General features: G+C 74.0%; 52 protein-coding genes, 2 tRNA genes, 1 other RNA gene and 1 riboswitch (1 of these 56 running past the window's edge). Of the genes, 26 read left to right on the top strand and 29 right to left on the bottom strand.

The window, feature by feature from the left end; genetic code table 11:
- Positions 1 to 457: 457 nt before the first annotated feature.
- Positions 458 to 1,231: a hypothetical protein gene (locus GCU60_RS02455; protein ID WP_163202024.1), complete on the bottom strand. Its 774-nt coding sequence runs from the start codon at positions 1,229 to 1,231 to the stop codon at positions 458 to 460.
- Between the two features lie 407 nt (positions 1,232 to 1,638).
- On the opposite strand from GCU60_RS02455, the gene GCU60_RS02460 reads away from it, so the two are divergent.
- From GCU60_RS02460 to GCU60_RS02470, 3 genes are all read left to right on the top strand, one after another.
- Positions 1,639 to 2,046 (top strand): ArsR/SmtB family transcription factor, encoded by a 408-nt coding sequence (locus tag GCU60_RS02460; protein WP_163202025.1) that lies wholly within the window; start codon positions 1,639 to 1,641, stop codon positions 2,044 to 2,046.
- Between the two features lies 1 nt (position 2,047).
- Complete coding sequence (locus GCU60_RS02465) at positions 2,048 to 2,692, top strand: SRPBCC domain-containing protein (RefSeq protein WP_204261225.1); 645 nt, start codon at positions 2,048 to 2,050, stop codon at positions 2,690 to 2,692.
- 85 nt (positions 2,693 to 2,777) lie between these two features.
- Positions 2,778 to 3,269 carry an SRPBCC family protein gene (locus tag GCU60_RS02470; protein ID WP_163202026.1) on the top strand — a complete coding sequence of 164 codons (492 nt, stop codon included), beginning with the start codon at positions 2,778 to 2,780 and terminating at the stop codon, positions 3,267 to 3,269.
- Between the two features lie 161 nt (positions 3,270 to 3,430).
- Here the strand turns inward: GCU60_RS02470 and rnpB are convergent.
- Positions 3,431 to 3,831, bottom strand: an RNA gene (gene rnpB / locus GCU60_RS02475) — RNase P RNA component class A.
- Positions 3,832 to 3,979: 148 nt separating this feature from the next.
- Between rnpB and GCU60_RS02480 the strand changes: the two genes are divergently transcribed.
- Complete coding sequence (locus GCU60_RS02480; RefSeq protein ID WP_163202027.1) at positions 3,980 to 6,244, top strand: putative bifunctional diguanylate cyclase/phosphodiesterase; 2,265 nt, start codon at positions 3,980 to 3,982, stop codon at positions 6,242 to 6,244.
- Between the two features lie 12 nt (positions 6,245 to 6,256).
- Here the strand turns inward: GCU60_RS02480 and GCU60_RS02485 are convergent, their stop codons facing one another.
- The 3 genes from GCU60_RS02485 to GCU60_RS02495 form a co-directional block, all read right to left on the bottom strand.
- Positions 6,257 to 6,976 carry a PIG-L deacetylase family protein gene (locus tag GCU60_RS02485; protein ID WP_163202028.1) on the bottom strand — a complete coding sequence of 240 codons (720 nt, stop codon included), beginning with the start codon at positions 6,974 to 6,976 and terminating at the stop codon, positions 6,257 to 6,259.
- Positions 6,977 to 7,013: 37 nt separating this feature from the next.
- Positions 7,014 to 7,373: a DoxX family protein gene (locus GCU60_RS02490; protein WP_163202029.1), complete on the bottom strand. Its 360-nt coding sequence runs from the start codon at positions 7,371 to 7,373 to the stop codon at positions 7,014 to 7,016.
- 81 nt (positions 7,374 to 7,454) lie between these two features.
- On the bottom strand, positions 7,455 to 7,955 hold the full coding sequence (locus GCU60_RS02495; protein WP_163202030.1) for a hypothetical protein: 501 nt from the start codon (positions 7,953 to 7,955) through the stop codon (positions 7,455 to 7,457).
- A 128-nt stretch (positions 7,956 to 8,083) separates the two neighbouring features.
- Between GCU60_RS02495 and GCU60_RS02500 the strand changes: the two genes are divergently transcribed.
- The gene (locus GCU60_RS02500; RefSeq protein ID WP_163202031.1) at positions 8,084 to 8,839 is read left to right on the top strand and encodes a TSUP family transporter; all 756 of its coding nucleotides are present in this window, start codon (positions 8,084 to 8,086) and stop codon (positions 8,837 to 8,839) included.
- A gap of 12 nt (positions 8,840 to 8,851) precedes the next feature.
- On the opposite strand, the gene GCU60_RS02505 is transcribed toward GCU60_RS02500, so the two are convergent.
- The 3 genes from GCU60_RS02505 to GCU60_RS02515 all read right to left on the bottom strand — a co-directional run bounded on the left by GCU60_RS02505 (position 8,852) and on the right by GCU60_RS02515 (position 11,644).
- Positions 8,852 to 9,946, bottom strand: a complete 1,095-nt coding sequence (locus GCU60_RS02505; protein ID WP_163202032.1) for a bifunctional RNase H/acid phosphatase — start codon at positions 9,944 to 9,946, stop codon at positions 8,852 to 8,854.
- Positions 9,947 to 9,986: 40 nt separating this feature from the next.
- Positions 9,987 to 10,727 (bottom strand): DUF7581 domain-containing protein, encoded by a 741-nt coding sequence (locus tag GCU60_RS02510; protein ID WP_163202033.1) that lies wholly within the window; start codon positions 10,725 to 10,727, stop codon positions 9,987 to 9,989.
- 71 nt (positions 10,728 to 10,798) lie between these two features.
- Positions 10,799 to 11,644: a Nif3-like dinuclear metal center hexameric protein gene (locus GCU60_RS02515; protein ID WP_163202034.1), complete on the bottom strand. Its 846-nt coding sequence runs from the start codon at positions 11,642 to 11,644 to the stop codon at positions 10,799 to 10,801.
- A gap of 63 nt (positions 11,645 to 11,707) precedes the next feature.
- Between GCU60_RS02515 and GCU60_RS02520 the strand changes: the two genes are divergently transcribed.
- From GCU60_RS02520 to GCU60_RS02535, 4 genes are all read left to right on the top strand, one after another.
- The gene (locus GCU60_RS02520) at positions 11,708 to 13,672 is read left to right on the top strand and encodes an FUSC family protein (RefSeq protein WP_163202035.1); all 1,965 of its coding nucleotides are present in this window, start codon (positions 11,708 to 11,710) and stop codon (positions 13,670 to 13,672) included.
- Between the two features lie 43 nt (positions 13,673 to 13,715).
- The gene (locus GCU60_RS02525; RefSeq protein ID WP_345770341.1) at positions 13,716 to 14,711 is read left to right on the top strand and encodes an alpha/beta fold hydrolase; all 996 of its coding nucleotides are present in this window, start codon (positions 13,716 to 13,718) and stop codon (positions 14,709 to 14,711) included.
- Positions 14,712 to 14,863: 152 nt separating this feature from the next.
- Positions 14,864 to 16,312 (top strand): WS/DGAT/MGAT family O-acyltransferase, encoded by a 1,449-nt coding sequence (locus GCU60_RS02530; RefSeq protein ID WP_204261227.1) that lies wholly within the window; start codon positions 14,864 to 14,866, stop codon positions 16,310 to 16,312.
- A gap of 71 nt (positions 16,313 to 16,383) precedes the next feature.
- A complete protein-coding gene (locus GCU60_RS02535; RefSeq protein ID WP_345770342.1) occupies positions 16,384 to 17,364 on the top strand; it encodes an NAD-dependent epimerase/dehydratase family protein in 981 nt (326 codons plus the stop codon).
- 48 nt (positions 17,365 to 17,412) lie between these two features.
- Here GCU60_RS02535 and GCU60_RS02540 read toward each other — a convergent pair whose 3' ends face one another.
- Positions 17,413 to 18,324: an alpha/beta fold hydrolase gene (locus GCU60_RS02540; protein ID WP_163202037.1), complete on the bottom strand. Its 912-nt coding sequence runs from the start codon at positions 18,322 to 18,324 to the stop codon at positions 17,413 to 17,415.
- A gap of 217 nt (positions 18,325 to 18,541) precedes the next feature.
- On the opposite strand from GCU60_RS02540, the gene GCU60_RS02545 reads away from it, so the two are divergent.
- The gene (locus GCU60_RS02545) at positions 18,542 to 19,354 is read left to right on the top strand and encodes an esterase/lipase family protein (protein WP_163202038.1); all 813 of its coding nucleotides are present in this window, start codon (positions 18,542 to 18,544) and stop codon (positions 19,352 to 19,354) included.
- Positions 19,355 to 19,433: 79 nt separating this feature from the next.
- Here GCU60_RS02545 and GCU60_RS02550 read toward each other — a convergent pair.
- From GCU60_RS02550 to GCU60_RS02560, 3 genes are all read right to left on the bottom strand, one after another.
- Positions 19,434 to 19,505, bottom strand: a tRNA-Val gene (locus GCU60_RS02550).
- A gap of 44 nt (positions 19,506 to 19,549) precedes the next feature.
- The gene (locus tag GCU60_RS02555) at positions 19,550 to 20,011 is read right to left on the bottom strand and encodes a peroxiredoxin (protein ID WP_163202039.1); all 462 of its coding nucleotides are present in this window, start codon (positions 20,009 to 20,011) and stop codon (positions 19,550 to 19,552) included.
- Between the two features lie 43 nt (positions 20,012 to 20,054).
- The gene (locus GCU60_RS02560; protein ID WP_163202040.1) at positions 20,055 to 20,474 is read right to left on the bottom strand and encodes a DUF3052 domain-containing protein; all 420 of its coding nucleotides are present in this window, start codon (positions 20,472 to 20,474) and stop codon (positions 20,055 to 20,057) included.
- A gap of 422 nt (positions 20,475 to 20,896) precedes the next feature.
- On the opposite strand from GCU60_RS02560, the gene aceE reads away from it, so the two are divergent.
- Positions 20,897 to 23,701: a pyruvate dehydrogenase (acetyl-transferring), homodimeric type gene (aceE, locus tag GCU60_RS02565; RefSeq protein WP_163202041.1), complete on the top strand. Its 2,805-nt coding sequence runs from the start codon at positions 20,897 to 20,899 to the stop codon at positions 23,699 to 23,701.
- A gap of 96 nt (positions 23,702 to 23,797) precedes the next feature.
- On the opposite strand, the gene GCU60_RS02570 is transcribed toward aceE, so the two are convergent.
- The 5 genes from GCU60_RS02570 to GCU60_RS02590 all read right to left on the bottom strand — a co-directional run bounded on the left by GCU60_RS02570 (position 23,798) and on the right by GCU60_RS02590 (position 29,843).
- Complete coding sequence (locus GCU60_RS02570) at positions 23,798 to 25,195, bottom strand: GH1 family beta-glucosidase (protein WP_163202042.1); 1,398 nt, start codon at positions 25,193 to 25,195, stop codon at positions 23,798 to 23,800.
- Positions 25,196 to 25,287: 92 nt separating this feature from the next.
- Positions 25,288 to 26,388 carry an ABC transporter ATP-binding protein gene (locus GCU60_RS02575; RefSeq protein ID WP_163202043.1) on the bottom strand — a complete coding sequence of 367 codons (1,101 nt, stop codon included), beginning with the start codon at positions 26,386 to 26,388 and terminating at the stop codon, positions 25,288 to 25,290.
- A 94-nt stretch (positions 26,389 to 26,482) separates the two neighbouring features.
- The gene (locus tag GCU60_RS02580; RefSeq protein ID WP_163202044.1) at positions 26,483 to 27,388 is read right to left on the bottom strand and encodes a carbohydrate ABC transporter permease; all 906 of its coding nucleotides are present in this window, start codon (positions 27,386 to 27,388) and stop codon (positions 26,483 to 26,485) included.
- A gap of 9 nt (positions 27,389 to 27,397) precedes the next feature.
- Positions 27,398 to 28,384: a carbohydrate ABC transporter permease gene (locus tag GCU60_RS02585; RefSeq protein ID WP_163202045.1), complete on the bottom strand. Its 987-nt coding sequence runs from the start codon at positions 28,382 to 28,384 to the stop codon at positions 27,398 to 27,400.
- A 133-nt stretch (positions 28,385 to 28,517) separates the two neighbouring features.
- Entirely contained in the window at positions 28,518 to 29,843 is a 1,326-nt protein-coding gene (locus tag GCU60_RS02590) for an extracellular solute-binding protein (protein ID WP_163202046.1), read from the bottom strand.
- Between the two features lie 210 nt (positions 29,844 to 30,053).
- Here GCU60_RS02590 and GCU60_RS02595 point away from each other — a divergent pair, with 210 nt between their 5' ends.
- Positions 30,054 to 31,082 (top strand): substrate-binding domain-containing protein, encoded by a 1,029-nt coding sequence (locus GCU60_RS02595; RefSeq protein WP_163202047.1) that lies wholly within the window; start codon positions 30,054 to 30,056, stop codon positions 31,080 to 31,082.
- A gap of 4 nt (positions 31,083 to 31,086) precedes the next feature.
- Here GCU60_RS02595 and GCU60_RS02600 read toward each other — a convergent pair whose 3' ends face one another.
- The 3 genes from GCU60_RS02600 to GCU60_RS02610 are packed head-to-tail and all read right to left on the bottom strand — an operon-like array spanning position 31,087 to position 33,567.
- Positions 31,087 to 32,292, bottom strand: a complete 1,206-nt coding sequence (locus tag GCU60_RS02600) for a M20 metallopeptidase family protein (protein WP_163202048.1) — start codon at positions 32,290 to 32,292, stop codon at positions 31,087 to 31,089.
- A gap of 34 nt (positions 32,293 to 32,326) precedes the next feature.
- Complete coding sequence (locus GCU60_RS02605; protein ID WP_163202049.1) at positions 32,327 to 32,872, bottom strand: pirin family protein; 546 nt, start codon at positions 32,870 to 32,872, stop codon at positions 32,327 to 32,329.
- On the bottom strand, positions 32,869 to 33,567 hold the full coding sequence (locus GCU60_RS02610) for a phosphatase PAP2 family protein (RefSeq protein ID WP_163202050.1): 699 nt from the start codon (positions 33,565 to 33,567) through the stop codon (positions 32,869 to 32,871). The genes GCU60_RS02605 and GCU60_RS02610 overlap by 4 nt, the downstream gene beginning before the upstream one ends.
- A gap of 45 nt (positions 33,568 to 33,612) precedes the next feature.
- Here GCU60_RS02610 and GCU60_RS02615 point away from each other — a divergent pair, with 45 nt between their 5' ends.
- From GCU60_RS02615 to GCU60_RS02640, 6 genes are all read left to right on the top strand, one after another.
- A complete protein-coding gene (locus GCU60_RS02615) occupies positions 33,613 to 34,791 on the top strand; it encodes a helix-turn-helix domain-containing protein (protein ID WP_163202051.1) in 1,179 nt (392 codons plus the stop codon).
- Positions 34,792 to 34,941: 150 nt separating this feature from the next.
- A complete protein-coding gene (locus GCU60_RS02620; protein WP_163202052.1) occupies positions 34,942 to 36,144 on the top strand; it encodes an acyltransferase domain-containing protein in 1,203 nt (400 codons plus the stop codon).
- Positions 36,141 to 37,109 carry a beta-ketoacyl-ACP synthase III gene (locus GCU60_RS02625; protein ID WP_163202053.1) on the top strand — a complete coding sequence of 323 codons (969 nt, stop codon included), beginning with the start codon at positions 36,141 to 36,143 and terminating at the stop codon, positions 37,107 to 37,109. Before GCU60_RS02620 ends, GCU60_RS02625 begins: the two co-directional genes overlap by 4 nt.
- Positions 37,110 to 37,227: 118 nt before the next feature.
- Complete coding sequence (locus GCU60_RS02630; protein ID WP_163202054.1) at positions 37,228 to 37,470, top strand: acyl carrier protein; 243 nt, start codon at positions 37,228 to 37,230, stop codon at positions 37,468 to 37,470.
- Between the two features lie 144 nt (positions 37,471 to 37,614).
- Positions 37,615 to 38,856, top strand: a complete 1,242-nt coding sequence (locus GCU60_RS02635) for a beta-ketoacyl-[acyl-carrier-protein] synthase family protein (RefSeq protein ID WP_163202055.1) — start codon at positions 37,615 to 37,617, stop codon at positions 38,854 to 38,856.
- Between the two features lie 43 nt (positions 38,857 to 38,899).
- Positions 38,900 to 40,312: a carboxyl transferase domain-containing protein gene (locus GCU60_RS02640; protein ID WP_163202056.1), complete on the top strand. Its 1,413-nt coding sequence runs from the start codon at positions 38,900 to 38,902 to the stop codon at positions 40,310 to 40,312.
- A 187-nt stretch (positions 40,313 to 40,499) separates the two neighbouring features.
- Here the strand turns inward: GCU60_RS02640 and GCU60_RS02645 are convergent, their stop codons facing one another.
- Positions 40,500 to 41,000, bottom strand: a complete 501-nt coding sequence (locus GCU60_RS02645) for a DUF3145 family protein (protein WP_163202057.1) — start codon at positions 40,998 to 41,000, stop codon at positions 40,500 to 40,502.
- A 443-nt stretch (positions 41,001 to 41,443) separates the two neighbouring features.
- Positions 41,444 to 42,532, bottom strand: coding sequence for a GGDEF domain-containing protein (locus GCU60_RS02650; RefSeq protein WP_163202058.1), 1,089 nt, complete (start codon positions 42,530 to 42,532; stop codon positions 41,444 to 41,446).
- Between the two features lie 224 nt (positions 42,533 to 42,756).
- Here GCU60_RS02650 and GCU60_RS02655 point away from each other — a divergent pair, with 224 nt between their 5' ends.
- Positions 42,757 to 43,632 (top strand): maleylpyruvate isomerase family mycothiol-dependent enzyme, encoded by an 876-nt coding sequence (locus tag GCU60_RS02655; RefSeq protein ID WP_239520284.1) that lies wholly within the window; start codon positions 42,757 to 42,759, stop codon positions 43,630 to 43,632.
- Between the two features lie 6 nt (positions 43,633 to 43,638).
- Here the strand turns inward: GCU60_RS02655 and GCU60_RS02660 are convergent, their stop codons facing one another.
- Both GCU60_RS02660 and GCU60_RS02665 read right to left on the bottom strand, forming a co-directional pair.
- Entirely contained in the window at positions 43,639 to 44,322 is a 684-nt protein-coding gene (locus tag GCU60_RS02660; protein WP_163202060.1) for a VTT domain-containing protein, read from the bottom strand.
- A gap of 34 nt (positions 44,323 to 44,356) precedes the next feature.
- A complete protein-coding gene (locus GCU60_RS02665) occupies positions 44,357 to 45,550 on the bottom strand; it encodes a peptidoglycan DD-metalloendopeptidase family protein (RefSeq protein ID WP_239520286.1) in 1,194 nt (397 codons plus the stop codon).
- A 7-nt stretch (positions 45,551 to 45,557) separates the two neighbouring features.
- Positions 45,558 to 45,715: riboswitch (cyclic di-AMP (ydaO/yuaA leader) on the bottom strand.
- A gap of 159 nt (positions 45,716 to 45,874) precedes the next feature.
- Between GCU60_RS02665 and GCU60_RS02670 the strand changes: the two genes are divergently transcribed.
- Positions 45,875 to 45,948 (top strand) — tRNA-Ile (locus GCU60_RS02670).
- Between the two features lie 47 nt (positions 45,949 to 45,995).
- Entirely contained in the window at positions 45,996 to 47,090 is a 1,095-nt protein-coding gene (locus GCU60_RS02675; RefSeq protein ID WP_163202061.1) for a DUF2332 family protein, read from the top strand.
- Positions 47,091 to 47,108: 18 nt separating this feature from the next.
- On the opposite strand, the gene GCU60_RS02680 is transcribed toward GCU60_RS02675, so the two are convergent.
- Genes GCU60_RS02680 through GCU60_RS02695 form a run of 4 tightly spaced genes read right to left on the bottom strand, consistent with a single transcriptional unit; the run spans position 47,109 to position 50,140 of the window.
- On the bottom strand, positions 47,109 to 47,525 hold the full coding sequence (locus GCU60_RS02680; RefSeq protein ID WP_163202062.1) for a hypothetical protein: 417 nt from the start codon (positions 47,523 to 47,525) through the stop codon (positions 47,109 to 47,111).
- A 44-nt stretch (positions 47,526 to 47,569) separates the two neighbouring features.
- Entirely contained in the window at positions 47,570 to 48,970 is a 1,401-nt protein-coding gene (locus GCU60_RS02685) for an alpha/beta hydrolase (RefSeq protein WP_163202063.1), read from the bottom strand.
- Positions 48,957 to 49,727, bottom strand: coding sequence for an ESX secretion-associated protein EspG (locus tag GCU60_RS02690; RefSeq protein WP_163202064.1), 771 nt, complete (start codon positions 49,725 to 49,727; stop codon positions 48,957 to 48,959). Before GCU60_RS02690 ends, GCU60_RS02685 begins: the two co-directional genes overlap by 14 nt.
- Entirely contained in the window at positions 49,724 to 50,140 is a 417-nt protein-coding gene (locus GCU60_RS02695) for a putative T7SS-secreted protein (protein ID WP_430537407.1), read from the bottom strand. The genes GCU60_RS02690 and GCU60_RS02695 overlap by 4 nt, the downstream gene beginning before the upstream one ends.
- Before the next feature lie 199 nt (positions 50,141 to 50,339).
- Between GCU60_RS02695 and GCU60_RS02700 the strand changes: the two genes are divergently transcribed.
- Entirely contained in the window at positions 50,340 to 50,756 is a 417-nt protein-coding gene (locus GCU60_RS02700; RefSeq protein WP_163202066.1) for a thioesterase, FlK family, read from the top strand.
- A 55-nt stretch (positions 50,757 to 50,811) separates the two neighbouring features.
- Positions 50,812 to 51,810 (top strand): MsnO8 family LLM class oxidoreductase, encoded by a 999-nt coding sequence (locus GCU60_RS02705; protein ID WP_163202067.1) that lies wholly within the window; start codon positions 50,812 to 50,814, stop codon positions 51,808 to 51,810.
- A 6-nt stretch (positions 51,811 to 51,816) separates the two neighbouring features.
- On the opposite strand, the gene GCU60_RS02710 is transcribed toward GCU60_RS02705, so the two are convergent.
- The gene (locus GCU60_RS02710; RefSeq protein ID WP_163202068.1) at positions 51,817 to 53,106 is read right to left on the bottom strand and encodes a hydroxyacid-oxoacid transhydrogenase; all 1,290 of its coding nucleotides are present in this window, start codon (positions 53,104 to 53,106) and stop codon (positions 51,817 to 51,819) included.
- 131 nt (positions 53,107 to 53,237) lie between these two features.
- On the opposite strand from GCU60_RS02710, the gene GCU60_RS02715 reads away from it, so the two are divergent.
- The 3 genes in view from GCU60_RS02715 to GCU60_RS02725 are tightly spaced (at most 30 nt apart) and all read left to right on the top strand, a layout consistent with a single transcriptional unit that may run on beyond the window.
- Positions 53,238 to 54,203, top strand: coding sequence for a cyclase family protein (locus tag GCU60_RS02715; RefSeq protein WP_163202069.1), 966 nt, complete (start codon positions 53,238 to 53,240; stop codon positions 54,201 to 54,203).
- A gap of 9 nt (positions 54,204 to 54,212) precedes the next feature.
- The gene (locus GCU60_RS02720; RefSeq protein WP_163202070.1) at positions 54,213 to 55,865 is read left to right on the top strand and encodes an AMP-binding protein; all 1,653 of its coding nucleotides are present in this window, start codon (positions 54,213 to 54,215) and stop codon (positions 55,863 to 55,865) included.
- Between the two features lie 30 nt (positions 55,866 to 55,895).
- On the top strand, positions 55,896 to 56,020 hold the start of the coding sequence (locus tag GCU60_RS02725; RefSeq protein ID WP_345770343.1) for a serine/threonine-protein kinase. It continues 1,102 nt past the right edge of the window; 125 of the gene's 1,227 nt are visible here — the first part of the coding sequence; its start codon is at positions 55,896 to 55,898; its stop codon lies off the right edge, out of view.

A 56,020-nucleotide genomic window follows, 5' to 3' on the forward strand; every position in this document is an offset into this window, starting at 1 on the left:
GGGTCACCGCTGCCGGGCAGCGCGGCGCCGGCCATCCGGGCCCGTCTCCGGGGTTGTCACCGATCTCGCGGCCACGACGGCCTCTCGGGCCGTCCGACCAGGCGACGACCCGTTCCCGGAGCGGCTCGCGTCGGGCTACCGGATCGAACGCGCCGCCGGCGACGCCGCCGGTCCGGCCGTCTCCGCAGGGCTCCGCTCGCAGACCGGTGGCCTGGCAGGCGGCGGTCCGCAACGGACGGCCATGCTCGCTCGGTCGAACCAGTCGGCGCGCGGCGTCCTGGCGCTGCCGGACCGGCCTCGGGGCTGCGGCGCCGGACCGGCCGTCGGAGTGGGAGCGCGGGTCGGACGGCCGTCCGGCCAGGTCCGCGCACCGGCCGGGGTCACGGGCCGGTGCGCGGACGCGGAAGCGCCGGGCAGGAGCGAACCCCTGCCCGGCGCTTCCGTGCGTACGCCTCGATCAGGCCTGGTCGGCCTGACGACGGCGGTAGGCGACGGCACCGGCGGCAGCGGCACCGACCGCAGCCAGGGCGCCGACGCCGATCGCGGCCTGGTTCTCCGTGCCACTGGTGGCACCGGCACCGGTCTCGGCACCGCCGGCGGGCATGGTGCCCATCTGGGCGGCCTTCAGCGGGCCACAGGCGGCGGGGGCGGTGGCCTCCATGGGCAGCGACGGGTCGAGGTCGCTCTTGATGTCGCCGTCGTAGGCGCCCGAGCCGTCCTTGTCGATGCCGTGCACGACGAGCACAGCGGTGCCGGCGGCGAAGGCCTTCTGCACGTCCTCGGTCACCGAGAAGGTGCGCTCGTAGGTGTACGAGCCGCCCTCGGCGGTCGGGAAGCGGTCGACGGCCAGGCCGCTGTCCGGGCTGGTGTCGCCCTCGGTGGTCAGCGACGTGCCGATGGCGCCGTAGTACTTGGCGGCCTCGGTGACGCTGACGAAGCCGTCCTTGTCCGCGTCGTCGGCCAGGTCGTTGGTCGGGCAGGTGCCCATGGCGCCGATGTGGAAGTGCTGCGCGTGCGGGGAGCCGGCCAGCAGGCCCGAGGCCTTCACCGTGACGGTGGCCTGGTCGCCCTTGAGGGTCACCATGCCGGTGCCGCTGACGCCGGAGGAGTTCACCGCCCCGAGGGAGGCCTGGTAGCTGCCGTCGTGGTCGGCGAGTGCGGTCCCCATGGTGAGCAGCGGGAACGCCGCGGCTGCGATGGCGACGGTCGGAAGGGCGAATGCCTTGCGCATGTGAACTCCTGTGTCTGGGAGGTTGTCCTCCCGGGCGGGAGGGGTCTTCGGGAGCCCGGTCGGTTGCGGCTCCCGTTGGGGCCCGGCGCAGTGCTCGCGCCGGTCGCGCAGCGGGTCGGGGAGGACCCTGCGTAGCGGCGCGGACCCGAACCGTCGGTCCGGGGTGCGCCAGGCCACATCAGGCCTTCGCATCCGATGCCCGTGTCGGTTCATTTCGAACGCGTACAACCTGATCGCGTCCATGACGATTTGATGACACGCCGCCCCGACCTGCGACGCGGGAGCAGGCGACGGACGAGTCGGCCTGCACGCCGGGCACGGTTCACCGGCGCCGGAGCCGACCGGGAGCTGCCCAGCAAGGATGCCCGAGTTCCCTTATATAAGCGGGAGCCGATAGGATCCCGGACTTGTCCGCGTTCGACATCCTCGGCGATCCGGTGCGCCGGCGAATACTGGAGCTGCTGGTCGACGGCGAGCAGAGCTCCGGCGCGATCACGGACGTGATCCGGGCCGAGTTCGGACTCTCCCAGCCGGGTGTCTCACAGCATCTGCGCGTGCTGCGAGACAGCGGGTTCACGTCGGTGCGACCCGAGGGTGCTCGCCGGTTCTACGCCGTCGAGCCCGGGCCGCTGAGCGAGGTCGACGCCTGGTTGGACCGGTTTCGCCGGTTGTGGCAACAGCGCCTCGACGCCCTGGAGACCGAACTGGCCCGGGGCAGGCGTGCAGCTCGGACACCGGCTGGCGGGGAGCCCACTCGACCGACCGACCCCGGCAGCGATGCGGACGAGACCGATCCAGCAGCGAAGGGACCCTGACGTGAAGGACCTACTGGACGAACTGGCCGCCGCGCACCGGGCGATGGGAAAGGGCAGCGTGCCCGCCGGCGAGGCCTACACCATCGAGCTGCGGCGGCGATACGAAGCGCAGATCGACGACGTCTGGGACGCCGTCACCATCCCCGAGCGGCTGCAGCGCTGGTTGAGCCCGGTCACCGGGGATCTGCGGCTCGGCGGGACGTTCGAGCTGGGCAGTGGCGAGCACGGCGAGATCCTCCGGTGCGAGCCGCCGCGCCTGCTGAAGGTGTCCTGGCTCTACGGGCCGGACGCCGATGCCTGGGCCGGCACGAGCGAGGTGGAGGTGCGCCTGTTCCCGGGCCCGACCGGCGGCACCGACGTCGACCTGATCCACGCAGCGGTCCTCGGCGAGCCCCTCTTCCCGACCTACGGCCCCGGTGCCGGCGGCGTCGGCTGGGACCTGTTCCTCCTCGCCCTGGCCCAGCTGTTGGCCGGTGGCGAGACGGCCGAGCACGAGGAGGTCCAGAAGTCGCCCGAGGGGCAGGAGTTCATCCGGCGCAGCGCCGCGGCCTGGGGCAGGGCTCACCTGGCCGCCGGTGGCGAACCGGAGCACGTCGCGGCCGCAGTCGAGGCCACCACCAGGTTCTACGCGCCCGACCCGACCTGAATCACCGCTGCGGTCGGCCTCCGTCGCGGAGCAGGACGAGAAGCACGACAGGCGAGTTGTCCCCCAGCCAGGAGGAATGCGCGTCATGAGGTTCACCAACTCGATCGAGATCGCCCTGGCGCGAGAGGGAGTGGCCCAGCTGCTCGCCGACCCCGCACACCTGCCGAAGTGGCTGCGAGGAATGGTGCTGCACGAGCCCGTGGACGGGATGCACGGACATCTCGGCACCAGGTCGCGTGTCGTGATGCAGTCGGGGAAGCAGACGATGGAGTGCACCGAGACGATCACACGCCGGGATCCGGCCGACCTGCAGACGATCCCCACAGAGGTCGTCGTTCACTTCGACCGAGAGATCGTCGGCCCGGGCATGTGGAGCGTCGTGCGCGATCGGCTGACCGAAGCCGATCCAGGAACGACGCTCTGGGAGAGCGAGAGCGAGTACCGGTTCACCGGTCTGCTGATGCGGCTGGTGGGGCTGCTCATGCCCAGCGCCTTCCGCAAGCAGTCGCAACAGCACATGCGGGATTTCAAGGCGTTCGCCGAGCAGGGGAAGGATGTCCGCGACGTGAGGGGGTGATCTGCCGCGATCCGCAACGAGGGACTCGACCTGCAGCCATCCCTGGCCTGGCTCCGACGACCGGACGAGGGTCGCCGTGGACTCCGTTCTCGGCCGAGTGGTGAACCCTGTGCGGACCGACGCCGCCCTCTGAGCGCAATCCCCGGGTCACAGGCGGGCGACGGACGAGTCGGCCTGTACGCCGGGTTCTGTCCACGGGTGCCTTGCGGCCTCCCGATGGGCGGTCATCCATCTAGGCCTGCCGTTGCCGGCAGGCTCGAGCGGTCTACCCGCAGGCTCGGGCGGGCCGCCCTCGAACGCCTGCGCGGGACGACGGCGAACCGCCGTCCCTTCTTGACCTAGCTCCGGGTGGGGTTTACCGAGCCACACCGGTCACCCGGTGTGCGGTGGTCTCTTACACCGCCGTTTCACCCTTACCAGTGCGAGCACTGGCGGTCTGTTCTCTGTGGCACTGTCCCGCGGGTCGCCCCGGGTCGCTGTTGACGACCACCCTGCCCTGTGGAGCCCGGACGTTCCTCGGCGGCGAGGTCTCCCCCGCCGACGCGACCGCCCAGCCGACTCGTCCGTCGTGCCGGTGAGTCTAGGGGTTCACGGCGACGGCCCGGACACTCGTCGTCCGCCGGGTCCGGCCGGCCGGGACCGCTGCCCCCATGGGGTGAGCACCCCGCCCCCGGGTTCACCGCCGGCCCGCCACGGCCGATCACGACGACATGCAGGCTGCCCTGCGCACCCGGCTGCTGCCCGGCGCGCCCGTGATCACGACAACGATCGTCGTCGTGGCGGCAGCTCTTCTGCTCGCTGCCGGCCAGGGACGGGTCGACGCCGTGTCCGCCACCCCGACCACCGGGCCGTGGCGGCTGCTGCTGATGGGCGCCCTGCACGGCGGCCTGCTCACCGTCCTGTTCTGGCGGGCCCGCCAGGTCGCCCACGAGCGCACGGTGTGGAGCCGGATCGCCGCGGGGGCCGCGATCATCGCCGGCGCCGTGCCGCTGGCCGTCCTGCTGGGCCTGTCGCCGGACACCCGCGACGCGGCCGTCGCGCTCACGCTGTGGGCGCCGGTCGCAGCCTTCCCGCTGGTCTACGGCGGCCTGGTCCGCTGGAACCGGTTCAGCACGAACCTCGCCGACCCCAACGACACCCTCAACGGCGCGTCCGCCGTCCTGGCCGTCGTCGCGCTGGTCACCCTCGTCCTCCAGCTCGACAGCGGCTCCGCGCTGCCGACGTCACCGACGGGGCCGCTGCCGGTGGTCGCCGGCTTCGCGGTCGAGTTCGTCATCCTTGGCACCGTCGCCACCCTCCCCTTCCTGGGGAACATGGGGCGCGATCCCCGCACCTGGCTGGTCCTCGGGTCCTTCGGCGTCTCCTTCGCCGGTGACACGGCCACCCTGGTGTCCGGCGCCCGGCCCGGCACCTGGGCCTGGGTCGTCGAGCCGATCGCGGTGGCCTGCCTCGCCCTCGCCGCCGTCCTGCGGCCGGGTCGCGCCGAGCCCCAGCCGGCCGACCCGACGGCCTCCACCATCGGCGCCTTCGTCGTCATCCTCGCCTCCACCGGCGTCCTCCTCGTGGCCGCCCTGCACGGCGTCGGTGGGCCCACCACCTGGTGCGCGGCGCTGGCCGCGACCGGTTCCGGCGTGCGGCTGCTGGTCAACGTCCGGGAGCTGGCCGTCCTCGCGGTCACCCGCCGGGAGGCGCTGACCGACGAGCTGACCGGTCTGGCCAACCGCCGCGCCATGCTGCGCCGGATGGACGAGCTGGCGGGCGAGGGCACACCGCTGGCCCTGGCGCTCCTCGACCTGGACAAGTTCAAGGACGTCAACGACGCCCTCGGGCACGCCGCCGGTGACCACCTGCTGCGCATGGTGGCCACCCGCCTGGAGACCGTCCTGCGGCCCGGTGACCTGCTGGCCCGCCTGGGCGGCGACGAGTTCGCCGTCCTCGCGCCGCTGGACTCCCCGCTCGGCGACTCCGCCCTCGCACTGGGCCGCCGGCTCCACGACCGGCTGGCCGAGCCGTTCCCCATCGAGGGGATGGTCATCCACTCGGCGGCCAGCGTCGGGCTCACCGTGTCCCCCGGGGGCGAGGGATCGGCGTCACCGACCCAGCTGCTCCGTGAGGCCGACGTCGCCATGTACGACGCCAAGCGCACCGCGTCCGGCCCCGCCCTGTACGACAGCGCCCGGCACGCCGGCAGCAGCGGGAACCTGGCGCTGGTGGCCGACCTGCGGGCGGCCCTGACCGGCGACGAGCTCGTGCTGCACCACCAGCCGCAGCTCGACGTCACCACCGGACGTCCCGTCGGCGTCGAGGCCCTGGTCCGGTGGCAGCACCCCGTCCGCGGGCTGCTCGGTCCCGGCGAGTTCCTCCCGCTGGCCGAGGTGCACGGCCTGATGGGCACCCTGACCGAGGTGGTCCTCGGCCGGGCCGTCGCCCAGGCGGCGGAGTGGCACCGGCGGGGCCTGGACCTGCGGATGTCGGTCAACCTGTCGGCCAGCAACCTGCTGGACGCCGGGCTGCCGGGCCGCGTCGCGGAGCTGCTTGCCGCGCACGGGCTGCCGGCCGAGCGCCTGATCCTCGAGGTGACCGAGAGCGTTCTGCTGACCGATCCCGACCGCAGCATCGCCGTCGTGCGCCGGCTGGCCGACCTCGGCGCGGGCGTCAGCATCGACGACTTCGGCACCGGCTACTCGTCGCTGGCCTACCTCCGCGACCTGCCGGTGGCCGAGCTCAAGCTCGACCGCTCCTTCACCGCCGACCTGCTGACCGACGAGCGCACCGAGGCGATCGTGTCCAGCACCGTGGAGCTCGCCCACCGTCTCGGCCTGCGGGTGGTGGCCGAGGGCGTCGAGCAGCCGGAGACGTTCTCCTACCTCCAGGCGCTCGGCTGCGACCTCAGCCAGGGCTTCCTGCACTCCCGCCCGCTGCCGGCCGAGCAGTTCGAGGAATGGCTCACCCGCTCCCCCGCCGTCGCCCGCTGACCCCCGCCGGCGTCAGCCCCAGAAGAGCCGGAAGCCGACCCGCCGCCGGCCGTCGTCGGTGACGGTCGACATGTCCACCACCTGCCGCGCCTGGTCCTCGACCGGCTCGTCCGACAGCAGCTCCAGGTATCGGCGGTGCTCGACCAGCGACGCGACGGCCGCCTCGACGGCGTCGCTCACGTCGACCTCGTGCGGCGGGTCGACCAGCTCGCTCACCGCGATGTACTGCACGCCGCGCCACGGCTCCTCGGCCAGGTCCGGGAAGATCCACTCGTTCGACGCGTCGGCCACGGCGTCGACGACCGACTGGCCCAGGGCGCGGTGGTCGGCGGAGTTGACGTGGGCCGGGGAGACGCCCGGCGGGGTCCAGGTCGCGCCGAAGTAGCCGGTGACCACCAGTTCCGGGCGGTGCCGCCGGATCGCCCCCGCGAGGTCGCGCCGCAGCTCCGGTCCGGCCACCAGGGTGCCGTCCCGGTGGTCGAGGAACTCCACCTCGGTGACACCGACGACGGCGGCCGAGCGGCGCTCCTCCTCCTCGCGGATCGGGCCGGCCTCGGCCGGTGGCACGCCCGCCATCCCGGCTTCGCCGCGGGTGGCGAGCAGGTAGTGCACCTCCTTGCCGGCGGCGGTCCAGACCGCGACGGCGGCCGCGAGGCCGTACTCGATGTCGTCGGGGTGGGCCGCCACGACCAGGGCGCGCTGCCAGTCGTCGGGCATGGGGGTGGGAGGCATGACCGGAGTCTGCCGCCGATCCCGTCCGCGCAGGAGGTCAGCGCCCGCGGGCCACCCGCAGCGCGGCCGCGATCATCGGCACCTGGAGCGGCAGCCGCGCCGCGGCGATCGCCAGCGGTACCGGCTTGCCACGCACGACCCGGAACATGTGCAGGTGCGCCGGCACGAAGGCCAGCAGCAGGGCGACCGTGCCCCAGCCGCCCGCCCGGCGGGTGGCCGGCGCGGCCAGCAGGGCCGCGGTGCCGATCTCGGCCACCCCGCTGGCCAGCACCCAGGTCCGTGCGTCGCCCAGCTCCGGCGGCACCAGCCACTCGTAGGTGCGCGGCCGCACCAGGTGCAGGACACCGGAGCCGCCCAGGAGCGCCCCCAGCCACGTCGCGTTCGCCGGCTTCCGCATGCGCCCACCGTAGGCCGGGACGGACGGCGTTCCCGCCGCCCGCCCCGGCTGCCACCGACGCGGCCCCGTGAGCGGGCCCGGCTACCAGCTGTAGCGGCCGTCCGGCTTGAGGGTGACCTTGATGCTGTGCCAGCTCCACCCACTGCAGAACCAGCCGATGCTGCCCGTGGCGCAGTTGCGGCTCTGGAACCAGCCGTACACCGTCGCCTGGTTGGCGTACCGCAGCGACGAGGAGATCGGAACCTGCGACGAGTTGGTCGGCCCGGTCGCATTCGCGACCTGCCAGGTCAGGTTCGCGTCGGCACTGCCGGAACCGGTGATGTTGTACACGGTGCCCCCGGACGTCCAGCACCAGCGCACGTTGAGCCGGTAGCTGTAGGTCGTGACGCCCGCACCTCCCCACGTCTGGCGGAAGTAGTCGGACTTGCAGCCCGCGACGGCCGCCGAGGCGGACGGCACGGAGGTGAGCAGCGCGGCGAGGACGAGCGCCATGGTCACGAGGACCCGCACGGCGATGCCACGACGGGCGGCCGGGCGAACCGGAGCGGGGACGGGACGCTCCGGAGTGGTGGTGAGGGACAATTCGACTCCTCGGGGTTCTGGAATGGTGCGCGGAACGTATGGGCGGAGCCACGCTGCGTCAATACGCAACTGCACGGTTCCGCGGGTCCGCCGCTGCACGCTCCGGGCGGACCGTAGGGTGACCCGCCGTGTCCCCGGTCGACCTGCTCGTCGCGGCCGGCGTCGCACTGGTGGCCGGTGTCATCAACTCCATCGCCGGTGGCGGCTCGCTGATCCTCTTCCCCACCCTGGTGGGGCTCGGCCTGCCCACCGTGGCGGCCAACGTGACCAACTCGGTGGCCCAGTGGCCGGGCTACCTCGGCGGCGTCGCCGGCTTCCGGGCCGAGTACGCGGGACAGCGCGGCCGGCTGCTGCGCTTCGGGGCGGTGGCGGTGCTGGGCGGCCTCACCGGCAGCATCCTGCTGCTCACCACGCCGTCGGAGGCCTTCGACGGGATCGTCCCGGTGCTCGTGCTGCTGGCCAGCCTGCTGCTCGCGGTGCAGCCGCTGCTCACCCGGCGGCTCGCCGGCCGGGAGGCGCGACCCGGCGGCGGGGACCCGGTCTGGCTGCACGTCGCGCTGTTCCTCGCCACCGTCTACGGCGGCTACTTCGGCGGCGCGCTCGGGGTGATCCTCGTCGGCGTCCTGGGCATCGGGCTGCATCGGCTGAAGCTCGCCAACGCGCTGAAGTCGGCCCTGTCAGCGGTCACGGCCACCGTCACGCTGGTGGTGTTCGGGCTCTTCGGGCCGATCGACTGGGCGGTGGTCGGCGTCGCGGCACCGGCGAGCCTGGTGGGCGGCTTCGTCGGGGCCCGCATCGCCACGCGGATCCCGGCCACGCCGCTGCGCGGGCTCATCGTGGTCTTCGGCGTGGCCGTCTCGGCCTACCTGTTCGCCCGGGCCTGACCGGCGCGGTGGTCAGCGCAGGTGGGCGGTGTCGTTCACCAGCCGGACGGCGGAGCGCCCGTCGGACGACCACGCGACCGTGCACAGCGACGCCGCCTCCAGGAACACCCGGTGGACGACGTCGGGCCCGGTGCCCAGCCCCGCGGCCAGCAGCAGCTTGATCGGCGTCACGTGGCTGACGACGAGGACGGTCCTCCCCGCGTGACGGGTGAGGATCCGCTGCCGGGCCCGCTCGACCCGGCCGGCGACGTCGGCGATCGACTCGCCGCCGGGTGCGGCGACCGTCACGTCGGTCATGAACCGGCGCACCGCCAGCGGGTGCCGCGACCGCGCCTCGTCGGAGGTGAGCCCCTCCAGCGTGCCGAAGTCCAGCTCCACCAAGTCGTCGTCGAACTCGACCGCCAGGCCCAGCCGCGCCGCGACGGTCTCGGCCGTCTCCCGGGTGCGGCGCAGCGGCGAGGCGACGACGACCTCGATCCCGAGCTGCGCGGCCCGCTCCCCCGCCGCCTCGGCCTCGGCCCGGCCGGTCCGGGACAGGGGCAGCTCGTTGCGGCCGCTGAACCGCCGCTCCGGGGTGTGCTCGGTCTGCCCGTGGCGCAGCAGGTGCGTGACGGTGGTGACCACGGGTGCCGGCTCGGCGGTGGGCTGGACGTCGTCCTCGGCGACGCTTGGCTCAGCGGCGGCGTCCCGGTGGATCGGCCGGCCGTCCATGGCGCTGTTGGCCAGCGCGTCGGCGGCCCCGTTCTGCGCGCGCGGCACCCAGGTGTAGCGGACCTCGCCGAGCTTGCGGGCGATCGCCCGGGCCTGCAGCGCGAGCTGCTGCATGTCCGGGTGCTTGATCTTCCAGCGGCCCGACATCTGCTCGACGACCAGCTTGGAGTCCATCCGGACCTCGACCTCGGCGGAGGCGTCGAGGTCCAGCGCCGCCTGCAGGCCGGCCACCAGGCCGCCGTACTCGGCCACGTTGTTGGTCGCCCGCCCGACCGAGGCCGCGCGCTCGGCGAGCACCCGGCCGGTCCCGGCGTCGCGGACCAGGGCGCCGTACCCGGCCGGTCCGGGGTTGCCGCGCGATCCGCCGTCGGCCTCGACGATGAACCGTCGGGTCACGCAACCCCCTCCAGGGCCGAAGTGGCGATATTGGCCCTGGTCACAGGCCGGACTCGGCGGTGCGCACCAGGATCCGGCCGCAGTTCTCGCACCGGACGACCTCGTGCGGGTCGGTGTTGCGCACGGCGGCGAGCTCGCGCCCGTTCAGCTCGATCCGGCAGCCCTGGCACTGGCGCGCCTTGAGCATCGCCGCCCCGGTGGTGCCGGTCTGCGTGCGGATCCGGTCGTAGAGCGCCAGCAGCGGCGCGGAGATGCCCCCGGCGACGGCGGCCCGGGCCGCCTCGTGCCGGTTGGTGCCGTCGGTGATGTCGGCCAGCGCGTCGTCGCGCAGCTGCTCGGCCCGCTCCAGCGCGGCCCGCGCCTCGTCCCGGCCGGCCTGGGCCTCCCGGAGCGCCGCCTCGGCCGTCTCCAGGCTCTCCATCAGCTCGAGCTCCTGGTCCTCCAGGTCCGACTGGCGGCGGGCCAGGGACTGGAGCTCGTGCTGCAGGTCGGTCATCTGCTTGGCCGAGACGCTGCCGGAATCGAGCAGCTTCTGGTCCTTGGTGGCGCGTGCCCGCACGGTCTCGACGTCGGTCTCCAGCCGCTTGACCTCGCGCTGCAGGTCCCGCGCCGCGGTCTCGGCCCGCACGACGTCGTCGGCCAGCGTGCGCTCGGCCTCGGCGGCCGCCTCGACGGCGACTCCCTCCGGCAGGGTGCGCCGGCGGTGGGCGAGCTGGGTGAGCGCGACGTCCTCCGCGGCCAGGTCCAGGAGCTTCTGCTGCTCGAAATGGTCGGCCTTCACGCGCTCAACCTACCTGCGCCCGGGCTCCCGTCCCCCGGGAGCGGTGCGTGCCGTCGCCCGGGACCTCCGCCTCAGTCGGCGGCGTGCCGGCCGGCACCGGTGCCCTGCCCGGATCCGCAGGTCCAGGGATCGGTGGGCCAGGTGGAGACGGCGACCTCCAGCCGGCCGCCCAGGTCCTCGCGCAGGGTCTCGGCAGCGACCGGGAGCCACGGCCACTCGGAGGCGAAGTGCGCCACGTCGCACAGTGCGGGACCGGGGACTTCGAGGGCCTCGGACACGAGGTGGTGCTTCAGGTCGCTGGTGAGCAGCACGTCGGCCCCGGCCGCCGCCGCCGCACCGAGCAGCGAGCCGCCGCTCCCTCCGCAGACGGCCACCGTGCTCACCACCCGGTCGGGGTCGCCGGCCGCCCGGACGCCACCGACCGTGGCGGGCAGCGCCGCCGCGGCGTGCTCGGCGAAGCGGCGCAGCGGGAGCGGCTCGGCCAGCCGGCCCACCCGGCCGAGGCCCGCCCGCGGGTCGCTGCCCGCCGGCTCCAGGGGTACCGCGTCCAGCAACCCGAGCGCCGCGGCCAGGGCGTCGTTGACCCCGTGGTCCGGCGCACGGTCGGCGTTGGTGTGAGCCACGAACAGCGCGGCGCCGGCCCGGACGAGGCGGTGCACCAGTCGCCCCTTCGGGTCGTCGGCCGGCACGCCGTGCACGGGGGTGAGGAACAGCGGGTGGTGGGTGACGAGGAGGTCGGCGCCGGTCGCCAGCACCTCGTCGACGACGGCGGCGGTGGGGTCGACGGCGAACAGCACCTTCCGCACCGGCTCGTCGCGGTCGCCGCACACCAGCCCGACGGCGTCCCACTCCTCGGCCAGCGCCGGGTCGTAGCGGGCGTCGAGAGCGGCGAGGACCTCACCGAGCAGCACGGTCACGGCTCCGCAGCGTAGGCGCCGCCGACGGCGCGGCCACCGCGACGGAATGACAAGCTCGTCGTCGTGGCGGAGCGGTGGCATCGGGACCGGGGCTTCCGGGCACCCGCGTGGCTCGAGGATCTGCTGCGCACCACCCCGCCACGGGTGCCGTGGCGCGACGTCGTCCGCTTCGGCGTGACCATCCCGGCGCCCCTCGCCCTGGCGATCTGGGTGGGTGGCGGGGTCGAGGCCGGGGCCGTCCTCGGCGCCGGGGTCTTCGGGACCATGGGGGCGCTCGCGGCCTGCCTGGCGCCGCAGCCGGGCCCGCTGCGGGACCGCCTGCGCCGCACCGCCGCCGCCACCGCCTTCGGCACGCTGGGCCTGCTGGCCGGGCAGTACGCCACCGGTGGTGGCTGGGAGCCGGTCCTGGTGATCGCGCTGCTGTCGGCCGCCGCGGCGCTGATCAGCGCGGTCAACGCGGCGCTCTCCCTCGGCGCCCTCCAGCTGCTCGTCTACACCGCCCTGGCCTCGGGGCTGATCACGCCGCTCTCGGCCGCCGAGGAGGTCGGGTTCTTCCTCTGCGGAGCGGCCTTCGCGACGCTCGGCACGCTGGTCCAGATCCGCACCGAGGCGGTCGACCCCGACCGCTCGGCGGTCGCCGCGGTCTTCACGCGCATCGCCGACCTGCTCGGGTCCGCCGGCACCGACGGGGCGCCGGCAGCCCGGCGGGCCCTGACCACGGCGCTGAACGCGGCCTACGACCGGGTCATCCGCAGCCGCAGCCGGTCCTCCGGCCGGACCAGGGAGCTCTCGGAGCTGGCCGGCGTGCTCAACGCCGCGGCGCCGCTGGTGGAGGGCGCCGTGGCCGCCGCCCGCGCCGGGGTGCCGGCCGATCCCCAGGACATCGCCGCGGCGCACGCGCTGGCCGCGGCGGTGGCGGGCAGCCGGCCGTTGGCGGAGGACCGGCCGCCGGCCCTGGAACAGGGACCCCCCGCGGTGCGCGCGGTGCGGCACGGCGTCCGGCTGGCGTGGAACGTCGTCGGCGATCCGGAGGAACGGGCCAGCGCCGCGGCGCTCCCGGCCGTGGAGACGACGCGGGCGCGGCTGCGCGCCGTCGCCGAGCGCACGCTGTCCAGCGCCGACGCCCGCGCCTTCGCCGTCCGGCTGGCGCTGTGCATGTCGGTCGCGGAGGTGGCGCGGCAGTACCTGCCGTTCGAGCGCCCCTACTGGGTGCTGCTGACCGTGGCGATCGTGCTCAAGCCCGACTTCGGATCGGTCTTCACGCGGGCGATCCAGCGGGGCGCGGGCACGCTCCTCGGCGTCCTGCTGGGGTCGGCGCTGCTGGCGGTGCTGCCGCGCAACGGCTGGGTGGTCGTGGCGCTCGCCGCCTCGGCCGCCGTGCTGCCCTGGGCCCGCGACACCAACTTCGGCCTGTTCTCGGTCTTCCAGACGCCGCTGATCATCCTGATGCTCGACCTGGCGCTGCCCGGCGGACCGGGGCTGGTCGGCGCCCGGCTGCTCGACACCCTGGTCGGCTGCGCCATCGTGCTGGTGTTCGGCTACCTGCTGTGGCCGCAGACCTGGCGGGCGCCGCTGGACCAGGCGCTGCGCGACGCCGCCGTGACCTTGGACGAGTTCGTCGACGCCGCCTTCACCGGCAGCCCGGCCGAACGGCGCCGTGCCCGGCGGCGCAACTACCGCGCGCTCACCGAGCTCCAGACGCAGTTGCAGCGCCGCCTGGCCGAACCGCCCCCGATCAGCACCCGCGCCGCCGCCTGGTGGCCGGTCATCGTCCAGCTGGAGCGCACCTCCGACGCCGTCACCGAGGCGGTGATCGCCACCCGCGGCGGGGAGCCGGCACCCGACCTCGCGCAGGTGGCCACGCTGCGCCGGGCGATCCGCAGGCTGGAGGACGACGTCCGGGCCCACCGGGCCCCCGACGACGCGGAGCTGCACGCCGACGGCGTCCTCGCCCCGGTCGCCCGCGAGGTGGACGCGGTCCGCCGGCTGATGCGGGAGTCCGCGCCCTCCTGGCGCGCCCCGCGCTGATCCTCCGGTTGCGCCGCCCGCCGCGGGGCCCTGGGATGGCGCGGTGCCGAGCGATCCGCCCCTGCTGACCCTGCCCCCGCTCGACGTGCCGCCCCCGCCGGGGTCGCGCGTCGTCAGGACCGACGACGGCGTCGACCTGCACGTGGAGTTCGACGGGCCGGATGGGGGCGGTGGGGCGGGTGACGGCCCGCAGGCGCCGCTGACGGTGGTGTTCTGCCACGGGTTCACCGCCCGCCTGGCGGAGTGGGAGCTGCAGCGGCGGGCGCTGCGCGACCGGGCCCGGCTGGTGTTCTGGGACCAGCGCGGGCACGGCCGGTCGGCCGCCACGCCCCTGCCGGACGCCACCATCGACCGCACCGGCCGCGACCTGGCCCAGGTGCTCGACGCCGTCGTGCCCTCCGGCCCGGTCGTGCTGGTCGGCCACTCGATGGGCGGCATGAGCATCATGGCGCTGGCCCGCCGGCGCCCGGAGCTGTTCGGCCCCCGGGTGGTGGGCGCCTTCCTGCTGGCGACCTCCGCCGGCGGCCTGGTGGAGACCGGCATCCTCGGGCGGGCGGTCAAGGTGGTCCGGTGGCTGCGGCTGCTGCCCGTCTACCTCTGGGGCCTGCAGCTGGTGGCCCCGCTGCTCGAGCGGTTCCGGCGTCGCGGCAGCGTCTTCGGCCGCTGGTTCACCCGCCGGCTGCTCTTCGGCACCCGGGCCGACGCCGACCCGACGAGCGTCCGGCTCGTCCAGAACCTGCTGGAGGAGACGCCGTTCCCCGTCACCGCCGCCTTCTACGCGACCTTCCTCGACCACGAGGAGTACGCCGCGCTGCCGGTGCTGAGCCGGATCCCGGTCACCGTCGTCGCCGCCACGCACGACCGGCTCACCCCCGTCGAGCACGGCCGGCGGCTGGCCGCGGGGATCGGCGCGGACGCCGAGCTGGTGGTCGTGCAGGGGGCCGGGCACAGCGTCAACCTCACCCGGACCGACGTGGTGGACCGGGCACTGCTGGAGCTGCTCGACCGGGTGGAGGCCGGACAGCGCCGGGCCGGTTGACCAGCGGAGCAGCGGGGCATGCAGAGTGTGTCCGCCGCCACATGCTCAGGTTGCGCGTACTCCGCGACACACCTAACTTCGGCGGCCAACCGAGACCGTGCGACGGCCCGACCGAGACCAGGTGGGGCGGCTAGGAGCGAGACGTGGATCGCATGAGCGCCCTCGACAGCGGGTTCTACTTCGCGGAGAGCGAGAACACACCCATGCACGTGGGCTCGGTCGCCGTGTTCGAGGGCCCCGCCCCGACCTACGGCGACGTCGTCCGGCTGCTGCTGAGCAAGCTGCCGCGGGTCCCCCGGTACCGGCAGCGCGTGCGCGAGGTGCCGCTGCAGCTGGGCCGCCCGATGTGGGTGGACGACCCCCACTTCCAGATCCTCTACCACGTCCGGCACACCGCGGTGCCCTCGCCGGGCAGTGACGAGCAGCTGCGCAACCTGGCCGGCCGGGTGCTCGGCCAGCGTCTCGACATGGCCAAGCCGCTGTGGGAGCTGTGGCTGGTGGAGGGCCTCGCCGAGGGCCGCTGGGCGATCATCTCCAAGGTCCACCACTGCATGGTCGACGGCGTCGCCGGCACCGACCTCATGCAGCTGATGTTCGACCTCTCCCCCGACGCCGAGCACGACGAGCCGCGGGACTGGACACCCCGCCGCGACCCCTCCGGCGTCGCGCTCGTGGCCGGCGCGGTCACCGAGGCGGTGACCCAGCCGCTGCGCACGCTGACCAGCCTGCCCACCGTGGGCAGCGCCGTCCGCACCGCCAAGAGCGTGGCCGACTCCGGCCGCACGCTGGCCCAGACCATCCCCTCGCTGGCCAAGCAGGCCGCGACGCCCACCGCCCGCTCGCTCAACGGGCCCATCGGCCCCCACCGGCGCTGGGCGTGGACCGCCGGCAACTTCGACGAGTTCAAGGAGGTCCGCACCGCGCTGGGCGGCACCGTCAACGACGTCGTGCTGGCCGCCATCACCAAGGGCTTCCGCGACCTGCTCAAGGGCCGCGGCGAGCTCTCCTCGGAGAACCTGGTGGTCCGCTCGATGGTGCCGGTGTCGGTCCGGTCGGAGAACCAGAAGGGCAGCCTGGACAACCGGGTCTCGGCGGTGTTCGTCGACCTCCCCGTGGGCGATCCGGACCCGGTGTCCCGTCTGCGGACCGTCCGCGGCCAGATGGACGAGTACAAGAAGGCGATGCAGGCCGTCGACGTCCCGTCGATCATCTCGATGGGTGACTTCGTGGCGCCCTCACTGCTCTCCCTCGGCGTCCGGGCCGCGGTGCAGGCCGGCCAGATGTGGTGCCAGGCGGTCACCACGAACGTGCCGGGCCCGCGGGTGCCGCTCTACGTGCTCGGCCGGCGGATGTCCACCGCCCACGCGTACGTGCCCATCGCCGGTGGCACCCGGTGCTCGATCGGGATCTTCAGCTACCTGAAGACGATGACCTTCGGCATCAACGCCGACTTCGACGCCTTCCCCGACGTGGACGTGCTCTCCGGCGGCATCCGGTCGGGCATCGAGGAGCTGCTGGAGTACGCGCGGGCGGAGAAGGCGACCCCCGAGGTCACGCAGCCGGCGGGCGCGAAGCCCGCGGCGCGGGCAGCCGCCCGGTGAGCCCGGGCAGGCAGCGGGCCGGCGGCGCGGCGGGCAGGCGGGGAAGGTCGGGCGACGCGAAGAAGCTGACGGTGGCCGTCACCGGGCCGACCGGCACCTTCGGGGCCGGCCTGGTGCCGCTGCTCCAGGACGACGACCGGATCGGGCGGGTCATCGGCATCGCCCGGCGACCCTTCGACCCGGCCGAGCGCGGCTGGACGAAGATGCATTACCGCCAGGGCGACGTGCGCGACCCCGAGACGCTGCGGGAGGCCTTCGAGGGCGCCGACGTCGTGGTGCACCTGGCCTTCCTGATCACCGGCAACGCCTCCCGCGAGACGACCCGCGCGATCAACGTCGACGGCACGCTGAACGTCTTCCGGGCGGCGGCGGCCGTGGGCGCGAAGCGTTTCGTCTACTCCTCGTCGGTCGCGGCGTACGGCTTCCACCGCGACAACCCCGACCGGATCAGCGAGGAGTGGCCGGTCCGCCCGGCGGCCCGGTTGTTCTACGCCCAGGAGAAGGCCGAGCTCGAGCACCTGCTGGCGGACGAATCCGCCGCCGCGCCCGAGCTGGACCTGTACCTGCTGCGTCCGCCGGTGGTGCTGGGGCCGCACGCGATCGGCGCCAAGGACGTGCTCCCCGGGCCGCTGGCCCCGCTGGGCCGCAAGCTCTTCGGCCGCCCGCGGCGGCTGCCGGTCCCGGTCCCCCTGCTGGTGCCCACGCACCCGCTGCAGTTCGTCCACCAGGACGACGTCGGCCAGGCACTGCTGCTGTGCGTGGTCGGGGCAGGCCCGGCCGGGGCATACAACATCGCCGGCGACGGGGTCCTGACCGCCGCGGACGTGGCCCGGGAGTTCGGCGCCATCCCGATCCCGCTGCCGGCCGCGCCGGCCCAGGCGGCCGCCCGCGCGGTCTCCCGGCTGCCGTTCCTGCCGCCGGTCGCCGAGTGGATCGAGGCGGCCAGCCGGCCGGCGATCATGGACACCACCCGGGCCCGCGAGGAGCTCGGCTGGCAGCCGCGCTACACCGGGCTGGAGGCGCTGCGCGACACCCTGCGCGAGGACCGCTGAGGGCGGGCGGCGCCGGTACCCCGTTCGGGGTCCGGCGCCGTCGCCGGCTCAGGCCTGCGAGCCGGTGAGCGCCTCCTGCCGCATCCAGCCGAGCACCTCACCGGCGACCCGGTCGGGCTCCTGCAGCTGCGGGACGTGCCCCACGCCGGACATCTCGACGTACCGCCAGGCCGGGTGCCGGCGGGCGATGTCCCTGGCCGCGGCCACCGGCACCAGCCGGTCGCGCTCGCCGTGGACGAGCAGCACGGGCGCCCCGATCGACGCCATCGCCGAGCGGTAGCGCCGCGGGTCGGCGAGCACCTTCAGCAGCGAGCGGGCCGCGGCGAGGAAGGCGCGGTCCATGCCCTCGACGTCCTTGCGCTCCTCGAGCAGGCCGACCGACCGGTCGATGACCTGCGAGGGCACCTGGTCGGGATCCACCCCGCACAGCTGCAGCATCTCCCGGACCCGGGCGAGCGCGGACTGGCGCTGGCGGCGCCACCCCAGGAACCGCTCGCCGACGAACGGGAGCGCGTAGAGGGCGAACGTGATCGCCACGAGCGGGTCCAGCGCCCGCCGCGGGCCGGGCACCGCCGGGTCCAGCAGCACCAGGCCGCGCACGGCCGCGGGGTGCTCCCCGGTCTCCAGGATCGAGATCATCCCGCCCATGGAGTTGCCGACCAGCACCGCGGGCTCGCCCACCACCTCGGTGAGGAAGCGGTGCAGGACGGCCACGTTCGCCGAGACGCTGGCCGTGCGGCCGCCGGGCTCGCTGCGCCCGAAGCCCGGCAGGTCGAGGGCAAACAGGCGGGCGTGCTCCCGGACGAGCGGGGCGAAGAGGTCCCAGTTGAGGTGCGAGCCGCCCAGGCCGTGCACCAGGACCAGCACCGGGCCGTCCGCCGGCCCGCCGAAGTCCACGTAGTGCACCGGACCGCCGAGGTCGACAGTGCGGCTGTCCCCCGGCATACCGTTCCCGCCCATTCGCGCTCCCCTCGCCGTTCCGGAGCCCGTACCGTGGCACGTCCTGCCAGGCGCCGCAGTGGCCGGGGGCCCCCGCAACCACGCGGAACGCCGACGTCCGATATGGCGTAGGCCACAATTCGGCAACATCTGCCCGCGTGGTTGTCTATCGCAAGTGTGAGCCAGGCCCCATCTTGGTACAGCCCTTCCACGAACGAACGGCAGCCAGGAGGACGACGTGGCACGACAGCAGGGCGACGGCCCGGCACTCCCGCTCTACCTCACCGAGCCCGGGCGGGCGGTCGCCGACTACGGCCTCTACCTGGCTGCGCGGCCGCTCGCGACCCGGCTGCCCAAGGGTGACGGCCACCCCGTGCTCGTCCTCCCCGGCCTGCTCGCCGACGACAACTCCACCCGCGTCCTCCGTGCGACGCTCCGGCGGCTCGGCTACCGGGTGCACGGCTGGGGGCTGGGCCGCAACATCGGCCCGACCGCCCTCTGCGTCAACGGCCTGCGCGACAAGCTGGACTACCTCCACGGCCGCTACCGCCGTGAGGTGACCGTCATCGGCTGGAGCCTGGGCGGCATCTTCGCCCGCGACCTCGCCCGGCAGCGCCCCGACCAGGTGCGCCAGGTGATCACCCTCGGCAGCCCGTTCCGCATCGAGCGGCACAGCCAGACCCGGGCCGGCAAGGCGTTCGACCGCTTCGCCCACCTGCACGTGGAGCAGCGTCAGTACCCGCTGGAGTCCGAGGGCTGCCCGCTCCCCGTGCCGGCCACCTCGATCTACTCGCACTTCGACGGCATCGTGCACTGGCAGACCTGCCTCAACGTGCCCGGCGAGCGCTGCGAGAACATCGCCGTGACGGCCAGCCACCTGGGCATCGGCCACCACCCGGCGGCCATCTGGGCGGTCGCCGACCGGCTCGCCCAGCCCGAGGGGAGCTGGCAGCCGTTCAAGGCCCCGGCGTTCCTGCGCCCGGCCTTCCCGAAGCCCGCGACGCCCGCGGCCCCCGGCCCGGTCGACATCTCCGCCGCATCCGCCGCCTGAGGAAGGACCCTCCTCCTCCCCACCGCTCGCAAGCTCGCGGCGGGCCCCTGGAGGAGGGCCGTTCCAGTACGTCACGGGGTGGGCGCGGAGGGGTTCGAACCCCCGACCACTCGCTTGTAAGGCGAGCGCTCTACCGCTGAGCTACGCGCCCCGCGGGCCCAGGGTAGGTGCCCCGGGCCCTGTGGTCGGCCCGCCTCAGGCCGCGAGCTTCGCGACGGCGTCCTTCCAGCCGGACTGCTCGCGCGCGTCACCGGGCCCGTTCACCTCGGTGAAGGCGACGGCACCCTCGGCGTCGACGAGGAAGGTGCCGCGGACGGCCATGCCGGCCTTGTCGTTGAACACGCCGTAGGCCTTCGCGACCTCACCGTGCGGCCAGAAGTCCGACAGCAGCGGGAAGTCGAAGCCCTCCTGCTCCTTGAAGGCCTTGAGGCTGAACACCGGGTCGGTGCTGATGGCCAGCACCGTGACGCCGGCGTCGGTGTAGGCGGCCAGCTCGTCGCGCAGCTGGCACAGCTCACCGGTGCAGATGCCGGAGAAGGCGAACGGGTAGAAGACCAGCAGCACGGGCGTGCCCCGCAGCTCGGTGAGGGACACGACCTGCTTGTCCTGGTCGCGAAGGCTGAACTCGGGGGCGCGATCGCCGACGGAGAGGCTCATGACGGCGATCGTGCCGCACCGGCGGAGCGCGCCGGTGAGCGGGTCAACGGCGGCTGCGCGCGGCCTTCGGCGTGACCAGGCGGATGCCCGACCAGTCCTTGGCCGCGGAGACGCTGCTGGTCTGCGAGAGCCCCGCGGTGGGCGCCACCTCGGTGACGTCGCCGGGCTCCACGTGACCCGGCCGGCCCGTCTTGGGCACGAGCAGCCACACCACACCCTCGTCGGCCAGCGAGGTCAGCGCGTCGGTGAGGGCGTCGAACAGGTCGCCGTCGTCCTCCCGCCACCAGAGGATCACGACGTCGGCCACCTCGTCGGTGTCCTCGTCGACCATCTCGCTGCCGGAGGCCCCGATGATGGAGTCGCGCAGGTCCTCGTCGGCGTCCTCGCTCCAGCCGAGCTCCTGCACGACCATGCCCGGCTTGATGCCCAGCCGGGCCGCCATGCCGGCGCTGTCGACGCTCATCCCTGCTGTTCCTCCATGCGTGCCGCTCCTGCTGATGATCCGGTGTGGTGTGGATGGTGCCCTGTCGGGACGGTGACCGCGCGGGGACGGGTCACGGGACGACCGTGCCGACGACGCGGAGGCGATGTGCGCCGAGCGACCGGGAGCCGTCGGAGGAGGACAGGACCAGCGCGAGGACCACCCGCACCCCGGTCATGTCACCCCTCTCGCTGCGCCGACGCGTTCGCCTCCCGGCGGTCGCCCGCCCGGGGGCGGTGCCGCTACGGAAGGCACCGCAGGTCGGAAGCGTAGGCCATGACGGGCACGGCGCAAGCCTGCACGCACGGGGCTCACCGTCCCGGGGCCGGTCCGGAGCGACACGACGACACCGAAGATCGGGACGAGACGTGACGGCGACTACTCCGGCGGTGGACGATGGGGGCATGAGCGCACCGCAGCAGACGGACGGCGACCCCGCCCGCGACACAGGCCAGCCCCGCCCGGTCATCACCAGTGGGTTGCCGAGCCAGCTGATCGACACCGACCCCGACGAGACCCAGGAGTGGGTCGACTCGCTCGACGCCGTCATCGACCACGCGGGCCGCAACCGCGCTCGGTACCTGATGCTGCGGATGCTCGAGCGCAGCCGCGAGCAGCAGGTCGGCGTCCCGTCGCTGCGCAGCACCGACTACATCAACACGATCGCGCCGGAGCGCGAGCCGTACTTCCCCGGCGACGAGCACATCGAGCGCCGGATCCGCGCCTACATCCGCTGGAACGCCGCGATCATGGTCCACCGCGCCCAGCGGCCCGGGATCGGCGTCGGCGGGCACATCTCCTCCTACGCGTCGTCGGCGTCGCTGTACGAGGTGGGCTTCAACCACTTCTTCCGCGGCAAGGACCACCCCGGCGGCGGTGACCAGATCTGGTTCCAGGGCCACGCCTCCCCCGGCATCTACGCCCGCGCGTTCCTCGAGGGCCGGCTGACCGAGCAGCAGCTCGACGGCTTCCGGCAGGAGGTCAGCCACCCCGGCGGCGGCCTGTCCTCCTACCCCCACCCCCGGCTCATGCCGGACTTCTGGGAGTTCCCCACCGTCTCGATGGGCCTGGGCCCGCTGAACGCGATCTACCAGGCCCGGTTCAACCGGTACCTGCACGACCGCGGCATCAAGGACACCTCCGACCAGCACGTCTGGGCGTTCCTCGGCGACGGCGAGATGGACGAGCCCGAGTCGCTGGGCGCCATCGGCCTGGCCGCCCGCGAGGAGCTCGACAACCTCACCTTCGTCATCAACTGCAACCTGCAGCGCCTCGACGGCCCGGTGCGCGGCAACGGCAAGGTCATCCAGGAGCTGGAGTCGTTCTTCCGCGGCGCCGGCTGGAACGTCATCAAGGTGATCTGGGGCCGCGGCTGGGACAAGCTGCTGGCCGCCGACCGCGACGGCGCGCTGGTCCACCTGATGAACTCCACGCCCGACGGCGACTACCAGACCTACAAGGCCGAGGACGGCGCCTTCGTCCGCGAGCACTTCTTCGGCCGCGACCCGCGCACCCGCAAGCTCGTGGAGCACATGAGCGACAAGGAGGTGTGGGACCTCGCCCGCGGTGGCCACGACTACCGCAAGGTCTACGCCGCCTACAAGGCCGCCATGGACCACAAGGGCCAGCCCACGGTCATCCTCGCCAAGACCATCAAGGGCTGGACGCTGGGCAGCCACTTCGAGGGCCGCAACTCCACCCACCAGATGAAGAAGCTGACCGCCGAGGACCTCGCCGGTTTCCGCGACCGGCTCTACCTGGACATCCCCGACTCGGCGCTCGACAAGACCCTGCCGCCGTACTACAAGCCCGACCCGGACTCCGACGAGATGAAGTACATGCTCGAGCGGCGCCGGCAGCTGGGTGGGGCGGTACCCCGGCGCCGGTCGGAGGCCAAGGCGCTCAAGGCGCCCGACGACAAGGCGCTCGAGGTGCTGCGCCGCGGCTCCGGCAAGCAGGAGGTGGCGACGACGATGGCGTTCGTCCGCCTGCTCAAGGAGCTGCTCAAGGACAAGGAGCTCGGCCCGCGGTTCGTGCCGATCATCCCGGACGAGGCCCGCACCTTCGGCCTGGACTCGCTCTTCTCCAGCCACAAGATCTACAACCCGGCTGGCCAGCGCTACACGTCGGTCGACCGCGAGCTCATGCTGGCCTACAAGGAGTCCGAGCAGGGCGTGATCCTGCACGAGGGCATCAACGAGGCCGGCTCCACGGCGTCGTTCACCGCCGTCGGCAGCTCGTACGCCACGCACGGCGAGCCGATGATCCCGATCTACATCTTCTACTCGATGTTCGGGTTCCAGCGGACCGGCGACGGCTTCTGGGCGGCCGCCGACCAGATGACCCGCGGCTTCATCCTCGGCGCCACCGCGGGCCGGACGACGCTCAACGGCGAGGGCCTCCAGCACGAGGACGGGCACTCGCTCCTGCTCGCCCACACCAACCCGGCGGTGGTCTCCTACGACCCGGCCTTCTCCTACGAGGTCGCCCACATCACCCGCGACGCCCTCGTCCGGATGTACGGCGACGACCCGGGCGCCCCGCTGGGCGGCCACCGGTCGGCGGACGTCATGTACTACCTGACGGTCTACAACGAGCCCTTCGTGCAGCCGGCCGAGCCGGAGGACCTGGACGTGCCGGGTCTGCTGGCCGGCATGTACCGCTACGCCGAGGGACCGCAGCTCGACGGGCACAAGGCGCAGATCCTGGCCTCCGGCGTCGCCGTGCCGTGGGCGCTGCGGGCCCAGGAGCTCCTGGCGCAGGACTGGGGCGTCTCGGCCGACGTGTGGTCGGTGACGTCGTGGGGTGAGCTGCGCCGGCAGGCCGACGAGGTCGCCGAGCACAATCTGCTGCACCCGGAGGAGGACCCGCAGGTCCCGTTCGTGACGGCGAAGCTGCAGGACGCCGAGGGGCCGGTCGTCGCGGTGTCGGACTGGATGCGTTCGGTCCCCGACCTGATCGCGCCCTACGTCCCGGGCGGGATGTCCACGCTGGGCACCGACGGGTTCGGTCTCTCCGACACCCGCCCGGCGCTGCGCCGGCACTTCCACGTCGACGCCGAGTCGATCGTGGTGCGGGTGCTCGCCTCCCTGGCCGACAAGGGGCAGGTCGACCGCGCGACCGTCCGCCAGGCGGTGGAGAAGTACCAGGTGCGCGACGTGCAGGCCGCGCCCGCGGAGGAGCGCTCGGACCCCAGCCCGGCAACGTGACGGGTCGGCCCGCCTCCTCGTCCGGGGAGGCGGGTCGAGCCGCTCGGACGGACGTCCAGCCGCGTCACGGCACGGCTGGACGTCCGCCGGGCCGGCTCAGCCCTGCTCGCGGTGCGCCCGCAACACCTCGGCGTAGGCGTGGGCGCTGTCCTTGAGGGTGCGCTGCTGCGTGGCGTAGTCGACGTGCACGAGCCCGAAGCGCTGCGCGTACCCCCGCGCCCACTCGTAGTTGTCCAGCAGCGACCACGCGAAGTACCCGCGGACGTCGGCACCGCCCTCGATCGCCTCGGTGACGGCCTCGAGGTGGCGCAGCAGGTAGTCGGTCCGCTCGGGGTCGTGCACCGCCCCGTCGTCGGACACCTCGTCCGGCCACGCCGAGCCGTTCTCGGTGATCACGAGCGGCAGGCCCGGCGCCTGGCTCGCGATCCTCAGCAGCAGCCGGGTGAAGGCGCCGGGGCTGATCCCCCAGCCCATCGTGGTGGTGGGCCCCTCCGGTTCGAGCTCGACGACGTCCTCGGCGCCGATGAACGACGTCGGCCGGCCGGCGGGCCGCTCCCCCACCGCCACCGTCGACTCGAAGTAGTAGTTGACGCCGAGCCAGTCCAGCGGCGCCGCGATCACCGCCAGGTCGCCGTCCTCGACCGGCAGCGGCGCCCCGGCCGCCGCGAGGTCGGCCACGACGTCGGCCGGGTACTCCCCGGTCGCGATCGGCACCAGGAACATCCGGTTCTGCTGGCCGTCCAGCCGCCGGGCGGCGTCGACGTCCTCGGGCCGGTCGGTGGCCGGCGTCATCGGCGTGAAGTTCAGCGTGACCCCCAGGCTGTCCGCGCCCCGCGACCGCAGGGCCTGGGTGGCCAGACCGTGGCCGAGCAGCAGGTGGTGGGTCGCCCGCGCGGCCGCGACCGGGTCCTGCTGCCCCGGCGCGTGCTGCCCGGACATGTGCCCCAGCAGCGCGCTGCACATCGGCTCGTTGAGCGTCGACCAGTGCCGCACCCGGTCCCCGAGCGCCCCGTGCACGACCTCGGCGTAGTCGGCGAAGCGCGCCGCCGTGTCGCGGGCGGCCCATCCCCCGGCGTCCTGCAGGGCCTGCGGCAGGTCCCAGTGGTAGAGCGTCAGCCACGGTTCGATCCCCTGGCCCAGGAGCTCGTCGACCAGCCGCCGGTAGAAGTCCAGCCCGCGCTGCTCCACCCGGCCGGCGCCCTCGGGCAGGACCCGCGACCAGGCGACCGAGAAGCGGTACGCCGAGAGGCCGAGGTCGGCCATCAGCCGCACGTCCTGCGGGTAGCGCGTGTAGTGCTCGACGGCGACGTCGCCGGTGTGCCCCAGGTAGGTGGCGCCCGGGGTGTGGCTGAAGGTGTCCCAGATCGAGGGGCCGCGGCCGTCGACGTCGACCGCACCCTCGATCTGGTAGGCGGCGGTGGCCGCGCCGAAGGTGAAGCCGGGCGGGAAGGCCAACCCGGGAGCGAGTTCCGGACGGACGTCGGTCGAGGTCATGGGCGCGTTTCTCCTTGTGGCGTGGGTGAGGTCCGTGGCCCCTGCAGAGACCCGCCGCGAGCGTGCGAGCGGCGGGGGCAGGGGGTCCTTCTTCAGTCGACGCGGGCCTGCGAGGCGGGGTCGAAGACGTGCAGGCCGCCGGCGGCGCCCCGGAGCCACACCGTGGCGCCCACGGGCGGGGCGCTGCGCGGCTCGACCCGCACGACGACGTCGGAGGAGTGCAGCTGCTCCCCCGTGTCGCCCACCGGCAGCCGCGTGTAGAGGAAGGCATCGGAGCCGAGCTGCTCGACGACGTCGACGACGACCGGGAAGCCCTCGCCGGGCGCGGCCGCCTCCAGGCACTCGGGCCGGAACCCGACGGTGACGCTGCCCGTGCCGGCCGAGGCCCGGGCCAGTCGGTCGCGCGGGACGGGGAGGACCGCCGACCCCAGCCGGACGCCGCCGTCGACCGCCGGACCGGTCACGAGGTTCATCGCCGGTGAGCCGATGAACCCGGCGACGAAGGCGTTGGCCGGCCGGTCGTAGAGCGCCCCCGGGGTGTCGCACTGCTGCAGCAGACCGTCCTTGAGCACGGCCACGCGGTCGCCCATCGTCATGGCCTCGACCTGGTCGTGGGTGACGTAGACGGTGGTGGTCCCGAGCCGCCGCTGCAGCTGGGCGATCTGGGTGCGGGTCTGCACCCGCAGCTTGGCGTCGAGGTTGGACAGCGGCTCGTCCATGAGGAACACCTGCGGGCTCCGCACGATCGCCCGGCCCATCGCGACCCGTTGCCGCTGGCCGCCGGACAGCGCCCTGGGCCGCCGCTGCAGGTAGTCGCTCAGGTCCAGGATCGCCGCTGCCTCGGCCACCCGCCGGGCGATCTCGGCCTTGCCGATGCCGGCGAGCCGGAGCGCGAAGCCCATGTTCTGCTCGACGGTCATGTGCGGGTAGAGGGCGTAGCTCTGGAAGACCATCGCGATGTCGCGGTCCTTGGGCGGGGAGTCGGTGACGTCGCGGTCGCCGATGCGGATGGCGCCGGTGTCGACCTCCTCGAGACCGGCCAGCATCCGCAGCGACGTGGACTTGCCGCAGCCCGAGGGTCCGACGAGGACGAGGAACTCGCCGTCGTCGATCCGGAGGTCGAGCCCGTCGACCGCCGGCCGTTCGGTCCTCGGGTAGATGCGGGTGGCCTGCTCGAACGTCACGGTCGCCATGGGACGGGCCTCTTTCGGGAGGAAGGGGTGGGCTGGGGAGCGCACGGACGCGCTGCGGGACGGCGCCTCGCGGGGCGCCGCTGGAGGCCGGCCGTCATCCCTTGACCGCGCCCTGCATGATCCCGCCGACGATCTGCTTGCCGAGGATCGTGAAGACGACGAGCACGGGCAGGGTGCCGAGCAGGGTGCCGGCCATGATCACCGACTGCTGCGGCACGTAACCGGAGCCGAGGCCGGCCAGCGCCACCTGCACCGTCGGGTTGGCGGTGGTCAGGGCGATGAGCGGCCAGAAGAACTCGTTCCAGGCGGTCAGGAACGTCAGCATCGCCAGGACGGCCATCGCCGGCCGGGCGACCGGGACGACGATGGACCAGAAGATCCGGAACGTGGAGGCGCCGTCCACGCGCCCGGCCTCGAGCAGCTCGTTCGGCAGGGCGCTGATCAGGTACTGCCGCATGAAGAAGACGCCGAAGGCGCTGACCAGCGTCGGCAGGATGACCGCCTGCAGCTGGTTCACCCACTGCAGGTCGGCGATCATCATGAACAGCGGGATCACCGACAGCTGGGTCGGCACCATCATCGTGCCGATGACCAGCGCGAGGAGCACTCCCCGGCCGCGGAACTGCAGCTTGGCGAAGGCGAAACCGGCCAGCGTGCAGAACAGCACGGTGCCGACGGTGATCGCCCCGGAGACCAGCACCGAGTTGAGGATCGCCTTGCCGATGGGCGCCTGCTCCAGCGCCGCGGCGAAGTTGTCGAAGAGGCTGGCGCTGGGCAGGAACGGCGGCGGCGTGGCGGCGAGCTCGGCGTTGGTGTGCGATCCGGCCACCACCGTCCAGTACAGCGGGAAGATCGACACCAGCGCGGTGAGGGTGAGCAGCGTGTAGGTCACCGGCCCGGCCTTGCCGGACCTGGTGCCCCTCCCCCTGCGGGGGCGGCCGCCGCGCGCGGTGACGGGCCGGACGTCGGTGGTGCGGGTGCCGGGCAGCGTGATGGTCATGTCCGGCCCCTACCGGTCGGCCCGGGCGCGGAGGCGGCCGATGACGGCGTTCAGCCCCACGACGAGCAGGATGATCATGAACATCGCCCAGGCCGTGGTGGCCGCCTGACCGATGTGGAAGTTGCTCCAGCCCTGCTGGTACATCAGCAGGCCGAGCGTCTGGTACTGCCCCGAGGAGCCACCTGACGTCGTGCCGTTGCCGGCGAACAGCAGCGGCTCGCCGAACAGCTGCACCGCCCCGATCGTCGAGACGACGATCGTGAACAGGATCGTGGGCCGCAGCGACGGGACCGTGACGTGGAGGAACTGCTTCCACCGGCTGGCCCCGTCGATCTCGGCGGCCTCGTAGAGCTCACCGGGGATGGACTGCATGGCCGCCAGGTAGATCAGCGCGTTGTAGCCCGTCCAGCGCCAGGTGACGATCACCGCGATGGCGAACTGGCTGCTCCAGGTGCCGCTCTCCCAGTCGATCCGCTCCAGCCCCACCGCCTCCAGCGCGGTGTTGATCAGCCCGTAGTCCCGGCCGAAGAGCTGGGCGAACACCAGCGTCGCGGCGGCGATGCTCGTGGCGTAGGGCATGAGCATCACGGTCCGGAAGAAGGTCCGGCCGCGGAGCTTGTAGTTCAGCAGGTGCGCCAGGCCCACGGCCATGCACAGCTGCGGCACCGTGGCGAGGATGCCGATCGTGAGGGTGTTCCGGGCGGCGTTCCAGAAGAACTCGCTCTGCAACAGGTTGCGGTAGTTCTCCAGGCCCACCCAGGTGCCGCCGTCGATGTTCGACAGGCTGGTGCGGTGCAGGGACACCCAGGCGGTGTAGAGGAACGGATAGAGGCTGAAGGCCCCGAAGACGAGGAAGAACGGCGCGACGTAGGCGTAGCCCCACCGGTTCTGGCTGAGCCGCCGGCGGCGGCGGGCCGGGGGGCGCTGGGCGGGAGGGGTGGCGGGAGCGGGGGCTGCGACGAGCGCCTGGGTGGGGCTCTGGCTCGCGATGGTCATGCGGGGCCTCGGGCTCTTCGGGTACGGGCGGACCGGGGGTCCCCGGGGTCGGCCGGGGGCGGCGGGGTGCAGGTGCCCGGGAGCGGGATCTCTCCCGGGCACCGCGTCCGGTGGGCGTGCGCCGAGCCGGAGCTCAGCCGCCGATGGCCTGCTGCGAGGCCTTGAGCGCGTCCTGGAAGGCCTCGTCGGGATCGGTCCTGCTCGACGCGACGTCGGTCAGCGCCGTGGTGAACGCCTCCTGGATCTGGGTGTCGTACGGGCCGATCGGCGTCCGCTTGATGGCCGCCGCCGACTCGCCGAAGATCTCGCCGGTCGGCGCACCGCTGAAGTAGTCGTCGACGTGCCCGACGACGGCCGGGTCCTCGGCCGCCTGCGGGCTGGACGGGAAGTGCCCGGTGCGGGTGAAGAGCTTGACCTGCTGCTCGGGGGCGGTCAGCCACTCGACGAGGTCCTTGGCGGCCTCGACGTTCGGGCCGTCGGCCGGGACCCCGAGCCAGGCCCCGCCCCAGTTCGCGGCGGACTCGCTGGAGCCGGGCAGCGGCGCGACGTCCCACAGGCCGGCGCCCTCGTCACCCATCTGCGACTTGATGTAGCCGAGCATCCAGGCCGGGCAGGCGAGCGTGGCGAACGCGTTGTTCGGGAAGGCCGCGACCCACTCGTCCCCGAACTGCGACAGGTTGGCGGTCAGGCCCTCCTCGGCCGCCTGGCTGGCGTAGCTCCAGGCCGACTCGACGCCGTCGCTCTCCTCCGGGATCGGGTTGCCGTCCTCGTCGTTGTAGGCCGTCCCGCCCTGGTACACCGAGGCGGAGAAGATGCTCGCCGGGCTGTCGACGAAGGAGCTGTTCGCGGGCTTGGTCGGCGAGGCCTGGTACCGGCGGGCGACGTCGAGGTACTCGTCCCACGTCGACCACAGCTCGCCGAGCTCGGCGCGGTCGGTGGGCAGGCCGGCCTGCTCCAGCATGTCCCTGCGGAAGCACATGGCCTCCGGGCCGGCGTCGGTGCCCAGACCCACGACCTTGCCGTCCTGGCTGCTCGCCTGACCCCACTTCCAGTCGTAGAAGTTGGCCTCGAGCTCGTCGGCGTTCTCCTCGGCCCCGAAGTCGACGAAGGCGTCGGCGTGGTTGGCCACGACGTCGGCGATGAAGCCGATCTCCAGCCCCTGGATGTCGTCGAGGCCGGAGCCCGCGGCCAGGCGGGTCTGCAGCGACTTGTAGTAGGGGGCGGACTGGGCGACGGTGTTCTGCTTGATGGTGACGTTCGGGTGGAGCTCCATGTACTCCTCGTAGAGCCCCGCGTTGTCGAAGTCGAACGTGCCGAACAGGCCGAGCGTGAGCGTGACCGGTGCGTCCGGGTCGTACGGCTCATCGCTGGCGTCGGCACCGCCGCCGCACGCGGCGGTCATCAGGACGACGGCCAGCGTCGCCGCCGACACCGCCCTGCCCTTCCCGGACACAGACATCGCAGACCTCCTGGGGTCGTCGGCCGCACCCGGGGGCTGGGTGCCGGCGTCACCGTGAGAACGCTCTCACGACGTTGCCCGGAAGAGTGGCCCGAGTCACAAACCACTGTCAAGGGGGTCGTGGAAACGTTTTCATGGCGCTAGCGTGGGGACAACGGAGGACGCGTCGGCGCCCTCCCCGCCGTCGGCGTCCGACGAGAGGAGGTGGCGGTGACCACCACCGGAGCGCGCACGTCCACGCCGACCCTGGGCGAGGTGGCCGACCTCGCCGGCGTCTCCCGGGCGACGGTCTCCCGGGTCATCAACGACTCACCCCGGGTCAGCCCCGAGGCCCGCGTCGCCGTGCAGGCCGCTGTCGAGGCGCTGCGCTACGTGCCCAACCGGATGGCCCGCAGCCTGGTCACCCGCCGCACGGACACCATCGCCCTGGTGCTCTCCGAGGCCGACACCCAGGTCTTCTCCGACCCGTTCTTCGCCAGCATCGTCCGTGGGTTGTCCGCCCGGCTGGCCGACACCGACCTGAACCTGGTGCTGCTGGCGGCCCGGGGTGAGCGGGAGCAGGAGAAGATCGGCCGCTACGTGCGGCAGGGCCACGTCGACGGCGTGATCCTCATGTCGCTGCACAACGACGACCTGCTGCCCGACATCCTCACCGGGGGCCACGTCCCGGTGGTCCTCTCCGGGCGCCCGCTGGACGGCCGGCCGGTCGCCTACGTCGACGCCGACAACGCCGGCGGGGCCGCCGCGGCCACCCGGCACCTGCTGTCCCTGGGCCGCCGCCGCATCGCCACGATCTCCGGGCCGACGGACATGGTGGCCGGGCTGGACCGGCTCGCCGGGTACCGCGCCGCGCTCGCCGAGGCCGGGCGGACCCCGGCGCCGGAACTGGTCGCCGAGGGGGACTTCACCGAGGCCGGTGGCGTGCGCGCCATGACCCGGCTGCTGGCCGACGCACCCGACCTGGACGCCGTCTTCGTCGCCTCCGACCCGATGGCCGTCGGGGCGCTCCAGGCGTTGCGGGCGGCCGGCCGCCGGGTGCCCGAGGACGTCGCCGTGGTCGGGTTCGACGACGCGGCGGTGGCCGCCGTGTGCGATCCGCCGCTGACGACGGTGGCGCAGCCCCTCGACGAGATGACCGGCCTGATGGTGGAGCTGCTGCTCGACCAGATCGAGAGCGGTGAACGCACGGCCGAGACGCGGGTCTGCGCGACCTCGCTGGTCCGGCGCGCCTCGGCCTGAGCGGTCAGCCCGACAGGGCCTGCAGTGCCATCTGCGCGTAGAGGGCGACGCCGGCCGGCAGCGGCTCCTCGTCGAAGACGACCAGGTTGGAGTGGTTGGCCGGCGCCGTCGCGGGGTCCAGCCCCGGGGGGCACGCACCCAGGAACGCCATGACGCCGGGCACCGCCTGCAGCACGTAGGAGAAGTCCTCCGCGCCCATGAGCGGGGCGGGCATCAGCACGCTGGCCTGCCGGCCCAGCAGCGCGGCGGCGGTCTCGAGCACCTGCGCCGCCGCCCCCGGGTCGTTGCGCGTGACCGGGTAGCCCTCGAAGTGCTCCCAGTGCAGCTCCATCTCGTGGGCCGCCGCGACGTGGGTGGACACCCGCTGCACCGACGCGACGACGTCGGCCCGGCGCTCGGCCGAGAGCGTCCGGATGGTGCCCTCGAGCACCGCGGTGTCGGGGATGACGTTGTTCGTCGAGCCGGCCTCGATGTGCGCGACGGTGACCACGGCGGGGTCGAAGACGTCGACCCGGCGGGTCACCATCGCCTGCAGCGCCAGCACGATCTCGGCCGCGACGGGGATCGGGTCGGCGGCGGCGTGCGGCTCGGAGGCGTGCCCGCCCCGGCCGCGCAGCGTCATCCGCCACTGGTCGGCCGCGGCCATCATCGGCCCGGGGCGCAGGTTGATCGTCCCGCTGGTCATGGTCGAGGAGATGTGCAGCGCGAACGCACCGCTCACCGGCGCCTCGGGCACGACCTCGAGCAGCCCCTCGTCGAGCATGTAGCGGGCGCCGTGGAAGCCCTCCTCCCCCGGCTGGACCATGAACACGACCTGGCCGGCCAGCTCCTCGCGCCGCCGGGCCAGCAGCCGCGCGGCCCCGACCAGCATCGCCACGTGGGTGTCGTGCCCGCAGGCGTGCATCGCGCCGGGCACCTCGGAGGCGAACGGCAGGCCGCTGTCCTCGTGCACCGGCAGCGCGTCCATGTCACCGCGCAGCAGGTAGGTGGGGCCGGGCCGCGCGCCGTGCAGCACGCCCACCACCGAACTGGTCGAGGACCCGGTGGTCACCTCGATCGGCAGCTCCGCGAACGCCTCCAGGACCGCTGCCTGCGTGCGCGGCAGGTGCAGACCGATCTCCGGGTGCCGGTGCAGCTGCCGGCGCAGCTCGATGGTGCGGTCGGCATCGGAGTAGGCGGCGTTGAGCAGGTCGGAGGGGCTGGTCGGCATGCCCTCCACTGTCACACGAGCGGGTGAACGCAGGTCAGTCCGCCCAGGCCGGCCGGCCGGCGTCCAGCTGCCACACGACCACCACGGACGGCTCGTCGACCCGCACCGGACCGGCCTCCTGCGTCAGCGTCCCCGCCGGACCGGCCACGAGCGCCAGGCCGGGCGGCGTCTCCAGCGCAGCCGCCGGCACCGCGCGGCCCAGCCAGAGGCGGGCGTCCGTGCGACCCAGGTCCAGCCACCCGTCGACGCCGCGGTGCACGACGTGGGACACGGGGGCGCCCGGGTCGGCGCTGCGCAGGTAGCACTGCAGCACCCGGGCACCGTCGTCGCCGGCGACCTCGTCGTGGGCCAGTCCCCGGCCGGCCCGCAGCACGGCGACGTCGCCGGCGGCCATCGCGGCACCGTCGCCCCAGCGGTGGGTCAGCCCGCCGGCCAGGACGACGGCGACGACGTCGACCGCCCGGTGCTCGTGCCGCCCGTAGCCGGCAGAGGGCGCCAGCCGGTCGTCGGCGACGCGCAGCAGCGGGCCGCGGGATCCGTCGTCGGGGGCGAGCACCACCCGCGGGTCGAGGCCGCTCATCGCGGCGGGAGGGCGGCACGGCCGCCGGGCAGGGCGTCGAGGAGCACGGCCACCAGCAGACACCACGCCAGGCCGAGCGACCAGCCGCCGAGCACGTCGGACAGGTAGTGCACGCCCAGCCAGATGCGGGTCAGCCCGACCACGAGCACCAGCACGGCGCCGACGGCGGACCACACCCGCCGGGCCGCCGGTGACAGCCGGGGCCAGGCGAGCACCAGGCACACCGTCACCAACGCGACGATGCCCGACGAGTGCCCGCTGGGATAGCTGAGCGACTCGTAGCGCAGACCGCCGTCGGCGAACGGCGGGCGGACCCGGCCGAAGAACTCCTTGAGCACGGTGGTCACCGGGCCGACCAGCCCGGCGGCCAGCACCACCCACGCCGCCGTCCGCCACCGCCGGCGGGCGGCCAGCCAGGCGACCACCGGGAGCAGCACCAGCAGCCGCACCCAGAAGAGCCCCAGGGCGGTGACGACCTCGAGCAGCCCGTCGAGCGCGGCGGCCCTCCCGTCCCCGGCGTACAGCGCCTCGCTGACCGCCGCGTCCAGCCGCAGCTGGGGCGCCAAGCCGGTGCGCACACCGGCGCCCAGCAGCGCCACCACGACAGCCGCCGCGACCGCGGTCACGGCCGGCCGCGCCGGGGACCCGGCACGCGCGCGGGTGACATCGGGGTGGCCGACCGGGGGAAAGCTCACCGGTCCACTGTCCCTCGGCACGGTCCGGCGTGACACGCTGGCCGGGTGAGCCGGGTGAGCAGCCGCCCACCGTCGGAGGCCACCCTCCGGCGGCTGGAGCGCGCGTCCGGGTCGTTGGCCACCCAGGCCGTCGCCCGGATGGACGAGGACCTGTCGTGGTTCCGCGCCATGCCCGCCGACCAGCGCTCGTGGGTGACCCTGGTGGCCCAGGCCGGCATCGCCTCGCTGGTCGAGTGGTGCCGCAGCCCCGGCCGCCCCCCGCGGCTGACCGGCGAGGTGTTCGGCGCCGCTCCGCGCGAGCTGGTGCGCGCGGTGGCCCTGAAGCAGACCGTCGACCTGGTCAAGGTCACCGTCGAGGTGATGGAGGAGCACGTCGCCTCGGTGGCCGAGCCCGGCGACGAGGACGCGCTGCGCCTGGCGGTGCTCCAGTACAGCCGCGAGGTCGCCTTCGCCACCGCGCACGTCTACGCCAGCTTCGCCGAGAACCGCGGCGCCTGGGACGCCCGGCTGGAGGCGCTGGCGGTCGATGCACTGGTGCGCGGCGAGCGGTCCGACGAGCTCTCCGGGCGGGCGGCGGCGCTCGGCTGGGCGGCGACCACCCCGGCGCTGGTCGTCGTGGGGGCCGCGCCGAAGGGCGTGGAGGACCCGCACGCCGCGGTGCGCCGGGCGGCGCGGGCGCTGCGCTGCGACGTGCTGGTGGGCGTGCACGCCGAGCAGCTCGTCGTCGTGCTGGGCAGCGTGCAGGACCTGGAGTTCGCCGCCGAGCGGATCAGCGACGAGTTCGGCGAGGGACCGGTGGTCACCGGTCCCGTCGTCGACGGCCTCGGCCGGGCCGCCGTGTCCGCCGCGACGGCGCTGGCCGGGCTGCGGGCCGCGCGGGCCTGGCCCGAGGCGCCCCGCCCGGTCCCCGCCGACGCCCTGCTCGCCGAGCGTGCGCTGGACGGCGACCCGCTGGCCCGCGCGGCCCTGCAGGAGCGGGTGGCCGCACCCCTGCGGGCGGCCGGTGGCGGGGTGCTGGAGACCGTGCGCGCGGTGCTCACCAGCGGCGGCAACCTGGAGGCCAGCGCCCGGGCCATCTTCGTGCACCCCAACACCGTGCGGTACCGCCTCAAGCGGGCGGCCGAGCTCACCGGGCTGTCGGCCACCGACCCCCGGGGCAGCTGGACGCTGCAGGTCGCCCTGGCCCTCGCCGCCCTGGACGACGACCGCTCCCTCTGGCACTGATCGGCTCGGGAGCCGTCCGGATCCCACCAGTTCCGGGCTACTTGGAGCCCCGGAACCCTGCATGTGTTGGAGGGTTCCTACAAAGATCACCGCGGGGCTTTCGTACCGGAGCCCACCGCGCGCGACGACGATCACTGGCACGGTGAGGAGGTGCTCGCCGTCCTCGCCCCGGGTCAGGGTGCTCAGAAGCCCGGGATGCTGACCGACTGGCTCGACCTCCCTGGCGCGGAGCCGTTCTTCCGCTGGGCCGGGGCGATCGCCGGTGCCGACCTGCTCTCGCTGGGCACGACCGGCGACGCCGAGGCGATCAAGGACACCGCGGTCACCCAGCCCCTCGTGGTGGCGATGAGCCTCTTCGTCGCCCGCGAGCTGGGCGGGCTGCCCGGCCCGGTGGCGCACTCCCCGCACGCCGGCCGCGACGTCGTCATCACCGGGCACAGCGTCGGCGAGCTCACCGCCGCCGCGCTGGCCGGGGTGCTCTCGGTCGAGGCGGCCATCGCCCTCACCGCCGTCCGCGGCCGCGCCATGGCCGCCGCCTGCGCGCAGACGCCGACCGGCATGTCCGCCGTCCTCGGTGGCGACCCGGCCGAGGTGCTCGCCGCGATCGAGCAGCACGGCCTGTCGCCGGCCAATCTGAACGGCGCCGGGCAGATCGTCGCCGCCGGTCCGGTCGACGGTCTGGAGGCGCTTCGGGCGCAGCCCCCGGCCAAGGCCCGGGTGATGCCGCTGTCGGTCGCCGGCGCCTTCCACACCTCCTACATGGCCTCCGCCCGCGAGGAGCTCGAGGGCCTGGTCGGCGGGCTGCGGCCGGCCGACCCGAGCCGGCTGCTGCTCTCCAACGCCGAAGGCGCTGCGGTGGACTCCGGGGCCCAGGCGCTGACCCGGCTGGTCAGCCAGGTGACCAGCCCGGTGCGCTTCGACTCCTGCCTGGCCACGATGCGCCAGCTCGGCGTCACCGCCGTGCTCGAGCTGCCCCCGGCCGGTGCCCTCGCCGGCCTGGCGAAGCGGGAGTGGAAGGGCGCCGGGATCGAGATCCTGGCGGTCAGCAGCCCCGCCGATCTCGACCGGGCCCGCGAGCTGATCGCCGCCGAGCGGGGCCGCACCGAGGCCGAGCACTTCCCCGACTGGCGCATGGTCGTCGCCCCCGCCCGCGGCACGGTCAGCCCCGCGGAGATCGCCGAGGGCACGCACCTGCCCGCCGGCACCCCCCTGGGCTGCATCCGCGGCCGCCGCGAGGAGGTCAACGTGTCCGCCGGTTACGACGGCGTGCTGGCCGAGTGGCTGGTGCACGACGGCGACCTCGTGGACGCCGGTGACCCGATCGCCCGTCTCTACCCGGAGGTGCCGGCATGACCGCCATCCAGCTGCCCGGAGGATCGCCGGGCGCCCGCATCCTCGGGTTCGGCAGCTACCGGCCCCGCAACCGGGTGACCAACGACGACCTGGCGCAGCGGATGGACACCAACGACGAGTGGATCCAGGCGCGGGTCGGGATCGCCGAGCGCCGGTGGGCCGAGCCCGACGAGACCCTCGTGGAGATGTCGGTCGCCGCGGGCGGGAAGGCGCTGGCCGCCAGCGGCCTCGACGCCGGCGACATCGACCTCGTGCTCCTGGCCACGACCAGCCCGCCGAAGGCCATCCCCGGTCTGGCACCACGGATCGCCCACCAGATCGGGGTGCCCCGCCCCGGCGCCTTCGACGTCAACGCCGGCTGCGCCGGCTGGTGCTACGCGCTCAGCGCGGCGTCCGACGCGATCCGCAGCGGCACGGCCCGCAACGTCCTCGTCATCGGTGGGGAGCGACTCACCGACTACACGAACCTGGACGACCGGGCCACCGCGGTGATCTTCGCCGACGGCGCGGGAGCGGCGGTCGTGGGACCGGCCGACGAGCCGGCCATCGGCCCGGCGGTGTGGGGCAGCGACGGCGACCTGCACGAGGCGATCGCCATCCCCGAGAACGAGACCGGCATGAGCATGGCCGGCCAGGCGGTGTACCGCTGGGCCACGACCAAGCTCACCGACACGCTCCAGGAGGCCATGCGCCGTGCCGGCGTCGGCCCCGACGACATCGACGTCTTCGCGCCGCACCAGGCCAACCTGCGGATCATCGAGCTCATGGCGAAGCGGCTGAAGCTGCCCGAGCGCACCGTGATCGCCCGCGACATCGTCCGTTCCGGCAACACGTCGTCGGCCTCCGTGCCGCTGGCGCTGTCCGCCCTGCTCGAGACCGGCGAGGCCAAGAGCGGCGACCTCGCCCTGCTGCTCGGCTACGGAGCGGGCCTGACCTTCGCGGGCCAGGTCGTCGTCCTCCCGTGAGAGCCACCACCTCCGGAGTCGACCACTCCGGGCACAGCCCCACCCCAGTTCGCCGGGACACCGTGTCCCGGACGTCGGCGGGCACCGCCCGCCCCATCCGAGAGAGAGGACCCGCCGCGTGAGCAGCACCCAGGAGATCCAGTCCGGTCTGGCCGAGATCCTGGAGGAGGTCGCCGGGGTCACCCCGGCCGACGCCACCCCGGAGAAGTCCTTCACCGACGACCTCGACGTCGACTCGCTGTCGATGGTGGAGATCGCCACGGCCGTCGAGGACAAGTTCGGCGTCGCCATCCCGGACGACCAGCTCGCCAACATCAAGACCGTCGGCGACGCGATCAGCTTCATCGAGAAGAACCAGTAGAAACACCCCCTGCCCCCCACGCCTCGCACGCGCAGGCGGAGGGGCCCTGCAGGGGGCTCGGGTCCCGCCGGCCGACCGCCGGCGGGACCCGGCCGCCCACCGATCCGGCCGTGACCCGGCCGTCGTCCCGTACGAGGAGTACCCATGAGCGCGTCCACCTCCGACGTCGTCGTCACCGGCCTCGGTGCCACCACGCCGCTCGGCGGTGACGTGACCAGCACCTGGGAGGCCCTCCTCGCGGGCCGCTCGGGCGTCAGCCGGATCACCGACGAGTGGGTGCAGGAGTTCCCCGCCCAGCTCGTCGCCCGCCTGTCCACCGATCCGGCCGACGCCATCGACCGGGTGCGTGCCCGCCGGCTGGACCGCAGCCAGCAGGTCGCGGTGATCGCCGCCGAGCAGGCCTGGGCGGAGTCCGGCGCCGCGGATGCCGGGGTGGCCCCCGAGCGCATCGCCGTCGTCTTCGGCACCGGCATTGGCGGGGCGCTCACGCTCCTCGGGCAGGACGACGTGCTGGAGGCCAAGGGCCCCAAGCGCGTCTCGCCCTTCACCATCCCGATGCTCATGCCCAACGGCCCCGCGGCCGCGGTCGGCCTGGCGATCGGCGCCAAGGGCGGCGTGCACGCCCCGGTGAGCGCCTGCGCCTCCGGCGCCGAGGCGATCCGCTGGGGTCTGGACCTGCTGCGCTTCGACCGCGCCGACGTCGTCCTGGTCGGCGGCGCGGAGGCCTGCGTGCACCCGCTGCCCATGGCCGGCTTCGCCGCGATGCGGGCCATGTCCACCCGCAACGACGAGCCCGAGCGCGCCTCCCGCCCGTTCGACAAGGGCCGCGACGGCTTCGTGCTCGGCGAGGGCGCTGCGGCGCTGGTGCTGGAGCGCGCCGACTCGGCCGCCGCCCGCGGCGCACGGGTGCACGCGCGGCTCGCCGGAGCAGGCGCCACCGCCGACGGCTACGACCTGGTCGCCCCGCACCCCGAGGGTGAGGGGGCCGGCCGGGCGATCACCGCCGCCCTGCGCGACGCCGACCTCTCCCCCGCCGACGTCGGGCACGTCAACGCCCACGCCACCTCCACCCCGGTCGGCGACACGGCCGAGGCCGCGGCGATCCGCTCCTCCCTCGGCGAGCACGTGCTGGTGAGCGCCACCAAGAGCCAGACCGGCCACCTGCTGGGTGCCGCCGGCGCCCTGGAGTCGGTCTTCGCGATCCTCGCCCTGCGCGAGCAGATCGTCCCCGCGACGGCGAACCTCGACGACCCCGACGACAACGCCAACGTGCAGGCGCTGGACATCGTCCGGTCCGAACCCCGCCGCGCCACCTTGCGCGCGGCCGTCAACGACTCCTTCGGCTTCGGCGGCCACAACATCGCGCTCGTGTTCACCACCGCCTGAGCGCCGCCCGACGCCCCGTCCCGCCAGCCACAGAGGAGACGCCGTGACGACCGCCCCGGCCGCACCGACCCTGACCGCCCCGGACCCGCGGGACCCCGAGGACCGCATGCAGCGATTCCTCGACCCGGGCTCCCTGCAGCTCCTGGCCGGGCGGGACACCTCCGGTGTGCTGGCCGCCCGGGGCACGGTGTCCGGCAGCCCGGTGGTGGTGTTCTGCACCGACGCCACCGTCATGGGTGGCGCGATGGGGATCGACGGCTGCCGGCACATCGTCGACGCGATCGACACGGCCCTGCGCGAGCGGGTGCCGGTGGTCGGCATCTGGCACTCCGGGGGCGCCCGGCTGGCCGAGGGCGTCACCGCCCTGCACGCGGTCGGCGAGGTGTTCGCCGCCATGGTGCGGTCCTCGGGCCGGATCCCGCAGATCTCGGTGGTGCTCGGGCCCGCCGCCGGCGGCGCGGCCTACGGTCCGGCCCTCACCGACCTGGTGATCATGGGCCCGGCCGGCCGGGTGTTCGTCACCGGACCCGAGGTGGTCCGCTCGGTCACCGGCGAGAACGTGGACATGGAGAGCCTGGGTGGCCCGGACACCCACGGCCGGCGCAGCGGCGTCGTGCACGTGGTCACCGACTCCGAGGCCGCCGCGCTGGAGACCGCGCGGCACGCCGTCGACCTGCTCGCCGCGCAGGGCACCTTCGCCCCGGCCGCCGACGAGCCCGCCGTCGACCTCGGGGCGCTGCTGCCCGAGCAGACCAACCGCGCCTACGACGTGAAGCCGCTGGTGTCCTCGGTGCTCGACGAGCCCGGCCTGGAGCTGCACCCCCGCTTCGCACCGAACGTCGTCACCACGCTCGGCCGGCTCGCCGGTCGCACGGTCGGCGTCATCGCCAACAACCCGCTGCGGCTGGGCGGCTGCCTGGACTCCGCGTCGGCGGAGAAGGCGGCCCGGTTCGTCCGGATGTGCGACGCGTTCGGCGTCCCGCTGGTCGTGCTGGTCGACGTGCCCGGCTACCTGCCCGGTGTCGGCCAGGAGTGGGACGGCGTCGTGCGTCGCGGCGCGAAGCTGCTGCACGCGTTCGCCGAGGCGGTGGTCCCCCGCGTGACGCTGGTGACCCGCAAGTCCTACGGCGGCGCCTACATCGCCATGAACGCCCGCTCGCTGGGGGCCACGAAGGTCTTCGCCTGGCCTGGCGCGGAGGTCGCCGTCATGGGCGCGAAGGCCGCCGTGGGCATCCTGCACCGCAAGAAGCTGGCCGCGGCCCCGCCCGGGGAGCGCGAGGCGCTGCACGCCCAGCTGGCCGAGGAGCACGAGCGGATCGCCGGCGGGGTGAACCGGGCGCTGCAGATCGGCGTCGTGGACGAGGTCGTGCAGCCCGCCGAGACGCGGCGGCGGCTGATCCAGGCGCTGGCCGAGGCGCCGCTCGGACGCGGAGCGCACGGCAACATCCCGCTCTGAAGAAGGACCCCCTGCCCCCCACCGCTCGCACGCTCGCGGCGGGCCCCCGCAGGGGGCCGCTCCAGTACGTCACCACGAGAAAGGTCGTCCGGACGCCGCTTCCCCGACGGCGCCCGAACGACCTGGTCCCAGGCTACGACGACTCCCCGCAGGTTCGCGGGGTGTCGTGCTCGGATCGTGATGAAGGTCAGACGACCTGGTGCAGCCAGGTGGCCGGGCTGCCGTCGCCGGCGTGCCGGTAGACCTCGAGGTCGGAGTCCCAGGCCGCGCCGAGCAACTCGTCGACGCCGTGCCGGAAGGCCTCGATCGACGACGTCGTCGCCGCGAGGTGCCGCAGCTGCTGCTCGCTGATCATGATGTCGCCGTTGGCGCTGGTGGGCGCACGGAAGACGCCCTTGCCTGGCACGTAGGACATGCGCTCGCCGTCGTTGCCGTGGCTGGCTTCCTCGGTGACCTCGAAGCGCAGCATCGGCCACGCGCGCAGCGCAGCGACGAGCTTGGCGCCGGTACCGGGCGAACCCGTCCAGGCCACTTCGGCACGGTAGGAACCGTGCGCCGCGGGCTGCTCAGCCCACGACAGGGAGACCGGCGCGCCGACCACGCGCTCAAGCGCCCACTCGACGTGCTGGCAGAGCGCCTTCGGGCACGCGTGCACGAAGACGACACCCTGGGTTGACCGTCGCTGCACGGGGCACCTCCATCGACTCGATCGGTCTCGTCTTCCCCTACGGACCCATCGATTCGGTGACGCGCTGTGTTCGGCAGTGACACCAGCCAGGTTGCTGCTCCAAGGATGCACGATGGTCCCCCCATCGCGCCAGCCCGAGTGCGACATCTGGGACGAAAGTGAAGGTTGATCACGCAACGAGCGTCTTGCCGCTGGTCAGGCCCCGATACCACGTCGCTCGGCCCGGCGTCCACCCCGCCGCCCACGTCGCACGCGACCGTCCTCGTGCCGCATTCGCGCTCAGCAGGGCCGACGGCGGCGATACCGCACTCCGGCATGACCCATCTCACTCTGCGTCACCGGTGGTGGCTGCGCGGAGGGCGCCCGGCCGCGCTGACCTGCACTGCCACGGTCGTCGTCGTCACCCAGCGTGCCGCTGGCGACACGAACCGTCGAGCAGTGGGTCAGGCGTCCAGCACCCGGACGCGGTCGCCGCCCCCGGTCTTCGCCTGGTACATCGCCACGTCGGCCCGGTGCAGCAGGTCCTCGACGTCCTCGCCGGGGTCGATCTCGGCCACGCCCACGCTCGCCGTCACGCCGTACCGGGCGCCGGTGGTGGCCACCGCCTGGCGCAGCCGCTCGGCCAGCAACTCGGCCGAGGAACCCGCGGTGACGTCGGCCAGCACGCCGAACTCGTCGCCGCCGAGCCGGGCCACGGTGTCGGTCTCCCGCACCGCGGCGCCCAGGGCGACCCCGACCGCGGTCAGCAGCGCGTCGCCGGCCGCGTGCCCGTCGGCGTCGTTGACGGCCTTGAAGCCGTCCAGGTCGACCAGCACGACGACGGACCGGTGCCCCCAGGCCGTGGCGTCCACGGCGCGGGACACCCGCTCGAGGAAGCGGCGCCGGTTCGGGATGCCGGTGAGCGGGTCGGTGGACGCCAGCATCTCCTGGGTCCGGATGAGCAGCACCTGCCGGTCGTAGGAAGCCCACGAGTTGGCCGAGGCCATCGCGCAGACGATCGTGAAGACGCCCATGACGGTGAGGAAGAAGGCCCCGGTGTCGGTGAAGCCCGGGAGCTCCACGAACAGCAGGTAGCCGCTGGTCATCACCGTCCCCATCGCGACCACACCCTGCGGGGAGTAGGCGACGGCGGTGAACGTGAGGGTCAGGAACAGCAGCGCGTCCAGCGGGCTGGCCGAACCGCCGTCCAGCCGGGTGGCGACGATGACCACCGCCGCGGTGCCGATGGACCAGGCATAGAAGAACGCCGGGCCGCGCCAGTCACGCATCATCGCCGCCAACGGCAGCAGGAACATCGCCGGCGCCGCCACGGCCACGGCCGCGGCCAGGCCGAGCAGCCACACGTTGTGGTGGCTGGGCCCGTCGGTCAGGAGGGCGTAACCGGCGACGGCGAACGCGGAGATCTCGGTGATGAGGACGCCGATGCGCACGTGACGCACCCAGTAGGAGGCCCGGTCGTCGTCGTCGGCGAGCGTCCGGAACAGCCCGGCCCGCACCGTGGCGAGCGCCTGCCGGACCCGCCCGACGGGCATCCCGTCGAACGGTGTCGCACCGCTCGCTCGGCGGTCTCCTGCGGGTAGCTGGCTCACGCCTTGTCGATCGTCCGCGCGGGGCCCCTCCTTGAGGCCCCACCTCCCCCATCGGGGGGAAGCCGTGTTCCTGACCCGGCGCGGATGTGCGGTGCGGTGTGCCGGAGGTCGCATGCCTGGTCAGGGGCTCGCCCGGGTAGGGGCGCGGGATGGGACGACACCAGGGCATGGCCGACGCAGGCCGCGACGAGGTCGCCGGGATGGTGCTCGGCGCCTGGGACGGTTTCATCCGGCAGGCGGAGGCCGTCGACCTCGACCGGGACTCCCGGCTCCCCGGCTGGCGCGCCCACGAGATCTGCGTCCACCTGGGTCAGTGGGAGGACCATCAGGCGCTGCGCGACCTGATCGCCTCGGCCCGGGCCGGCGGACCCGGCACCCCACCCGACCCCGACGCGGTCAACGCCCGGATCACGGCCGCCCACCGGGGCGCCTCGCGCGAGGAGGTGCTGGCGGCGCTGCGCCGCAACCGGGAGGCGACCGCCCGCTACCTGGCCGAGGAGCCTGCTGAGCTGGACACCGCCCCCGCGGTCTCCGTCGTCGGGCGGATCCCGCTGCTCAGCGTCGTCCTGGGGCAGGCCTACGAGCTCGCGGTCCACTGGCTCGACCTGGTGTCCTGCGGCGCGGAGCCGCCCCCGGCCGACGTGCTGCAGGCCGGGCTCGCGGCGCTGACCGACGTCACCGGCGCCCTGGCGGCCGACACCCGGATCACCGGGCGGGTCATGCTGACGACCCCCGACGGCGGCTGGGGGTTCAACTCCGACGGAACCGGTTGGCAGGTGCGCCGGGTCGCCCCCGGCGTCGTCGACGGGCCGGCGGTGGAGGGCGAGGCCGAGCTGCTGCTCGACGCCGCGTCCGGCCGGATCAACCCGGTGCCCGCCGTCGCCCGCCGGAAGCTGAAGGTGCACGACGTCGGCGGCCTGCTGCAGCTGGCGCCGATCGTGCAGAAGGTGCCCGGCATCCCCGGGGGGCCGATCCTCCAGCTGGCCGCCCGGACGATGGGCGGGGCCGGCAGCGTGCTGGGCCGGTTCTTCGGTCGCGGCTGAGCCGGCTCAGACCCGCCCTGGCTCCCCCGCCGTCGCACGGCGGGCCCTGCGCCGGTACCACCAGACGCCGGCCGCCAGGAGGGCGAGTCCGATGACCAGCGCCGGGACGACGGTGAGCGTGGTCAGGTGTTGCTCGACGACGAACCCGGTCGAGGCCCCGACGCCGACCTGCACCACCGTGCTCGGCACCAGCCCCACCGCGGTGGCGGCGAAGTACGGGCCGAGGCGGATGCCGCTGAGGCCGGCGCCGTAGCTCACGACCACGTGCGGCATCACCGGGATCATCCGGACCGCGAGGACCGAGATAAAGCCGCGCTCGGTGAACAGCTGGTCGACGCGGTGCAGCCGTGGCCCGGCCAGGCGCTCCACCGTGGGGCGGCCGAGCGCCCGGCTCAGCCCGAAGGCCACGAGCCCGGCCAGCAGCCCTCCGATGACCGACACGATCAGCCCGGCGGTGAACCCGAGCACCAGCCCGGACAGCACCGCCAGCACCGATCGAGGCACGGGGGCCAGCAGCACCAGCGCCAGCCCGCCGACGAGGAGCACCCAGGCGGTGGGGCCACCACCGTCCAGCCACGCACGCAGCTGTCCGGGGTCGGGCAGGTCGAGGACGAGGGCGGCGATGCCCCCGGCGACGATCAGTGCACCGAGCACTCCGGTCCGCAGCCAGATGCCCTGCCCCGTCCGCACGCCGTCCATCTTCCGCTACGGCGCGGTCGGGAGATCAGCCGCAGCTGCCGCCGAGGTTGATCCCGCGCCGGGCCAGCCACGGCACCGGGTTGCTCCGGTCGGCGTAGAGACCGCCCTGGTGCACCTCGAAGTGCAGGTGCGGGCCGGTGGACTGGCCGCGGTTGCCGACCTCGGCGATCCGCTCGCCGCCGGCCACGACCTGGCCCGGGGAGACGAAGAACGCGTTCACGTGGCCGTACACGGTGATGGCGCCGTCGGGGTGCTGGACGGCGACGGCGAGGCCGAACCCGCTGGCCGGACCGGCCTGCAGGACGACGCCGGGCTCCGGCGTGTGGACCGGGGTGCCGATCGGTGCGGCGATGTCCACGCCGAGGTGCATGGCGCCCCAGCGGCTGCCGTAGCAGGAGGTGACCCGGCCGATGGTCGGCGGAACGGCGCCACCGGTGGCGGTCAGCCGGCCGACGGCCTCCTCGGCGGCCTGGACCTGGGACCAGGCGGCCTCCGGGTCGGCGTTGCCCTGGAGGCTCAGCAGGCGGATCTCCGCGCCCCGCAGCTCCTCGTCGAGGGCGCTCTTCTCCGCGGAGAGGCGGTCGAAGTCGGCCTGGGCGGCGGACAGCTGGGCGGCGGCCGCGGCCTGCGCCTCCTGCGCCGTCCGGGCGGCCGCGTCGCGCTCGGCGACGGCGGCGCGGGCCTCGCTGTCCAGGCGGGCCTCGCGGACCTCGCTCTGCTCGAGCTCCTCGAGGACAGCGGAGCGCTCCTGGCCGAGCAGGTCCAGGGTCGCGGCCTGCTGCAGCAGCTCCCCCGGGCCCTGGGCGTCCAGCACCATCCGCATCTGGCTGGAGGCCTCGTCGCCGCCCATGTAGGCCTCGCGGCCGATGGCGGCGACGTCGTCCTCGGTGCGGTCCACGGCGGCGCGCACCTCGGCGAGCTGGGCCGCCGTCTGCTCTGCGCGCTCCTGGGCGCTGGCCAGCGCCGCCTCGGCGGCCAGTGCGACGCCGCTGGCCGCCTCGGCCTCCACGGTCATGCGCTGGAGGGTCTCCTCGGCCTCGCGGACCCGCTGCTCGATCTCGGCGACCTGGGCGGTCACGCGGTCGTGCTCCGACCGGGGGTCACCCGGAGCCGCCGTGGCGGTCGGCGCCGCGAGGAGGGACGCCGCGAGGATCGTGGTGGCGACCGCTGCCCGTCGGAGGCCGCGGGCAGGGATGTGCTGGTGGCGCAGGGTCGCCAAGGCGACTTTCTCCGTTCCTCGGTCCGCCTACCAGGTCAGCTGACGGGTTCGGGCCGGAACTTGCCCTACCAGCCTGCCCGTGGAGGCGCAGGCCGGATTCACCCCAGGAACATGGGTCCCCGGTCCCCGTGGCGGTGAGACCACGGAGTTCGGCGGGGCCCGCCCGAGCCCCCGGGTTCGGGGGCGGCATCGAGTGGGCCGCGAGAGACGGTACAAGCGAAACCTGTAGATGTCACAGGGTGGTAACGAACCATCTCGGTCCGCCCCACGGGAACCGGGCCGCGACGCAGGTGGCGCGGAGGCCTCTGGCAGGCTGCTGGGTCCGGGGCGGTAGCTCAGCCGGTCAGAGCATGGGACTCATAATCCCTGGGTCGTGGGTTCGAGCCCCACCCGCCCCACCGGCCGACCAGCGGCTGCCCGCGGGTCCGATGGCTAGGGTCGCGGGGTGCCCGGATCCGCCGTGGGAGACGCCGCACCGGCGAGCAGGAACCGGTCGCTCGCCGCGGTCTACCTGCGCTTCGCCGAGGTCGACGCCGCCGGGACCTCGCCGCTGCACGAGCGCGTCGCCCTCGCCCTGAGCGGGTCCGAGGCGGCGCTGGACGCCCTCGGGGCGCTACCGGCACGGCAGCGGCGCCCGCCAGTGGTCCTCGCCGCGCTGCACGACCTCGCCCTTGCCGGCCGCGCCCCCGCGCTGGCCGCGGCCTACGCCGCCCGCGACGGCGACGCCGCCGCACGCGCGGCGCTCGACACCGTCGTGCAGATGACCGATGCCCTCGCGGCGGTCGCCGGCCGGCGACCGCGCACCTTCGACACCGACCGCTGCGCGGTGCTGTACCCGGCGGTCGCCGAGGCCGCGCGACGGGTCGGCGCCACAGCCGTCGGGCTGATCGACGTCGACGGCACCGCCGGCCTCAACGCCCACCTCGACCACGTGGGCATCGCCTACAGCGACGGACGCACGCTGGGCGACACCTCGTCGCCCGTGCAGCTGTCGTCGTCGGTCGTGGGCGACCACCCCGTGCCGGACCTGGCGGTGCCCGAGGTCGCCGCGCGCATCGCCGTCGGCCGCGATCCGGCCGACGTCACCGACCCGGACGACGTCCGGTGGCTGCTCGCCTGCGTGCCGCCGGACCAGCCGGAATGGATCGCCGCGCTCCAGGCGCAGCTGGCCCTCGCGGCGGCGTCCCCTCCCCTGCTGCTGCGCGGGGACGTCGTCGATCTGCTGCCCGACGCCGTCGCCCGGGTGCCCGCGCACGCGCTGCCCGTCGTCACCACGACCTGGGCCCTGTCGCGCCTGCCGCTCGAGGCCCGCCTGCGCTTCCTGCACCGGCTGGAAGAAGCGGCGGCCGGGCGCGTGGTCGCGTGGGTGTCCCTGGAGGGCGTCGGCGTCGCACCGGCGATACCGACGTTCGGCGACCGGCCCGCCTCCGGGCACAGCATCATCGGGCTGGCGCTGGCCGATGCATCAGGTGTGCGAGCGGAGGCCGTCGGGCGCTGCTGGTCACGCGGCCGGCTGCTGGCGTGGCTCGCGGACGCCTGACGACCGGAGCCGGCCGGGCTACTCCGGGCGGGGACCGTACTGGCTCTCGATCGCCTCGCGCTGCGCGTCGTCGGACAGGCTGACGATCCGGGACAGACCGGGCGGGTCCTGCGGATCACCGATCTCGATGGTGATGGTGTTCACCGGCTCGATCGGGCTCGTCCACACCAGCCGCACGATCTCCTCGGCGACCACCTCGCGGTCCCCACCGGGCGCCAGCGTCACGTCCACGGCGACCGACCCGGGCACGGTGACGTCGTCGCGGTAGAGCACCTCGGCCTCGGCGACGTCGTCCCGGCCGGTCAGCTGCCGCTCGATGTCCTCGCGGGCCGGCGCGGTCGGGTCCTCCGGGGCGCTGCTGCTCGGTGACGCCGAACTCCCGCCCGCGAAGGCGCAGCCGGCCAGCAGCAGGACTCCGAGCGGGAGGACGAGCACGCGGACTGCCGGCCGCACGCGACCGCGGAGGGGAGGCACGGGGTTCACTTCCTGCCGATCTCGTAGACGTGGGCGACCACGGTGGCCTTCTCGCCGGGACGGGCGAAGAAGGGCGCGGAGTGGGCGCGGAAGGCGGCGATCGACGGGTCGTCACTGCGGTCGACGGCCTCCGCACCGTACTGGTACGCGTCACCGATGCCGTGGTTCTCCCCGATGCTGCCGAGCTGGCGGTCGAAGACGACCGTGGTGACGTTCGGGTCGTCGTCGTTCTCGCGGGAGTCCAGGTGCGGGACGATGTCGTGCGCGTTCTCCAGCGCCAGCACCTGCACCGACGGCGGCACGTCGGCCCGGGCGATCGGCGACCCGGCGGTGACCACGCTCTGCACGTTGAAGTCGAAGGCGGGTGTGCGGGCGTCGTGAGCCGCCTGCGCGGCGACCATGCCGCCCTGGCTGTGGCCGACCAGCATGACCGGGTCGCTGGAGCTGGCACCGGCCCGGCGCAGCGCCTCGGCGATCGCCTCCTGCCGGGTGGTCACGTCACCGCCGAGCACCCGCACGTTGGTGCCCAGGTCGTGCGTCTGCGGGTTCACCGAGCCGCCGGGCAGGTTCCAGTCGGCCGTGCCGGGGATGTCGACGATGTAGGCGCGGGTGCCGTCGGCGTGGGTGAGCACCCGGACATCGATCTGGTCCTGCTCCCCGCTGGACCGGGTGGCCCGGCGGTTGAGCGCGACCATCAGGTCGGAGACCGACTGCGGCGGCGTCACCGCACCGGCCTTGTCGTCGTCGGGCAGGTTGGTCACCACCGGCGTGCCGTCGGGCCACAACTGCCCGAGCCGGCGGGCCGCGGCGCGGACGTCGCCCCCGCCCAGCCAGGGCGCGGTCAGCTCGCCGGTGAGCACACTGACCAGGCTGCCCACGCCCGGCAGCGAACCCATGAGCTCGTCGACCACGCCGGGGTGCTCGGTGAGCCAGCGCTGCGGGTCGTCGATCAGGGCCGCGATGTCGACCGCCGTGCCCACGGGGTCGGTGAGCAACCGGCCGGCGCCCTCCAGCACCAGACCGCCCACCGTGACCGGCCAGAAGAAGCCCTGGGCCCAGTCGATGGTGTCGGCCATCTCCGCGAGCGCGGCGTCGGCGGCCTCGTAGGCGGCGGCCGCACCCTGCAGCGCCAGCGCCCGGGCGGCGAAGGTGGCCGCCAGGACCGTGAGCCCGCGCGGCCCGTCCAGGGCGTCGAGCAGCGCCGCGTCGAACCGGGCCACGCCGGCGGGGTTCAGCACGGCCGAGGCGAGCAGGTCGCCGTCGGCCAGCATCCCGTGGCAGACCAGGCTGGTCGAGGCCAGCTTCTCCGCCAGCTCGCTGCTGCTCCGGGCGAGGGTGACGAGGTCGGCCAGCTCCGCCTCGATGCCACCGGCCCCGCCGCTCACCTGGATCTCAGGGCTGCTCATCGGTCCCCTCCAGCAGTGCGGCGACGGTCGGGGCGACCCAGGTGCCGAGGTCGGCCGGTTCCACCGGCACCAGGTCGACCGGGCGGCGGGCCGAGCCGTCCGGCCGCGGGCGCAGCCCGAGCCAGCCGGCATCGGTGGCCAGCCAGGACACCTGCCCGGCCCCGAGGCCGGCACCGGCGCGGCCGAGCACCAGGCAGCTGAGCGAGCCCGCCGTCCGACGCTCCAGCTCCTGCGCCAGGGCCAGTTCCTCCGGCGTGCTGCCCGGCGCCGGCCGGTCCTCCAGCAGCGCGAGCGGCAGCTGCCCGGTGAGCGGAACGCCGTCGCCGGGCTCCTGGTCGGCGGGCCACGGCCCGGTGACCTCCGCGGCCCCGGGCACGGCGCGCGCCAGCTCCGCGCCCAGCCGCACCTCCGGAGCCAGCGACAGCTCCACCCGGCCGCCGGCCAGCGTCAGCACGCCGGCCACCATCCCGGACCCGACGGCGAACCAGCCCTGGCGGGCCCCGGCGCGGCCGCCGATCTCCAGCCGCAGGGTGAGCAGCGGCCGGCGGAGCACCTCCAGCTGTGCGGCCACCGCAGGCACCGGCGCACCGCCGTCGGTGACCACCCGCCGGCCGGCCAGCGAGGCGACCGCGCCGTCCCGCTCCTGTGGGGTGGTCGCCACCGGTGCGAACGCGCCCGGGGCCGTGCCCAGCCGGCCGTCGGTCAGCACCGCCCACTCCCCCGCGGTCAGGGTCAGCCGCCGCGGCGCCGCGCTCACCACAGGCCCAGCCTGCTCAGCTGGCCCGACACCGAACGCCAGGCGTCCGCGCCGGCCTCCGGCAGTGCCCCGAGAACGTCGCCGACGTCGTCGAGCAGCTCGCCGCCACGGGCCGCCTGGTCGGCCAGCCACGAGCGGACCGCCTGCTCCGCCCGGGCGATCGCCGCCAGCCGGTCGCGCACCTCGTCGGCGTGCCGGCGGAGCTCGTCGGCGGCCTGCTCCATCTCGTCGGCCGCGGCGTCGACCGCGGCGCAGTCCTGGGCGAGCTGCCGGCGGTAGGCCGACGCGGCCTCGGAGACCCAGTGCGCACGGTCGCCCTCGCGGCGGTGCTCCTCCCCCGCCGCCCGCACCTCGCGGGCGCGCTGGGTGAGCTCGGCCGCCAGCGCGTCCAGGGCGTCGGGGTCCCCGTACATGCCCACGGCCGCCCTCCCCGGTTGCTGAACTGGATCGTCAGCCTAGGTCCCGGCGCCAGGCACCGCCCGGAACCCGATCACCCGTGTGGACGTCGGCCGCGCCTGTGGACGGCGACGGGCGACGGTCCGGCGGCCACCCGGCAGGTCGTCGCACCCTGCGTGCGAGGCTGCCGGGACACCCCGACGAGAGGCGGCGACCGTGCCTTCCGACCGAGCACCCGACGCGCACGTGCAGGCCGTGCTGGACATCCCGCTGCACCGGTTCCTCGGCGTGGAGCTGCGCGACGACGACGATCCCTCGGCCGGCATCCGGTTCCCGGTCGGCACCGCCGCGCAGAACCCGGCGGGGATGCTGCACGGCGGCGTCGTCTACGCCCTGCTCGACGTCGCGTCGTTCCTGGCGCTGCTGCCCTCCCTCGGCGACGGCGAGCACGCGGTCACCCACGACGTGTCGGCATCCCTGCTGCGGCCGGTCCGGGCCGGCGCCACCGTCGACGTCACCGCCACGGTGCTGCGCCGCGGCCGGGCCGTGGCGTTCATGCGCGCGGAAGCCACCGTCGACGGCCAGCTGGTGGCCACCGGCCAGGTGACCAAGACCGTCATCGCGCCGCGCTGACCCTTCCCCGGCGCGGGCCAGGAACAGCTCCGGTGCCTCCGGCGCTGGCAGGTGCGTGATCCAACCGAGCCGGCTCTCCCTCCTCGACCGGTCCCGCACGCGCGAGGGCGAGCCGGACGACGCGGCGCTCGTCGCCGCCGTGGCCCGCGGGGCCCTTGCCGAGCAGCTCGGGTTCGACCGGTTCTGGGTCGCCGAGCACCACGGGGTCCCCGGCATCGCCGGTGCCGCGCCGGCGGTGCTGCTGGCCGCCGTCGCCGCCCGGACGACGACCATCCGGCTCGGCTCGGCCGGCGTGATGCTGCCGCACCACCAGCCGCTCGTCGTCGCCGAGCAGTTCGCCACCCTCTCGGCCTTCGCGCCCGGCCGGATCGACCTCGGTCTGGGCCGGTCCCGTGGCTTCACCGCGCCGGTGCGCCGCGCGCTGCGGGAGACCGAGCACGACTTCGCCGCCGACCTCGCCGAGCTGCGCGCCTTCCTCACCGGCACCGCGGAGATCACGCTGCACCCGCAGCCGGCCGGCGCCGTGCCGCTGCACGTGCTCGCCACCGGCAGCGGCCTGCAGGTCGCCGCCGAGCTCGGGCTGCCGGTGATCGTCGGCGGCCCGGTACTGGGCGTGGCCGGCGACCCCGGACCGGGGCTCGAGGCGCTGGCCGGTTACCGGCGCGCCTTCCGCCCGTCGGAGCAGCAGCCGGAGCCGCGGGTGTCGATCAGCCTGGACGTGCTGGTCGCCGACACCGCCGCCGAGGCCGCCGACCTGCTGCTGCCCGAGGCGTGGGCCATGGCGCGGTCACGGACGGAGGGGGCCTTCCCCGCGCTCGAGCCGGTGTCCGCCGTCCGCGCCGCCTCCCGCACGCCCCGCCAGCAGCAGTACCTGGAGCAGACCGCCGCCGCGGCGATCGCCGGCACCCCGGCCCAGGTGGAAGGCCGACTGGCCCAGCTCCTCGAGCGCACCGGCGCCGCCGAGCTGGTCGCCAGCAGCAGCACGTTCGACCGCGACGCCCTGGCCGCCTCCGACGCCGCACTCGCCGTGATCTTCGGCGCGCGGCTCAGCTGAGGCCGATCACCACATCGACATCGACCGGCGGAAGATGCCGGCCAGGTCGTCCTCGGTGACCGCCTTGGGTGAGGTGGCCAGCAGCCGCTGCTGCTTCATCGTGCCGTCGACCAGGTCGGGGATGTCGCCCTCGTCGAACCCGACGGCGCCGATCCCGTTCGGCATGTCGATGTCGCGCATGAGGTCGGCCAGCACCGTGGGCAGGAACTCGGCGAGGTCGGACGGGCGGTCGGCGCCCGGGGCCAGCAGCTCGGCGGCCCGGACGTGCCGCTCGGGCGAGGCGTCGAAGGTGAACCGGAAGGCCTCCGGCGCGGTGAGCGACACCGACATCCCGTGCGGGACCATCGCCTCCCCGCCCGGGTAGTCCTTGGGGTGGAAGTCCTTCACCTGCCCGGCGATCGGATAGGCGTTGGCGTGCGGGATGTGCACTCCGGCGTTGCCGAACCCCATGCCGGCGAACGTCGCCGCGATCGCCATGTCCGAGCGCGCCTGGGCGTCCTCGCCGTTGCGGACGGCGGTGCGGAAGGAGCCGGCCAGCAGCGACAGCGCCTTCTCCGACCACATGTCCGATATCGGGTTGGAGCCGCAGTAGGGCACCCGCTGGTCCGGCGTCCGGTGGTCGTAGGTCGTGTACCAGCGCGCGGTGTAGCTCTCCAGCGCGTGGCAGAGGATGTCCATGCCCGAGGCGGCGGTGACGCCGGCCGGCTGGGTGAACGTCAGGTCCGGGTCGATGACGGCGAGGGTCGGCCGCAACCGGGCGTGGCTGATCCCGGTCTTCACCCGGGCCGAGATCACGTCCATCACGCAGATCGTCGTGCTCTCCGAGCCGGTGCCCGTCGTCGTCGGCACCGCCACCAGCGGCTTGAGCTGCTCCGACGGGGCCTGCCCCTTCCCCACCGGCACGTTGACGTAGTCCATGAGCTCACCCGGGTTCGTGGTGAGCAGGTTGATCGCCTTGGCGGTGTCGATGCTCGACCCGCCGCCGACGGCGACGAACGCGTCCCACGGCCCGCTCGAGCGCGCCTCCTCGATGGCGGCGACCAGGCTGACGTCGGTCGGCTCGACGTGCACCCCGTCGAAGACCCGCGCCTCGATGCCGAACTGGGCCATCTGGTCGGCCACCCGCTGCGGGTGACCGGTGGCCGCCACCCCCGGATCGGTCACCACCAGGACCCGCTTCACCCCGTACCGGCTGAGGTCGTAGCCGATCTCGTCGGACGCCCCGTTGCCGAACTTCAGCTGCGGTGCGCCGTAGGTGAAGACGGTCTCAGGAGTACCGCTGACGGTGCTGGTCATGACTTCCCCCGGGGCTGGGTGGGCCGACGTCGGACTGCCCCGAACCTTTCAGATTCCCGTGATTGACACCACAGGGGGGTCGTGGTGGTGTCGGTGCACCCCGTCCGCGCTCCCAGCCCCTGGAGGCCCCCGTGACCGACACCCCCGCCGCCCCCTACCTCGGCGACCTGCTCAAGGACTCGCCGACCAACTGGGGCAAGTGGGGTCCGGACGACGAGGTCGGGGCGCTGAACTACCTCGGGCCGGAGCAGGTCCTCGCCGCGGTGAAGCTGGTGAGCTCGGGCAAGGTCTTCACGCTGCAGCGACTCATCGGCGACCCCAAGGGCGACCCGGTGTGGCCGGGCCGCACCCCCGCCGTCCGCACCCAGGTGCTCGACGAGAGCGACTGGGACGAGGGCGGCAAGGGCGCGGAGTACCCGGGCGGGCTGCACTACGCCGACGACAAGATCGACGCCTACCTGCAGGGCTCCACGCAGTACGACGCCCTCGGCCACCTCTGGTACGACGGCAAGATCTGGAACGGCTTCGACGCCCGCACCACCGTGGGCGGTCTGGAGAAGGCCAGCGTCGAGCCGATCGCGCAGCGCGGCGTCGTCGGCCGGGCGGTGCTGCTGGACATGGCCCGCTTCCGCGGCAAGGCCACCCTCGACAAGGGCGAGACGTTCACCCACGAGGACCTCGTCGCCTGCGCCGAGGCCCAGGGCACCCCGATCCAGAAGCGCGACATCCTCGTCGTCCGGACGAACTTCCTGCAGCTGTTCCACGAGCAGGGCGAGGCGTTCTACGAGGGCTTCAACGAGCCGGGCCTGGTCTACAGCCCGGAGCTGGTGCAGTGGTTCCAGGACATGGAGATCCCCAACCTGGTCACCGACACCATCGCCAACGAGGTCACCTTCGACCCGAACAACGGCGTCGCCCTGGTGCTGCACAACGCGCTGATGCGCAACCTCGGCGTCACCCTCACCGAGATCGCCGACCTGGAGAAGCTGGCCGCCGACTGCGCCGAGGACGGCCAGTACGCCTTCCTCTACGTCGCCGCCCCGCTGAAGGTCGCCAAGGCCGCCGGCACCCCGGTCAACCCCGTCGTCATCAAGTAGCCCCGGCTCATGAGTGCCTACGACGAGCGCCCCTGGCTGGCGCTCTACGGCGAGCAGCCAGCCGACTACGACGTCGAATTCGGCAACGCGCTGGAGATGTTCCGCGCCGGGGTCGCCCGCGACCCCGGCGCGGTGGCGCTGCGCTACTTCGACGGCGTCGTCACCCGGGCCGAGCTCGACGAGCTCAGCGACGGCCTCGCCGCCGGCCTGCTCGCGAACGGCTTCTCACCGGGCGACCGGCTGGCGGTCTACCTGCAGAACGTGCCGCAGTTCGTCATCGCGATGGTCGCCGCCTGGAAGGCCGGCGGGGTCATGGTGTCGATCAACCCGATGAGCCGGCAGCGGGAGCTGGACTACCTGCTCAAGGACTCCGGCGCGACGGTGCTCGTCTCGCTGGAGGCGCTGTACGACTCGGTGGCCCGGGAGGTGGTCCCGGGCACCGATGTGCGCCTGGTCCTCACCACCAGCGAGCTGGAGTTCCAGACGCGGAACGACGAACGGCTCTTCGCCGGGATGAGCCGGCAGCGGCACGAGGGGACGACGGACTTCTCGGAGTTCATCGCCACCCACCGCGGCACGACCCCGCCCCCGGTGGAGCTGGGCGCGGACGACGTCGCCTTCCTGACCTACACGTCGGGGACGACGGGCGTGCCCAAGGGCGCGATGAACACCCACCGCAACGTCGTCTTCACCGCGCAGGTCTACCGCGACTGGGTGCACGCCGGACGCGACGGCGGGGCGATCTTCGGCATCGCCCCGCTGTTCCACATCACCGGGCTGATCGGGCACATCGCGGTCAGCATGCTGGTGCCGGCACCCCTGGTGCTGGCCTACCGGTTCGAACCGCAGGTGGTGCTCGACGCGTTCGCCGAGCACCGGCCGACGTTCACCATCGGCGCGATCACCGCCTTCACCGCCCTGCTCAACGCGCCGGGCTTCGCCCGGGACCACTTCGCGTCGTTCGAGTCGATCTACTCCGGCGGGGCGGCCATCTCCCCCACCGCCGAGCAGAACTTCAAGGCCGCGACGGGCAAGCAGGTGCACAACGCCTACGGCCTGACGGAGACGACGTCGCCGATGACGGTGACGCCGTTCGGCTCCCCCTCCCCGGTCGACCCGACGTCGGGCGCGCTGTCGGTGGGCGTGCCGGCGCCCAACACGGTCGTCCGCATCCAGGACGACGACGGCAACGACCTGCCCCTGGGCGAGGTGGGCGAGATCGTCGCCGCCGGTCCGCAGGTGGTGGCGGGTTACTGGGGCAAGCCGGACGAGACCGCCGCGAACCTGCCGGGCGGGGCGCTGAAGAGCGGTGACGTCGGCTTCATGAACGCCGAGGGCTGGGTGTTCATCGTCGACCGCAAGAAGGACATGATCAACGCCTCGGGCTACAAGGTCTGGCCGCGCGAGGTCGAGGACGTGCTGGCCGAGCACCCGGCGGTGCGCGAGTCCGCGGTGGTCGGCGTCCCGGACGAGAAGCGCGGCGAGACGGTGAAGGCCTTCGTCAGCCTGAAGCCGGGGGCGACGGTGACCGAGGGCGACCTCATCGCGCACTGCAAGGAGCGGATGGCCGCCTACAAGTACCCGCGCAGCGTCGTGCTGGTGGACGAGCTGCCCAAGACCGTCACCGGCAAGATCCTGCGCCGGGAGCTGCGCGACCGGTAGGGCGACCGTCGAGGGGGTAGGAAGGCCTCCGTGAGCGCCGACACCGGACCCCGCACCCGGATCATCGCGGGCCGCTACGCGCTCGGCGACATGCTCGGGCAGGGCGGGATGGGGACCGTCTGGCTGGCGACCGACCTGGTCCTCGAACGCCGGGT

It is taken from the genome of Blastococcus saxobsidens (assembly GCF_010682065.1).
GTDB classification, from domain to species: Bacteria; Actinomycetota; Actinomycetes; order Mycobacteriales; family Geodermatophilaceae; genus Blastococcus; species Blastococcus saxobsidens_B.

What these genes read in the sequence shown, in the direction of transcription:
- GCU60_RS02585 (WP_163202045.1), bottom strand. Translation starts at nt 28,384, where the DNA reads ATGACCATCGCGAGCCAGAGCCCCACCCAGGCGCTCGTCGCAGCCCCC.
- GCU60_RS02555 (WP_163202039.1), bottom strand. Translation starts at nt 20,011, where the DNA reads ATGAGCCTCTCCGTCGGCGATCGCGCCCCCGAGTTCAGCCTTCGCGAC.
- GCU60_RS02490 (WP_163202029.1), bottom strand. Translation starts at nt 7,373, where the DNA reads ATGCGGAAGCCGGCGAACGCGACGTGGCTGGGGGCGCTCCTGGGCGGC.
- GCU60_RS02485 (WP_163202028.1), bottom strand. Translation starts at nt 6,976, where the DNA reads ATGCCTCCCACCCCCATGCCCGACGACTGGCAGCGCGCCCTGGTCGTG.
- aceE (WP_163202041.1), top strand. Translation starts at nt 20,897, where the DNA reads ATGAGCGCACCGCAGCAGACGGACGGCGACCCCGCCCGCGACACAGGC.
- GCU60_RS02625 (WP_163202053.1), top strand. Translation starts at nt 36,141, where the DNA reads ATGACCGCCATCCAGCTGCCCGGAGGATCGCCGGGCGCCCGCATCCTC.
- GCU60_RS02575 (WP_163202043.1), bottom strand. Translation starts at nt 26,388, where the DNA reads ATGGCGACCGTGACGTTCGAGCAGGCCACCCGCATCTACCCGAGGACC.
- GCU60_RS02655 (WP_239520284.1), top strand. Translation starts at nt 42,757, where the DNA reads ATGGCCGACGCAGGCCGCGACGAGGTCGCCGGGATGGTGCTCGGCGCC.
- GCU60_RS02540 (WP_163202037.1), bottom strand. Translation starts at nt 18,324, where the DNA reads ATGGGCGGGAACGGTATGCCGGGGGACAGCCGCACTGTCGACCTCGGC.
- GCU60_RS02695 (WP_430537407.1), bottom strand. Translation starts at nt 50,140, where the DNA reads ATGTACGGGGACCCCGACGCCCTGGACGCGCTGGCGGCCGAGCTCACC.
- GCU60_RS02600 (WP_163202048.1), bottom strand. Translation starts at nt 32,292, where the DNA reads ATGCCGACCAGCCCCTCCGACCTGCTCAACGCCGCCTACTCCGATGCC.
- GCU60_RS02570 (WP_163202042.1), bottom strand. Translation starts at nt 25,195, where the DNA reads ATGACCTCGACCGACGTCCGTCCGGAACTCGCTCCCGGGTTGGCCTTC.
- GCU60_RS02605 (WP_163202049.1), bottom strand. Translation starts at nt 32,872, where the DNA reads ATGAGCGGCCTCGACCCGCGGGTGGTGCTCGCCCCCGACGACGGATCC.
- GCU60_RS02480 (WP_163202027.1), top strand. Translation starts at nt 3,980, where the DNA reads ATGCAGGCTGCCCTGCGCACCCGGCTGCTGCCCGGCGCGCCCGTGATC.
- GCU60_RS02650 (WP_163202058.1), bottom strand. Translation starts at nt 42,532, where the DNA reads ATGCCCGTCGGGCGGGTCCGGCAGGCGCTCGCCACGGTGCGGGCCGGG.
- GCU60_RS02590 (WP_163202046.1), bottom strand. Translation starts at nt 29,843, where the DNA reads ATGTCTGTGTCCGGGAAGGGCAGGGCGGTGTCGGCGGCGACGCTGGCC.
- GCU60_RS02720 (WP_163202070.1), top strand. Translation starts at nt 54,213, where the DNA reads ATGAGTGCCTACGACGAGCGCCCCTGGCTGGCGCTCTACGGCGAGCAG.
- GCU60_RS02560 (WP_163202040.1), bottom strand. Translation starts at nt 20,474, where the DNA reads ATGAGCGTCGACAGCGCCGGCATGGCGGCCCGGCTGGGCATCAAGCCG.
- GCU60_RS02685 (WP_163202063.1), bottom strand. Translation starts at nt 48,970, where the DNA reads ATGAGCAGCCCTGAGATCCAGGTGAGCGGCGGGGCCGGTGGCATCGAG.
- GCU60_RS02470 (WP_163202026.1), top strand. Translation starts at nt 2,778, where the DNA reads ATGAGGTTCACCAACTCGATCGAGATCGCCCTGGCGCGAGAGGGAGTG.
- GCU60_RS02635 (WP_163202055.1), top strand. Translation starts at nt 37,615, where the DNA reads ATGAGCGCGTCCACCTCCGACGTCGTCGTCACCGGCCTCGGTGCCACC.
- GCU60_RS02710 (WP_163202068.1), bottom strand. Translation starts at nt 53,106, where the DNA reads ATGACCAGCACCGTCAGCGGTACTCCTGAGACCGTCTTCACCTACGGC.
- GCU60_RS02530 (WP_204261227.1), top strand. Translation starts at nt 14,864, where the DNA reads ATGAGCGCCCTCGACAGCGGGTTCTACTTCGCGGAGAGCGAGAACACA.
- GCU60_RS02580 (WP_163202044.1), bottom strand. Translation starts at nt 27,388, where the DNA reads ATGACCATCACGCTGCCCGGCACCCGCACCACCGACGTCCGGCCCGTC.
- GCU60_RS02455 (WP_163202024.1), bottom strand. Translation starts at nt 1,231, where the DNA reads ATGCGCAAGGCATTCGCCCTTCCGACCGTCGCCATCGCAGCCGCGGCG.